Here is a 55,287-nt window from a genome sequence, read left to right as displayed (position 1 = left end):
TGCTGGCCGCCGAACTTCTCGACCAGCGGAATCCAGAGCTTGCCGTAGTGCTCGAATTCCTTGAGCTTGAAGGGATCGACGATGTAGCGCAGGTAGCAGGTGATCATGGGTGAGGAATGTCAGGGGACTATCGGCGCGGCCCGAGCGGCGCGCGGCTGCCCGGACTATAGTTTTGCGACGGCCTCCTTTCATTGCTTTCGCGCGAATTTCCTCCCATGCATCTCTCCACCTGGCTCCTCTTTTGCGGCGTGACCCTGGTCGTCGCCTTCACGCCCGGTCCGGCCGTGCTGCTCGCGGTCTCCAACGCCATCTCCGTCGGCCCGCGTCGCGCGATGATCAGTTCGCTGGGCAACGCCTGCGGGCTCTTCCTGGTCTCGGCCGCCGCGATGGGCGGGCTGGGCGTGGTGCTCAACACCTCGGCCACGGCCTTCATGGTGCTGAAGGTGGCGGGTGCGGGCTACCTCGTGTACCTGGGCATCCGGCAGTGGCGCAGCCGCACGAGCGTGTTCGCCGAGCTGCAGCCGTCGGCCGCGCCGGCACCTTCGCGTTCCGCGCGCCGGCTGTTCGGGCACGGCGTGACGGTGGCGCTGACCAACCCGAAGGGCATCCTGTTCTTCTCGGCGCTGTTCCCGCAGTTCCTCACGCACGACGCGCCGATCCTCACGCAGTTCGCCGTGCTCACCACGACCTTCGCGGCCGGCTCGGTGCTGGCGCATGGCTCGTACGTGCTGCTGGCGCGCCTGCTGAAGAAGCAGTTCGCGAACCCGAAGCGCGCGCAGCTGTTCAACCGCGTGTCGGGCGGCGCCTTCGTGCTGCTGGGGCTGAGCCTGCTGCGCTTGCGCAACAAGACGGCCTGAGAAGGCCGCAGACTTTCTTCAGTCGAGCCCGAAACGCTCGCGCAGCGCCGCGCAGAAATCGGCGGTGCCGCTGAGCGAGAGCGTGAGGGTGTCCAGGCGCGGGTTGTCTTCCCGCGTGCGCTGCACATCGCAGTCCCACACCGCACCGTCGTCGAGCGCGCCGCGCGCACCGGGGAAGGTGGCCTCGGCCCAGGCCAGCACCTGCGCGATCTCGGCTTCCACCTCGGGCGTGCGCTCGGGCGGGGTCGAGGCCATGGCGTCGAAGGTGCCGTGGTCTTCGGTGTCTTCGCTGTAGTCGAAATCCAGGTAGCGCAGGGTCGTGGTCATGGCGTGGCAAGCGAGCGCGCGACGGCCAGTCCGTTGAGGACGGCGCCTTCGAGCGTGGCGGGATAGGGGCCTTCGGTGTAGTCGCCGCAGGCCTGCAGCCCCGGCGCGATGGCGGCCGGTGGGCGGGCCAGGCCGGGCGTGCAGGCGAAGGTGGCGCGCTTCTCGACCACGGTCTGGATCGGCGTGAGCCCGGGTTGCCCCAGCTGCGCGCCGGCTTGCGCGAGCACCTGTTTCTCTAGCGTCTCGCGCGGCGTTTCGTTGGCGCTCACGACGAAGGCGAGCACGCCTTCTGGTCCACCGAGCTGGCCGCGGTCGAACACGAACTGGGCCGGTGCGCTGCCCGGCTGGCTGCGCAGCGCGAGCATCGGCTCGGCCAGCGGCGCGGCGCCGCGCACGTAGACCGTGGCAATCGCCTCGAAGCGCAGCGATTCGGTGACGTTGCACCAGCGCGAAGCGGCCGGCAGGCCGGTGGCGCGCACGAGGCGCGCGGCGTCCCAGGGCGCGCAGGCCAGCACGGCCTGGTCGAAGACCTCGTCATCGATGCGCCACTGGTCGCCTTCGGGCGCGATGGCGCGCACGCGGTGGCCGATGTGCGCGGTGGCGCCGTGCCGCGCGAGCCACGCCAGCGCGGCATCGGGCAGCAGGGCGCCGAGGTCCACGCGCGGCAGCAGCAGGTCGGCGCCGCCGCGCCCGCTGAACAGCGCGTCGTGCAGCACGCGCAGGAACACCTGGCCGCTCGATTGCGGCACGGGCGTGTTGAGCGCCGAGACGCACAGCGGCTCGATGAGTTCGTGCATCACGCGCGGCGTGAGGCCGGCGCACAGCGTGGCGACGCTGGTGCCGGGCGCGCAGCGAAAGCCCGCGAGACGCCAGCGCACGGCGGTGGCCAGCAGCGCGGCCTTGTCGCGCCAGGTCCAGCCGCGCGCGGTGAAGATGCCGGTGAGCAGGTCGAGCGGCGGCGGCCGGCCCGCGGGCAGCTGCAGCCCGCCGCCGTCGGCAAAGCGCAGCGACAGCGGCAGGCGTTGCAGGGCGGTGTCGGCGTCGACACCCACGTCGCGCATGAGCGCCAGCGTGGCGGTGTAGGCGCCGATCAGGATGTGCTGGCCGTTGTCCAGCGCCATGCCGTGCATGTGATCGACCCGCCGCGCGCGTCCACCTGCCATCGGCGCGGCTTCGAACAGGGTGACGGCGTGCCCGAGGCGCGTGGCCTCGACGGCGCAGGCCAGGCCGGCCCAGCCGGCGCCGATGACGGCGAGCCTCATGGGCACGAAGGGTGGGGCGTCATATCCGGCCCAGCGCCTGGACTTTCCAGGCCAGCCAGAACTTGCGCACGGGCGTCAGGCTGATGCGCTGGTTGAGAACCTGGAAGTCGTCGCGCTCGATCTCGCGCAGCAGCGTGCGGTAGATGCTGGCCATCATCAGGCCGGGTTTCTGGGTGCGGCGGTCGGCCAGCGGCAGCAGGGCCAGCGCCTCGTCGTAGGCAGCGTGGGCGCGCTGGGCCTGGAACTTCATGAGCGCGACAAAACGGTCGGAGTGCACGCGGTTCAGGATCTCGTGCGCCTTCACGTCGAACTGCTGCAGCTCGTTGACCGGCAGGTAGATGCGACCGCGCAGCGCGTCTTCGCCCACGTCGCGCAGGATGTTGGTCAGCTGCAGCGCCAGGCCGAGCTTGTGGGCGTAGGCGGTGGTCTGCGGATCGGTCTGGCCGAAGATGCGCGCCGCGACTTCGCCCACCACGCCGGCCACCAGGTGGCAGTAGCGCGCGAGGCCGGGAAAGTCGAGGTAGCGGGTCTGGTCCAGGTCCATCTGGCAGCCGTCGATCACTTCGTTGAGCTGGCGCGCCTCGATGCCGTAGGTGGCGGCATGCGGCATGAGCGCCTGCATGACCGGGTGGCGCGGCGTGCCGGCAAAGGCCTGGGCGACCTCGGTGCGCCACCAGGCGAGCTTGGTGGCGGCCACGCCGGGGTCGGAGACCTCGTCCACCACGTCGTCGACTTCGCGGCAGAAGGCATAAAAAGCCGTGATCGCGGCGCGCCGCGGCTTGGGCAGGAACAGGAAGGCGTAATAGAAACTGCTGCCCGAAGCGGCGGCCTTGTCTTGCACGTATTGCTCGGGATTCATCGGGGAGGCGCTGCTTTCATGGGCCGTGATTGTCTCCGCATCCGCCATGCCTTCCAGAGCAGCACGGGCGCGTCGGCCTTGCCGACGGTGGGGCGCTGCGTGAAGGTGTCGAAGCCCAGGTCCTCGATCTTGTCCAGGATGCGCAGGCCGCCCTGCACGACCAGGCGCAGCTCCCAGCCCACGCGGCCCGGCAGGCGGTGCACGAGTGGGGCGCCCTCGGTCATGAGCTCGCGCGCCCAGAAGGCCATCACTGCTATCAGATTGATAGCTTCCTGCGGCGGCGGCGCCGGCGACAGCGGTTCGAAGACTTTGAAATGCTCCGAGGTCAGGCCGCGCCGCGCGCAGTCGGTGCGCGGAAAGTAGAAGCGCCCGCGCGGCAGGTCGACGCTTGGGTCCTGCCAGAAGTTGATGAGCTGCAGCGCGCTGCAGATGGCGTCGCTCTGGGCCAGCGCCTGCGCATCGGTCACGCCGTACAGGTGCAGCAGCAGTCGGCCGACCGGGTTGGCGGAGCGGCGGCAGTAGTCGAGCAGCTCGGCGCGGTCGGCGTAGGTGCCGCGGTCGCGGGTCTTCTCGATGTCCTGCATGAAGGCGCTGAGCAGGTCGGCGAGCAGGTCTTCGGGCAGGCGGTACTGGGCGATGGCCCAGGCCAGCGGGCCGAACACGTGGGGCCAGCGCGAGTCGGGCAGCACGTCGCCGCGTGCGGCGGCGGCCAGTTCCTCGCGGTAGGCGCGCAGCTCGGCCAGGCGCGCATCGGGCGAGGCGTCGCCTTCGTCGGCGATGTCGTCGGCGGTGCGGGCAAAGTGGTAGATCGCGGCAATCGGCGGGCGCAGGTGCGGCGGGCACAGCCACGAGGCCACGGGGAAGTTTTCGTAATGGGCCGGCGCGGCGGCATGACGAGGATTGGCAGGAGGAGTGGCGGACACGCCACGATTGTCGGCGACGTCATGTCCGGGCACTATGCTCGTGGCGTCGCCACTTTCCATCTCTCTTTCGCCCATGACGATGAAAGCAACTGCCGCGGCTTCCGGGACTTCGCTTCCCGCTTCGGGCGACACGGCACATCCGGCCGGGCCGGGGCTGATGATCGCGGCGCTGGGCGTCGTCTTCGGCGACATCGGCACCTCGCCGCTGTACGCCTTCAAGGAAACGATGAACCCCGAGCACGGCGTGCCGTTCTCGCCCGACGCGGTGCTGGGTCTGCTCTCGCTGATCTTCTGGGGCCTGATGTTCGTGGTGACGCTCAAGTATGTGGTGTTCGTGCTGCGCGCCGACCACGACGGTGAGGGCGGCATCCTGGCGCTGCAGGCGCTGGCGCGCAACGCCGTTTCCGGCCCGAAGACCCGGCCCTGGGTGTGGCGCGAGATCGGGGTTCTGGGCCTGGTGGGCGCGGCCATGTTCTATGGCGACAGCCTCATCACGCCGGCGATCTCGGTGCTGTCGGCGGTCGAGGGCCTGGAGGTGCAGGCGCCGGTGCTGCAGCGGGTGGTGATCCCGATCACGTTGGCCATCCTCGTCGGGCTGTTCATGGTGCAGAAGAAGGGCACGGGCGTGGTCGGCAAGATCTTCGGGCCGGTGATGTTGCTGTGGTTCCTGGTGCTGGGCGTGGCAGGGCTGTGGCAGGTGCTGCAGCAGCCACAGGTGCTGGCGGCGCTCGATCCGCGCCGGGCGGTGAGCTTCCTGGTCGTGCACCGGGCGCAGTCGCTGGCCGTGCTGGGCGCGGTGTTCCTGGCGTTCACGGGCGGCGAGGCGCTGTACGCCGACATGGGGCATTTCGGCGCCAGGCCGATCCGTCTCGCGTGGCTCTTCATCGCGCTGCCGGGGCTGGTGCTCAACTACTTCGGGCAGGGCGCGCTGGTGCTGGCGAACCCGGCGGCCATCGACAACCCGTTCTTCCGGCTCTTTCCGTCGTGGGGCGTGCTGCCGATGGTGGTGCTCGCGGCCATGGCCACGGTGATCGCGTCGCAGGCGGTGATCTCGGGCGCCTTCTCGCTCACCGCGCAGGCGATGCGCATGGGCTACCTGCCGCGCATGCGCGTGGTGCAGACCTCGGGCACGGCCATCGGGCAGATCTACGTGCCCGCGGTCAACTGGTTGTTGATGGTCGGCGTGCTGCTGCTGGTGCTGGGCTTCCGCAGTTCGGGCGCGCTGTCGGCGGCGTATGGCATTGCGGTGTCGATCACGATGGTGACGACCACATTGCTGGCCGGCATCGTGGCCTGGGGCCTGTGGCGCTGGAACAAGGTGGCGGTGGCGGTCGGCGTGGCGGCCTTCGCGGCGGTCGACCTGACCTTCGTGGTGTCCAACAGCCTGAAGGTGGCCGAGGGCGGCTGGCTCACGCTGGCGGTGGCGGCCGGGGTGATGGTGCTGTTCACCACCTGGGCCAAGGGCCGGCGCCTGGGCCTGGAAGCGGCGGCGGCCGACAGCCTGCCGCTGCGCCCCTTCGTCGAGTCGCTGGCGCTGAACATGCCGCACCGGGTGAGCGGCACGGCCGTGTTCCTGAACCCCGACGCCACGGCGGTGCCGCACGCGCTGCTGCACAACCTCAAGCACAACCAGGTGCTGCACGAGCAGGTGATCGTGCTGCGCGTGCTCTCGTGCGACACGCCGCGCGTGGACGCGCGCCTGCGCATCGAGGCCGAGCAGCTGATGGACGGCATCTGGGTGGTCACCGCGCGGCACGGCTTCATGGAGCGGGCCGACGTGCCCGAGTTCATCCGCATCCTGGCCTACCAGAAGACCCTGGCCATCGACTCGATGAAGACCTCGTACTTCGTCTCCCGCGCCTCGGTGGGCGAGGAGAACCTGCCGGGCATGAACCCGGTGCGACGGGTGCTGTTCGGCTGGCTGCAGCGCAACGCGGGCCGGGCATCCGATTACTTCGAGCTTCCTGATAACCGGCTGGTTGAAATGGGGCAGAGAACCTAGCGCAGACATTGCTGTCGACATGGTCAACTGACCCGCGGGTCATTGACACTGTTTAACGTTTACCCTAGATTACTAACCGGTGGGTCATTAATGACCCGGTTCCTCTCTTCTTGGGTGTCTCATGACCGCCTCCGCCGCCTCACTCCGTGCCCGCAGCGCCGCCTGGCTGCTGCTTCCTGCCATCTTTCTGGCCGGCTGTTCGCCGAAACCGCCTGCCCAGGAGCCCGTGAGGGCGGTCAAGTTCGTGACCGTCGGCACCAGCGACTACGACGCCCAGCCCGAGTTCTCGGCCGAGGTGCGGGCCCGGGTCGAATCGCGCCTGGGCTTCCGGGTGGCGGGCAAGATCATCCGCCGCCAGGCCGAGCTCGGCCAGCACGTGCAGGCCGGCCAGGTGCTGGCGCAGCTCGATCCGCAGGACTACCGCCTGGCCGCCGAGGCCGCCCGTGCCCAGCAGGCCGCCGCGCTGACCAACCGCGATCTGGCAGCCGCCGACCTCAAGCGCTACACCGAGCTGCGCTCGCAGAACTTCATCAGCGGCGCCGAACTGGAACGCCGCGAAACCACCTGGAAGGCCGCGCAGGCCCAGCTCGAACAGGCGCAGGCGCAACTGGCCTCGCAAGGCAACCAGGCCAGCTACACGACGCTGGTGGCCGACGTGGCAGGCATCATCACGGCCATCGAGGCCGAGCCGGGCCAGGTGGTGCAGGCCGGCACGCCGGTCGTGCGCATCGCCCAGGACGGCGCGCGCGACGTGGTGTTCGCGGTGCCTGAAGACCGCGCCGCGCTGATCAAGCCCGGCTCGCCGGTCGCGGTGCGCGGCTGGTCCGGCGGCGAGGTGCTGCAGGGCCAGGTGCGCGAGGTGGCGGCCAGTGCCGATGCGGTCACGCGTACGTACTCGGTCAAGGTGTCGATCGACGCCGCGACCTCGCCGGCGCTCGGCGCCACGGTCTACGCCAGGCCGCAGGCGCTGGCGCGCACCGACGTGGCGGTGATCAAGCTGCCGACCAGCGCACTGCGCCAGGAAGGCACGGGCTCGGCGGTCTGGGTGCTCGACAAGGACAGCATGACCGTGCGCTCGCAGCCGGTGCAGGTGGTCACGGCCGACGGCAATGAGGCGGTGATCGGCTCGGGCCTGTCGACCGGGATGATGGTCGTGGCCGCGGGCGTGCACGTGCTGTCGCCAGGGCAGAAGGTCACCATCTACCAGTCGAAGGAGGCCATGGCGGCCGCCGCCAATGGCCAGCAACAGGCGCAGGCGAAGCAGCAGGCGGTCGAGGCCGTGGCCGCGACGAAGAAGGAGATCGCAACGGGTGCCGCCAAATGACGGAAGGCCCAGCGACCCCCGCGACAACCCCGGCGCCTGAGTCTGAGTACAAGTCGCCCGGCTTCAATCTTTCCAAATGGGCGCTGGACCACGCGCCGCTCACGCGCTACCTGATGGTGGTGCTGATGGTGCTGGGCGCGTTCGCGTACTTCCAGCTCGGCCAGGACGAAGACCCGCCGTTCACCTTCCGTGCCATGGTGGTGCGCACCTACTGGCCCGGCGCCACCGCGCAGCAGGTGGCCGAGCAGGTCACCGACAAGCTGGAGCGCACGCTGCAGGAAGCGCCGTACGCCGACAAGATCCGCAGCTATTCGAAGCCGGGTGAGTCGCAGATCATTTTCCAGATCAAGGATTCGTCGAAGGCCGCCGAGGTGGCCAACGTCTGGTACACGGTGCGCAAGAAGATCGGCGACATGCGCGGCACCTTGCCCGCGGGTGTGCAGGGGCCGTTCTTCAATGACGACTTCGGCGACGTCTACGGCGTGATCTACGCGCTGGAAAGCGAGGGCTTCAGCTACGCCGAGCTCAAGACGCTGGCCGACGACGTGCGACAGCAGCTGCTGCGCGTGAAGGACGTGGCCAAGGTCGACCAGTTCGGCGTGCAGGACGAGAAGGTCTTCATCGAGATCTCGCAGAAGCGCCTGGCCCAGCTGGGGCTCGACTTCAACGCCGTGCTGGCCCAGCTCGGCTCGCAGAACGCGGTCGAAAGCGCCGGCACGATCCAGTCGCCGCTGGACGTGGTGCAGGTGCGCGTGGGCGGCCAGTTCACCAGCGTCGAGCAGCTGCGCGAGATGCCGATCCGCGGCAGCTCGGGCAACCAGATCAAGCTCGGCGACATCGCCGAGATCCGCCGCGGGTACGTCGATCCGCCGGCCGTCAAGGTGCACCACCAGGGCAAGGAAGTGATCGCGCTGGGTGTGTCGATGGCCAAGGGCGGCGACATCATCGCGCTGGGCAAGGCCCTCAAGGCCACCACCGCCACCATCGACCAGCGCCTGCCGGCCGGCGTGAAGCTGGCGCAGGTGCAGGACCAGCCGGTGTCGGTGGCCAGCTCGGTCAACGAATTCGTCGGCGTGCTCATCGAGGCCGTGGCCATCGTGCTGGCCGTGAGCATCATCGCGCTCGGCCTGCACAAGGGCGGGCGTTTCGGCTGGTACATCGACATGCGCCCGGGGCTGGTGGTGGCCATCACCATCCCGCTGGTGCTGGCCGTGACCTTCCTGGCCATGAACTACTTCGGCATCGGGCTGCACAAGATATCGCTGGGGTCGCTGATCATCGCGCTGGGCCTCCTGGTGGACGACGCGATCATCGCCGTGGAGATGATGGTGCGGAAGATGGAGGAGGGCTACGACAAGGTCCGCGCCGCCACCTTCGCCTACGACGTCACAGCCAAGCCGATGCTCACGGGCACGCTCATCACGGCGGCGGGCTTTTTGCCGATCGGCATCGCCAAGTCGGTGACGGGCGAATACACCTTCGCGATCTTCGCGGTGACGGTGATCGCGCTGGTGCTGTCGTGGATCGTGTCGGTGTACTTCGTGCCGTACCTGGGCACGCTGCTGCTCAAGGTGAAGCCGCACGACCCCGATGCGCCGCCGCATGAGCTGTTCGACACGCCGTTCTACAACAGCTTCCGCCGCGCCGTGAACTGGTGTGTGCAGCACCGCTGGCTGACCATCGGCGCCACCGTGCTGATCTTTGCGCTGGGCATCGTCGGCATGGGCAAGGTGCAGCAGCAGTTCTTCCCCGATTCGAGCCGGCCCGAGATCATGGTGGACATCTGGTTCCCCGAGGGCACCTCGTTCGCCGCCAACGAAGAGGTGGCCAAGCGCGTCGAACAGCGCGTGATGAAGGAAGAGGGCGTGAAAACCGTCAGCACCTGGATCGGCTCCGGCGTGCCGCGCTTCTACCTGCCGCTGGACCAGGTCTTTCCGCAGACCAACGTGTCGCAGCTCATCGTGCTGGCCAAGGACCTGAAGGTGCGCGAAACGCTGCGCCTGCGCCTGCCCGCCTTGCTGGCCGAGGAATTCCCCGAGGTGCGCGGCCGCGTCAAGCTGCTGCCCAACGGCCCGCCGGTGCCGTACCCGGTGCAGTTCCGCGTGATCGGCACCGAGCCCGCCCAGCTGCGCGCCCGCGCCGACGAGGTGAAGGCCGTGCTGCGCGAGAGCCCCAACATGCGCGGCGTGAACGACAACTGGAACGAGTCGGTCAAGGTGATCCGCCTCGAAATCGACCAGGCCAAAGCGCGTGCGCTCGGCGTGACCAGCCAGGCCATCGCCCAGGCTTCGCGCACCATGTTCAGCGGCACCACGGTCGGCCAGTACCGCGAGAACGACCTGCTGATCGACATCGTGCTGCGTCAGTCCGCCGACGAGCGCGAGGCGATTTCGGACATCGGCAACGCCTACATCCCGACGACCACGGGCCGTTCGATCCCGCTCACGCAGATCGCCCGTCCGGTGTTCACCTGGGAGCCCGGCGTGATGTGGCGCGAGAACCGCGACTACGCGATCACCGTGCAGGGCGACGTGGTGGAAGGCCTGCAGGGCGCCACCGTGACCGAGCAGCTGCTGCCGAAACTGCGCGAGCTGGAAGCCGGCTGGCATGCGGCCGGGCAGGGCGGCTACCGCATCGAGGTGGCCGGCGCCGTGGAGGAAAGCTCCAAGGGCTCGGCCTCGATCGTGGCGGGCGTGCCGATCATGCTGTTCCTGGTGTTCACGCTGCTGATGCTGCAGCTGCACAGCTTCAGCCGCTCGCTGCTGGTGTTCATCACCGGCCCCATGGGCATCGCCGGCGTGGCCGCCGCGCTGCTGCTGCTGAACCGGCCTTTCGGCTTCGTGGCGCTGCTCGGCGTGATCGCGCTGATGGGCATGATCCAGCGCAACGCCGTGATCCTGATCGACCAGATCGAGCTCGACCGCGCCGCCGGCGTGCCGGCCTGGGACGCGATCGTCGAATCGGCCGTGCGGCGCCTGCGCCCCATCGTGCTGACCGCCGCGGCGGCGGTGTTGGCGATGATCCCGCTGTCGCGCAGCGTGTTCTGGGGCCCGATGGCCGTGGCCATCATGGGCGGGCTGATCGTGGCCACCGTGCTGACGCTGCTGGCGCTGCCGGCCATGTACGCCGCGGCCTTCCGCATCAAGCGGGAGCCGCAAACCGCTGCCGCCTGAAAAGGCGCTTTTCACGGGCCGTTGTCGCGCGGCTCGTATCCCTTGCGCGAGAGTGGGTGAAATCCCCCAAAGGGGGAAGCCGGAAGGCCCCCATTCTTGCGTTTAAAATGCGCGGTTGACCGATTTCAGGCGGACGGTCTTGGGCCAGCGGTTTTTCCGCAGCGCCGAGGCCGTCCGCCTTTGCATTCACCTGAAATTTGGCATCGCGCGGGTGGCGAAATTGGTAGACGCACCAGGTTTAGGTCCTGACGTTCGCAAGAACGTGCCGGTTCGAGTCCGGCCCCGCGCACCAGCCACACCCCTCACAAGGAAGACACCATGACCGTGAACGTTGAAACTCTCGAGAAGCTCGAACGCAAGATCACGCTGACCCTGCCGGTCGGCACCATCCAGAACGAAGTCGATTCGCGCCTCAAGAAGCTCGCGCGCACCGTCAAGATGGACGGCTTCCGTCCCGGCAAGGTGCCGATGAACGTCGTGGCCCAGCGCTACGGCTACTCGGTGCACTACGAAGTCATGAATGACAAGGTCGGCGAGGCCTTCTCGCAAGCCGCCAACGAAGCCAAGCTGCGCGTCGCCGGCCAGCCTCGCATCACCGAGAAGGAAGAGTCGCCCGAAGGCCAGCTCGCCTTCGACGCGGTCTTCGAAGTGTTCCCCGAAGTCAAGATCAACGACCTGTCGGGCGCTGAAGTCGAGAAGCTGTCGGCCGAAGTCGGCGACGAAGCCATCGACAAGACGCTGGACATCCTGCGCAAGCAGCGCCGCACCTTCGCCCAGCGCGCCCAAGACGCCGTGGCCGAAGACAACGACCGCGTGACGGTCGACTTCGAAGGCAAGATCGACGGCGAGCCCTTCCAGGGCGGCAAGGCCGAAGACTTCCAGTTCGTCGTCGGCGAAGGCCAGATGCTCAAGGAATTCGAAGACGCCGTGCGCGGCATGAAGTCCGGCGACAGCCGCACCTTCCCGCTGTCGTTCCCGGCCGATTACCACGGCAAGGACGTGGCCGGCAAGCAAGCCGACTTCATGGTCACCGTGAAGAAGATCGAAGCCTCGCACCTGCCCGAAGTCAACGAACAGCTGGCCAAGTCGCTCGGCATCGCCGAAGCCACCGTGGAAGGCCTGCGCGCCGACATCAAGCGCAACCTCGAGCGCGAAGTGAAGTTCCGCCTGCTGGCCCGCAACAAGAACGCCGTGATGGACGCCCTGGTGGCCAACGCCGAACTCGACCTGCCGAACGCCAGCGTGCAGTCGGAAGTCGCCCGCATGATCGAAGGCGCCCGCGCCGAGCTCAAGCAGCGCGGCATCAAGGACGCCGACAAGGCCCCGATCCCCGAAGAAGTGTTCCGCCCCCAAGCCGAGCGCCGCGTGCGCCTGGGCCTCGTGGTCGCCGAGTTGGTGCGTGCCAACAACCTGCAGGCCAAGCCCGAGCAGATCAAGGCCCACATCGACGAGCTGGCCGCCAGCTACGAGAAGCCGCAAGACGTCGTGCGCTGGTACTTCAGCGACAACAACCGCCTGGCGGAAGTCGAAGCCGTGGTCATCGAGAACAACGTGACCGACTTCGTGCTGGGCAAGGCCAAGGTCAACGAAAAGTCGGTGTCGTTCGACGAACTGATGGCGCAGCAGCAGTAAGCTGGTTTCCGTCGCTGCATGCAGCAACGCCGATGGGGCTTGTGCTTTGCGGCACGAGCCCCATTTCACTCAGGCGTACAGTTCAATCAGAGCGAACGAATCCATTTTCCGGAGAGCAAATTCATGAGCGCACAGGAAATTCAAGGCCTCGGCATGATCCCGATGGTCGTCGAGCAGTCGGGCCGCGGCGAGCGGTCGTATGACATCTACTCGCGTCTCCTCAAGGAACGCATCATCTTCCTGGTGGGCGAGGTCAACGACCAGACCGCCAACCTCGTGGTGGCCCAGCTGCTGTTCCTCGAGAGCGAGAACCCGGACAAGGACATTTCGTTCTACATCAACTCCCCGGGCGGCAGCGTGAGCGCCGGCATGGCGATCTACGACACGATGCAGTTCATCAAGCCGTCAGTGTCGACCATGTGCCTGGGCTTCGCGGCCAGCATGGGCGCCTTCCTGCTGGCAGCCGGCGAGAAGGGCAAGCGTTTCTCGCTGCCCAACTCCAAGATCATGATCCACCAGGTGCTGGGCGGCGCACGCGGCCAGGCCACCGACATCGAAATCCATGCCCGCGACATCCTGCGCACCAAGGACCAGATGAACCGCATCCTGGCCGAACGCACTGGCCAGCCGCTGGAAAAGGTCAAGTCGGACACCGAGCGCGACTACTTCCTGACCGCCGACGAGGCCAAGGATTACGGCCTGGTCGACCAGGTCGTCTCCCAGCGCGGTTAATGCCGCCCGGCGCCTCGGGCGCCCAAAAGGCAAAAACGGCGTTTCCCACACGGGAAACGCCGTTTTTGTTTAGTTATCATTGTCCATACCCTGTCACGAGGCAAAAGTCCATGGCCGAAAAAAAAGGCACCTCCAGCGAAAAAACGCTTTATTGCTCGTTTTGCGGCAAGAGCCAGCATGAGGTCAAGAAGCTGATCGCGGGCCCTTCGGTCTTCATCTGCGACGAATGCATCGACCTGTGCAACGAGATCATCCGTGACGAGCTGCCGGCCGGTGAGGAAGCGCGCGACGCGCGCAGCGACCTGCCCACGCCGCTGGAGATCAAGACCAACCTCGACAACTACGTGATCGGCCAGGAGCCGGCCAAGCGCATGCTGTCGGTGGCGGTTTACAACCACTACAAGCGCCTGCGCCACAAGGAAAAGAACACCAAGGGCGACGAGGTCGAGCTCAGCAAGAGCAACATCCTCTTGATCGGCCCCACGGGTTCGGGCAAGACGCTCCTGGCGCAAACGCTCGCGCGCATGCTCGACGTGCCCTTCGTGATGGCCGACGCCACCACGCTGACCGAAGCCGGCTACGTGGGCGAGGACGTCGAGAACATCATCCAGAAGCTGCTGCAAAGCTGCAACTACGAGGTCGAGCGCGCCCAGCGCGGCATCGTCTACATCGACGAAATCGACAAGATCTCGCGCAAGTCCGACAACCCGTCGATCACGCGCGACGTGTCGGGCGAGGGCGTGCAGCAGGCGTTGCTGAAGCTCATCGAAGGCACCATGGCCAGCGTGCCGCCCCAGGGCGGGCGCAAGCACCCGAACCAGGACTTCCTGCAGATCGACACGACCAACATCCTGTTCATCTGCGGCGGCGCCTTTGCCGGCCTGGAGAAGGTCATCGAAAACCGCACCGAGGCCTCGGGTATCGGCTTCGGCGCCGCAGTGAAGAGCAAGGCCCAGCGCAGCATCACCGAGGTGTTCCGCGAAGTCGAGCCCGAAGACCTGATCAAGTTCGGCCTGATCCCCGAACTCGTGGGCCGCATGCCCGTGGTCGCCTCGCTGGCCGAGCTGAGCGAAGACGCGCTGGTGCAGATCCTGACCGAGCCCAAGAATGCGGTGGTGAAGCAGTTCACCAAGCTGCTGCAGATGGAGGGCGTGGACCTCGAAATCCGTCCCGCGGCGCTCAAGGCGATCGCACGCAAGGCGCTGGCCCGCAAGACCGGTGCGCGCGGCCTGCGCTCGATCCTTGAACAGTCGCTGATCGACACCATGTTCGAATTGCCGAACGCGACCAATGTCGACAAGGTGGTGGTCGAGGAATCGACCATCGACGAAAACAAGCCCCCGCTGCTCGTGTACCGCGAAACGGCGAAAAAGGCCTAAAGGACAAGGACGCTCATGTCTGGTCATACCCCATTGCCCCCCGAAGCCCTCGACCTGCCGCTGCTGCCGCTGCGGGACGTCGTGGTGTTTCCCCACATGGTGATCCCGCTCTTCGTGGGTCGCCCGAAGAGCATCAAGGCGCTCGAGCTGGCGATGGAGGCCGAGCGCCGCATCATGCTGGTGGCCCAGAAGGCCGCCGCCAAGGACGAGCCCTCGGTCGAGGACATGTTCGAGGTCGGCTGCGTCTCGACCATCCTGCAGATGCTCAAGCTGCCCGACGGCACCGTGAAGGTGCTGGTCGAAGGCCAGCAGCGCGCCCGCGTGAACCGCATCGATGACGGCGAAACGCACTTCTCGGCCAACGTGACGCCCGTCGAGGCGCCCGAAGGCGGCGAGAAGGGCACCGAGGTCGAGGCGCTGCGCCGCGCGGTGATGCAGCAGTTCGACCAGTACGTCAAACTGAACAAGAAGATCCCGCCCGAGATCCTGACCTCGATCTCGAGCATCGACGACGCCGGCCGCCTGGCCGACACCATCGCCGCCCACCTGCCGCTCAAGCTCGACAACAAGCAGGCCGTGCTCGACCTGGACGACGTCAAGGCGCGCCTGGAAAACCTGTTCGGCCAGCTCGAGCGCGAAGTCGACATCCTGAACGTCGACAAGAAGATCCGCGGCCGCGTGAAGCGCCAGATGGAGAAGAACCAGCGCGACTTCTACCTCAACGAGCAGGTCAAGGCCATCCAGAAGGAGCTCGGCGAAGGCGAAGAGGGCGCGGACATCGAGGAGATCGAGAAGAAGATCAAGCTCGCCAAGATGTCCAAGGAAGGCCTGAAGAAGGCCGAGGGCGAGCTCAAGAAGCTCAAGCTCATGTCGCCCATGTCGGCCGAAGCCACGGTGGTGCGCAACTACATCGACGTGCTCATCAGCCTGCCGTGGAGCAAGAAGACCAAGATCAAGCACGACCTGGCCAATGCCGAGGCCGTGCTCAACGCCGACCACTACGGCCTCGAGAAGGTCAAGGACCGCATCCTTGAATACCTCGCGGTGCAGCAGCGCGTCGACAAGGTGAAGGCACCCATCCTGTGCCTCGTGGGCCCACCGGGTGTCGGCAAGACCTCGCTGGGGCAGTCGATCGCGAAGGCGACCGGCCGCAAGTACACCCGCATGGCGCTGGGCGGCATGCGTGACGAAGCCGAGATCCGCGGCCACCGCCGCACCTACATCGGCGCGCTGCCGGGCAAGGTGCTGCAGGGGCTGAGCAAGATCGGCACGCGCAACCCGCTGTTCCTGCTCGACGAGATCGACAAGCTGGGCACGGACTTCCGCGGTGACCCGTCGAGCGCGCTGCTCGAGGTGCTCGACCCCGAGCAGAACCACACCTTCGGCGACCACTACGTGGAAGTCGACTTCGACCTGAGCGACGTCATGTTCGTCGCCACCTCGAACTCGATGAACATCCCGCCGGCGCTGCTGGACCGCATGGAAGTCATCCGCCTCTCGGGCTACACCGAAGACGAGAAGACCAACATCGCGATCAAGTACCTGCTGCCCAAGCAGATGAAGAACAACGGCGTGAAGGACGACGAACTGGCCGTCACCGAAGCCGCCGTGCGCGACATCGTGCGCTACTACACGCGTGAAGCCGGCGTGCGTTCGCTCGAGCGCGAGCTGTCCAAGATCTGCCGCAAGGTGGTGAAGGGCCTGCTGCTCAAGCAACTGACGCCCAAGGTCACGGTCGACGGCGAGAACCTCAACGAGTTCCTCGGCGTGCGCAAGTACAGCTTCGGCTTGGCCGAGAAGCAGAACCAGGTCGGCCAGGTGGTCGGCCTTGCGTGGACCGAAGTCGGCGGCGACCTGCTGACGATCGAGGCCGTGACCATGCCCGGCAAGGGCGTGATCAGCCGCACGGGTTCGCTCGGCGACGTGATGAAGGAATCGGTCGAGGCCGCACGCACCGTGGTGCGCAGCCGCTCGCGCCGCCTGGGCATCAAGGACGAGGTGTTCGAGAAGCGTGACATCCACATCCACGTGCCCGACGGCGCCACGCCCAAGGACGGCCCGAGCGCGGGCGCGGCGATGACGACGGCCTTCGTGTCGGCGCTCACGGGCATCCCGGTGCGTGCCGACGTCGCGATGACCGGCGAGATCACGCTGCGCGGCGAAGTCACCGCCATCGGTGGCCTGAAGGAAAAACTGCTGGCCGCCTTGCGCGGCGGCATCAAGACCGTGCTGATCCCCGAAGAGAACGCCAAGGACCTGCAGGACATTCCCGAGAACGTGAAGAACGGCCTCGAGATCGTGCCGGTGAAGTGGATCGACAAGGTGCTCGAGATCGCGCTCGAGAAGATGCCCGAGCCGCTGTCCGACGAAGAGGTAGCCGCTTCGGCTGCTGCGGTGGCCGAACTGGCCAAGCAGCGCGCTGGAGCGCCGGCCGTCGAAGGCTCGGTGAAACATTGATCGATTGATTGCAGAACTTGTGAAGCCTCAAAACTGGTATATAATCTGAGGCTCGAAACGCGGGAATAGCTCAGTTGGTAGAGCGCAACCTTGCCAAGGTTGAGGTCGAGAGTTCGAGACTCTTTTCCCGCTCCAGTTTTGAAAAAGGGAAGCAAGCAGCTTCCCTTTTTTTCGCAGTTCGATTTCGTTATTCAGCGTGGCGCGATAGCAAAGCGGTTATGCAACGGATTGCAAATCCGTCTAGCCCGGTTCGACTCCGGGTCGCGCCTCCACCCTCTCGTCAAGACCGATCGGCTCCGATACACAAGCCCCGCCAACCGACGTTGCCGGGGCTTGTTTCATTTGGGTTATCGTCGATGTTCAACCCGAGGCCCGGATGGTGAAATTGGTAGACACATCGGACTTAAAATCCGCCGCTTCCTTGATCGGGGCATACGGGTTCGACCCCCGTTCCGGGTACCACCATATTTACAAGGGAGTATTTGATGCCTCGCTACAACGCTCCATTTGAGATCCATGTGCATGGCGATGTGCCGCTGCGCTCGGACGTGAGCTTCGAGCAGATCCAGGAGGCGCTGCGGCCGCTCTGGAAATACGCAGGCGCCAAATCGCTGGCCGACGGTGCCACCAGCACCTACGAAGAAGAACCCGGCATCCGCTTCGAGCAGAAGGACCACACGCTGCAGATCTGCTGGACCGTGCCGGGCGACGAAGACTTCCGCCAGGCGCTCGACGAGATGTGCATGGGCCTGAACGAACTCTCCGAGCGCGGTGCCGCGATCGAAGTCACCTTCTACGACACCGATTTCGACGAAGAAGAGGGCGACCCTGACGAAGAATCGCGCGACGACTTCCTGATGCTGTTCGTGGGCCCCAACCCGGCCGCGATCATGCAGGTGCAGCGCGACCTGTTGGTCGAAGACGTGGTCAACCTCATGGAGCGCCACTTCGACGGCGCCGAGCTGGGCGGCGTGGTCGCCGAGATCGATCGCCTCTTCAGCGACCGTTTCGACGCGCTCGTGAACTCGCTCGAAATCGGCAAGCGTCCGCGCGGTGCCGGTGGGGCCGGCGGCGGCAGCGGTGGTGGTCACGGCGGTGGCCGTCGTCCGCGCCATCTGCACTGACCTTCCCCCTTACCGCCCGGTCCCAAGGCCGCATGGCCCTGTTCCCAGCCTCCGCGTTGCGCCCCGGCGTGCGCAAGCGCGAGGTGTTCGGCTGGGCGATGTACGACTTCGCGAACTCGGGCTACACCACGGTCGTGATCACGGCGGTGTTCGCCGCCTACTTCGTCGGCGGTATCGCCAAGGGCGCGCCCTGGGCCACCTTCGCGTGGACCGCAGCCCTCAGCACCTCGTACGCCATCGTGATGCTCACGATGCCCGCCATCGGCGCCTGGGCCGACTTGCGTGCCGCCAAGAAGCGCGTGCTGGTCATGACGACGACGGGCTGCGTGCTCGCCACGGCGGCTCTGGCGCTCACGCCGGGTTTCGCGGGTGGCTCCATGGGCGTCGCGCTCGCGATGGCGCTGGTGATCGTCTCCAACGCGTTCTATTCCTACGGCGAGTCGCTGACCGGTGCCTTCCTGCCCGAGCTGGCAACGGCCGAGGGCATGGGCAAGGTGAGCGGCTGGGGCTGGGCCTTCGGCTATGTTGGCGGCATGCTGGCGCTGGGGCTGTGCCTGACGTACGTGCTGTGGTCGCAGGCCCATGGGCTGCCGGCGGCGCACTTCGTGCCGGTCACGATGCTGATCACGGCGGCAATCTACGGCGTGGCCGCCTGCGTTACCTTCGCGCTGCTGCCCGAACGCGCCGTGCCGCAGGCCAGTCGAGGCGAGGACAGTGCCTGGCGGCAGTTGCGCGCCACCTTCCAGCAGGCCCGTGCCTACCGCGACTTCATGTGGCTGCTGGTCTGCACCGTCTGCTACCAGGGCGGCGTGGCGGTCGCGATCACGCTGGCCGCGATCTATGCGGAGCAGGTGATCGGCTTCGTCGCGAGCGAGACGATGGTGCTGATCTTCGTGCTCAACGTTGCGGCGGCGGTCGGCGCCTTCGCCTTCGGCTACGTGCAGGACCGCATCGGCCACAAGGTGTCGCTGGCCGCCACGCTGCTTGCGTGGATCGCGGTGTGCGTGATTGCCGCATGGGTTACGACCAAGGGCGGCTTCTGGTGGGCCGCCGCCATCGCAGGGCTGGCGATGGGCTCGAGCCAGTCGGCCGGGCGCGCGATGACCGGCTACCTCGCACCGCCACAGCAGCTGGCCGAGTTCTTCGGCCTCTGGACCTTCGCCACGCGCCTGGCCAGCATCATCGGCCCGCTGAGCTTCGGTGCCATCACCTGGGCCACCGGCGGCAACCAGCGCATCGCGATCCTTTCGACGGCGGTGCTGTTCATCGGCGGGCTGTTGCTGCTGCTGCCGATCGACATGCAACGCGGCCGCAAGGCGGCGCTGCACGACAAGGCTGCTGTGCGATAGCGGCGCCCCGGCGCCTCAGGGCGTCTGCTGCAGCGACTTGGGCACCTTGAAGCGCTCGCCGTCATAGCGCAGCGTCACGGTGCTGAACTTCGCGGGCAGCGCCTTCTCGACGCAACCCTGGTCTTCCTGTTCCTGCGCGCGGCTTTGCACCAGCGTGCGTGACAGCTGCAGGTCGGCCAAGCCGTTGCTCGTGGTGCGCGCGACCGACAGCATGGTGCGCAGCTTCTCGAAGTGGCCGGTGCAGGTGGCGTCCCAGCCGCCGTTGTCGTGGTCGAGCTCGATCTCCTGCAGCACCTGCTGCAGCTTGTTGCCGCGCTGCACGTACAGGCGCACGGTCTCGCTGGCCTGCGGGCCCGAGGTCGTGCTGTTGCCGCGGTAACGCACGCGCAGGCCGAAGGCGCGCGTGTCGGGCGACAGCACGTAGCGCGAGGTGTCGACGCGGATTTCCTGGATCGAGGTGGTGGCGTCTTCGTCGAGCGCTTCGGGCAGGAAGATCCGCCCGATCACCGTGTCGCGGTCGGTGTTGCCGTTGTCGGGCCGCTGGATCAGCAGCAGCGCGAGGTCGAAGACCTTGGCGCCCTTGTCCGTGGTCTCGCGCGGCATCGGCAGCACGACGATGCTGCGGCCGGGGAACGCCGGCCAGACCTTGCAGGCGGCAAGCCGTTCATCGAGCGGCTGCTTGGGATAGAGCTTGGCATGCATGCGCTCGGCCAGCCCGCTTTCGCAGGCGGCATGGCCCAGGCCGGCGGCCGAGGCCAGGCCCAGCAGGACCAGTGCATGACGCAGGAAGAAGAGGGCGCGCATGGCGGGTGAGTGGATGTCAGGCGGCGTTCGCCGCAGGCACCGAAGCGCCTTGCGCGCGTGCGGGCAGCCAGCGCGCCGCGGCGGCTTCGAGCACCGCCAGGTCACCGCTGCTCTCGAGCACCAGAGCGCCTTCGCTGCCGTCGTCGGCCAGCCGGCCGAGCGACGCCAGCACGCGGCGCGTCTGCTGCGCGACCGGTGCGCCGGTGTCGATGAAACGCAGCGTCGGCGGTGCGTGGCGCTGCAGTTCGTCTTTCACGAGCGGGTAGTGCGTGCAGCCGAGCACCACGGTGTCGACCTGGCCCGCGCCGTCGCCGAAAGGTCCGGCCTGCGCCATGTAGCGCGCGCACAGCGCGGCGATGCCGGGGTTGTCGAAGCCTTCGATGGCTTTCACGAGGCCGTCGCACGGCACGGGTCGCACCGTGGCCGAGCCGCCAAAGGATTCGCGCAGGGCCGCGTACCGGGCGCTGGCCAGTGTGCCGCGCGTGGCCAGCACCGCGATGTGGCCCGTGCGGCTCGTCGCCACGGCGGGCTTGAGCGCCGGCTCCAGGCCCACGATGGGCAGCGCGGGGAATTCGGCGCGCAGCACGTGGATCGCCGCCGTGGTGGCCGTGTTGCAGGCCACCACCAGCGCCTTGATGTCGTGCGCGCGCAGCAGGTGTTCGACCACCTGGCGCGAGTGCGCGATGACGTAGGCGTCGCCGCGTTCGCCATACGGCGCGTTCGCGGTGTCGGCGAAGTAGACGAAGCGTTCCGTCGGCAGCTCGGCCTGCAGCGCGGCGAGCGTGCTCAGCCCCCCGACGCCGCTGTCGAACACGCCGACCGGGTTCAAGCGACTTCCAGCGGAATGGTCTTGAACTCGCCGCTGGCGATGCGTTTTTGCCACTCGGCCGGACCGGTGATGTGCGCGCTGGTGCCGCCGGCATCGACCGCCACCGTCACGGGCATGTCGACCACGTCGAACTCGTAGATGGCTTCCATGCCCAGGTCTTCGAAGCCCACCACCTTGGCGGTCTTGATGGCTTTGCTCACGAGGTAGGCGGCGCCGCCCACGGCCATGAGGTAGGCGCTCTTGTGCTTCTTGATCGCCTCGATGGCGACCGGGCCGCGCTCGGCCTTGCCGATCATGGCGATCAGGCCCGTTTCGGCCAGCATCATCTCGGTGAAGCCGTCCATGCGCGTGGCGGTGGTCGGGCCGGCGGGGCCCACGGCTTCGTTGCCGACCGGATCGACCGGGCCGACGTAGTAGATGACGCGGTTCTTGAAGTCGACCGGCAGCTTCTCGCCCTTGGCCAGCATGCCCTGGATGCGCTTGTGCGCGGCATCGCGGCCGGTGAGCATCTTGCCGTTCAACAGGATCGTGTCGCCCGGCTTCCAGCTCGCCACTTCGGCGGGCGTGAGCTTGTTCAGGTCGACGCGCTTGCTCTTCTTTTCGTCGGGGGCCCAGTTCACGTCGGGCCACAGGTCGAGCGACGGCGGATCGAGGTAGACCGGGCCGCTGCCGTCCATCACGAAGTGCGCGTGGCGCGTGGCGGCGCAGTTGGGGATCATCGCCACGGGCTTGCTGGCCGCGTGCGTGGGGTACATCTGGATCTTGACGTCGAGCACGGTGGCCAGGCCGCCCAGGCCCTGCGCGCCGATGCCCAGGGCATTGACCTTCTCGAACAGCTCGAGGCGCAGCGCCTCGACCTTGGTGAGCTCGGCGCCCGAGGCGGCCTTGGCCTGCAGCTCGTGCATGTCCAGGTCGTCCATCAGGCTTTCCTTGGCCATCAGCGCGGCCTTCTCGGCCGTGCCACCGATGCCGATGCCCAGCATGCCCGGCGGGCACCAGCCAGCGCCCATGGTCGGCACGGTCTTGAGCACCCAGTCGACCACGCTGTCGCCGGGGTTCAGCATGACCAGCTTGCTCTTGTTCTCGCTGCCGCCGCCCTTGGCGGCCACCGTCACTTCGACGGTGTTGCCCGGCACGATCTCGGTGAAGATCACCGCGGGCGTGTTGTCCTTGGTGTTCTTGCGATCGAACTGCGGGTCGCCCACGACCGAGGCGCGCAGCGTGTTGTCGGGGTGGTTGTAGCCGCGGCGCACGCCTTCGTTGATGGCGTCGTCCAGCGAACCGGTGAAGCCGCCCCAGCGCACGTCCATGCCCACCTTGAGGAACACGTTGACGATGCCGGTGTCCTGGCAGATCGGGCGGTGGCCCGTGGCGCTCATCTTGCTGTTGGTCAGGATCTGCGCGATGGCGTCCTTGGCGGCGGGGCTCTGCTCGCGCTCGTAGGCCTTGGCCAAGTGGGCAATGTAGTCCGCGGGGTGGTAGTAGCTGATGTACTGGAGCGCGGCGCTGATCGATTCGATCAGGTCGGCCTGCTGGATCGTGGTCGTCATGGTGGGGAGTCTTCTTGGAGGGGGAACGCCCTCGATTATCTCAGCCACCAATACCGCAGGCCGGCGCCGGGCGAAAGGGCGCCGGCGCGGGGGTGAGGCCGTGTTACCGGGCCGCGGCGCGCGCCTGCGCAATCCAGCCGTCGAAGGTCGCCTGGTGCACCCGAATCCACCCGTCGGTGTGACGCGTCACGTCCTGCATGCTGTTCGCGCCTTCGCTCATGCGCAGGTTCTGCGCGTTGATGTCGCTGATCGGCAGCTTCATCACCTCGAACAGGCGGCCGGCGGCGGGGTTCTTCTCGATGAAGGCCCGGTTGGCGACGATGCGCTGTTCGTTGGCCAGGAAGCCGTAGTTGCGGCCATTGGGCAGGCGGGTGTCGACCTGTGCGCCGGCCTGCGCGGGCGAGAAGGGCACCTGCAGCCAGACCACGTCCGCGCCCGGGCGCAGCACGGCGCTGACCCAGTAGGGCGTCCAGGTGTAGTACAGGATCGGCTTGTCCTGCTTGAAGCGCGCGATGGTGTCGGCCATGAGCGCCGCGTAGCTGCCCTGCTTGTGGGTCACGCTGTCGCGCAGCTGGTAGGCGTTCAGGTGGTTCTCGATGGCCAGCTCGCAGCCCCAGCCGGGGTTGCAGCCGGTGAGGTCGGCCTTGCCGTCGCCGTCGGCATCGAACAGCTTCGCGATGGCCGGGTCCTTCAGCTGCGCGAGGTTGGTGATGTTGTATTGCTCGGCGGTCTTGCGGTCGATCAGGTAGCCCTGCACCGCGCCGTCGGAGTACGTGCCCTGGCGCCACAGCTTGGCGTCGCCGCCGCTGTTCTTGTAGAAGTCGGCGTGCAGCAGGCTCCAGTGGTTGGCCATGAAGGTGGCGTCACCGTTGGCAATCGCCAGGTGCTCGGTGGCGGGCTCGAGGTCCTTCATCGGCTCGACCTTGTAGCCGAGCTTCTCGAGCGCGCGCATCACCAGCAGCGTCTGGAAGGCTTCCTCGGCGAGCGAGCTTTTCAGCGGCTGCACGGTGATGCCCTGGCCGGGCAGGTCGTTGGCGGCCTGCGCGGACGCACCGAAGGCGACGAAGCCCAGCGCCAGGAGGCTGCGGGCGAAGAAGAGGCGGGTGGTCTTCATGCGTGGGTGTCCTCCGTGACGGTCAGTGCGCTTGCGCGGAAAGGGCTGGCACGGCGTCGTCGGCGTGCGAGCCGCGCGAGGGCGTGCCCACGAGGCGCTGCAGCGTGCGCAGCGCGAAGCCGGCCGGGCCGGTGTGCCACCAGCGGTGGCCGGCGCTGCGGCGCGACTTGCCCATGGCCTGCGTCAGGCGGTCCAGCGTGATCGCCAGCAACACGATGCCCAGGCCGCCGACGGTGGCCAGGCCCATGTCGAGCCGGCCGATGCCGCGCAGCACCATCTGGCCCAGGCCGCCCACGGCGATCATCGAGGCGATCACCACCATCGACAGCGACAGCATCAGCGCCTGGTTGATGCCCGCCATGATCGAGGGCATGGCCAGCGGCAGCTTCACCTTCACGAGCATCTGCCAGGGCGAGGCGCCGTAGGCGCGCGCGGCCTCGATGAGGTCGGGGCGCACCTGGCGCAGGCCCAGGTTGGTCAGGCGCACCAGCGGGGCGAGCGCGAAGACGATGGTCACGATCACGCCCGGCACGTTGCCGATGCCGAACAGCATCACCACCGGCACGAGGTACACGAAGGCCGGCGTGGTCTGCATGGCGTCGAGCACCGGGCGCATCACGCGCTGGGCCCGGTCGCTGCTGGCCAGCAGCACGCCCAGCGGCAGGCCGATGACCATGCAGAACACCAGCGAGGTCAGCACCAGCGACAGCGTGACCATCGCTTCGGGCCAGATGCCCAGCACGGTCACCAGCATCAGCGACACGAGGGTGCCGATGGCCAGCGCGCGGCCGGCAAACTGCCAGGCGAGCAGGCCGATGAGCGCGATCATCGGCAGCGCGGGCAGGGCGGTGAGCAGGCCCTGCACCGAGTTGAGCGTGCTGTCGATGGGCAGGCGCACGGTCTGGAAGAAGGGGCGGAAGTGCTCCACCACCCAGCCGAGGCCCTGGTTGATCCAGGCCTCGACGGGCAGCGAGCCGTCCCACAGGCGGTGCAGTGCGAAGCCGTTGGTGGCGGTGTCGGCTTGCCCGGCGAGGGCGTGCGCGGTGTTCGCCGGGGCGTCGAGCCAGGCGCTGGCGGCCGAGGTGTCAGGCGCGGCGGAGATCGCTTCCCACGGGTCGAGGGCGGGGGCGGGCGCGGCGGGCGTGTCCAGGACGGGGGTGTCCAGCAGGGGCGCGTTCAGGTCGGAAGGCAATGTGGTGTCGTTCATCGTTCAAGGTCCTTCGTGAATTCAGTGCGGCTCGGCGGCGAGTGCGGGCGCGGCGTGCGGCGAGACGGGTTCGATCGGCGGCGTGTCGCGGTCGAGGAAGCGCAGCAGCGTCGTCTTGCTGATCGCGCCGCAGAAGCGGCCGTCGCCGGCCACGACCGGCAGTGCGCAGGGCGCCTGCGCGAGCTGGCCGATCAGGCCGGCCACGGGGGCTTCGGCGTCGATGCGCGGCAGGTCCTCGAGGAAGGCGTGCTGCAGTCCGAGCGGGCCCGAATGCCCGTCGAGCGCGCCGCGCAGCGTGTCGGCCGAGACCACGCCCAGGAAGCGCTTGGTCGGGCTGGTCACGTAGGCGAAGTCGCGGTCCTGGTCTTCGAGCAGCTTGAGCGCCGCGCGCGCGCCGCGCTCGGGGTGCTCGCACACCACGGTGAGCGACTTGCGCGCGATGTCGGCCGCCTTGAACACCGCCGCCGCGTCCACGCCGCGCACGAAGCTGCGCACGTAGTCGTCGGCCGGGCTGCGCAGGATCTCGTCGGGCGTGCCGACCTGGATCACGTGGCCGTCCTTCATGATCGCGATGCGGTCGCCGATGCGCATGGCTTCGTCCAGGTCGTGCGAGATGAAGACGATGGTGCGCCGCTGCACCTGCTGCAGCCGCAGCAGCTCCGACTGCATCTCGGTGCGGATGATCGGGTCGAGCGCCGAGAAGGCCTCGTCCATCAGCAGGATCGACGGATCAGACGCCAGCGCGCGCGCCAGGCCCACGCGCTGCTGCATGCCGCCCGAGAGCTCGTCGGGGTAGCTGTCGCCCCAGCCCGAAAGGCCCACCTGCGCGAGCGCGAGGTCGGCCTGCGCGAGGCGGTCTTTCTTGCGCGTGCCCGACAGCTCCAGGCCGAAGGCGGTGTTCTCGCGCACCGTCATGTGCGGCATCAGCGCGAACGACTGGAACACCATGCTGATGTCCTTGCGGCGCAGCGCGCGCAGCTTGCTGTCGGAGTGCTCGTTGATGTCGGCGCCGTCGATCACGATGCGCCCGGCGGTCGGCTCGATGAGTCGGTTCAACAGGCGCACCAGCGTCGACTTGCCCGAGCCCGACAGGCCCATGATCACGAAGATCTCGCCGGCCTGGATCTCGAAGGTGGCATCGAACACGCCGATCGACTGGCCGGTCTTCGCCAGGATTTCCTTCTTGGAAAAACCTTGGCGGACCAGTTCGAGGGCTTGTTCGGGCGAGTCGCCGAACACCTTGAAGACATGGTCGATGAGAATTCCTTTGGCCATATGCCGGGGCTCCTTGAGTGAAGGGTGGACACAGCACCGCCCCGGAGGGCGGCAACGGCCACGCCATCAGCCCGATGAGGGAGCTGCCCGACAGCGCGCATGAAGATTGCGCATGCGCATGCAATGGCCCGGCGAGCCCCGAGGGCTGCCGACAGGCACTGAAGACGACTTGGCGACGAAGCCAGTGCCCGCCGGATGCTTCATTCGCAGACAACGGGCCTGGTCGAGGGGCGCCGCCTGGATGAGCGTGACGTGGCAATGGGGCCGGAAAAAAGATCCGGCCGGTTTGCCGGGCTGGGCCCGGCGTGAAGGGCCTTGCACCGCGACGGGATTCGCAGATCCGCGAGTAGTGCAAGGGTGACCAACATGACTTGTTGGTCGTCGGAAGCCGCTAATTATAACTTTTTGGCATGACGCGAGTCAACCCGCGGGCGTATCGTGTCTGTGGGACCCGGGCGAAAGGCCTCGTCAGATGCGAGCCATTCTTATCGAGACCATACTCGGCATCGCGCCCGATAAGCGGCGCAACCATCCAAGACTGCGGAGCCATTTTTCTCATGACGACTTCTCCCAAGACCCGTGCCGAGCGCGACACCTTCGGCCCGATCGACGTGCCGGCCGACAAGCTGTGGGGCGCGCAGACGCAGCGCTCGCTGCAGAACTTCGACATCTCCGGCGAACAGCAGCCGCGCGAGATCATCAAGGCGCTGGCGCAGGTCAAGCGCGCGTCCGCCGTGGTCAACCACGCGCTGGGCCTGCAGGACGAGAAGAAGACCCAAGCCATCGTGGCCGCGGCCGACGAAGTCATTGCCGGCAAGCACCCGGGCGAGTTCCCGCTGGTGGTCTGGCAGACCGGCTCGGGCACGCAGAGCAACATGAACGTCAACGAGGTGCTGGCCAACCGCGCCAGCGAACTGCTCGGCGGCGAGCGCGGGGAAGGGCGCCTGGTGCACCCGAACGACGACGTGAACCGCAGCCAGTCGAGCAACGACGTGTTCCCCACCGCCATGCACGTGGCGGCCGTCGAAGCCATCACGCACAAGCTGCTGCCCGCCATCGCCAAGCTGCGTGGCACGCTGGCGAAGAAGGCCGAAGATTTTGCGGACATCGTGAAGATCGGCCGCACCCACCTGCAGGACGCCACGCCGCTCACGCTGGGCCAGGAGTTCTCGGGCTACGTGGCGCAGCTGGCGCACGGCGAGGCGCACGTGCGCGCCGCGCTGCCGCACCTGTGCGAACTGGCGCTGGGCGGCACGGCCGTCGGCACCGGGCTCAATGCACCCAAGGGCTATGCGGAGCAGGTCGCGGCCGAACTCGCGAAGCTCACGAACCTGCCGTTCGTGACCGCGCCGAACAAGTTCGAAGCCATGGCCAGTGTCGACGCGCTGGTGCATGCCCACGGTGCGCTCAAGACGCTCGCCGCCAGCATGAACAAGATCGCCAATGACGTGCGCTGGCTTGCGAGCGGCCCGCGCAGCGGCATCGGCGAGCTGAGCATTCCCGAGAACGAACCCGGCTCGTCGATCATGCCGGGCAAGGTCAACCCGACCCAGAGCGAAGCCGTCACGATGCTGGCCGCGCAGGTGTTCGGCAACGACGTGGCCATCAACATCGGCGGCGCCTCGGGCAACTTCGAGCTCAACGTGTTCCGTCCGATGGTGGCGCACAACTTCCTGCAGAGCGTGCGCCTGCTGGCCGACGGCATGGTGAGCTTCAACGACCACTGCGCCGTCGGCATCGAGCCGAACCGCGAACGCATCACCGAGCTGGTGCAGCGCTCGCTGATGCTGGTGACGGCGTTGAACACGCACATCGGCTACGACAAGTCGGCCTACATCGCGAAGAAGGCGCACAAGGAAGGCACGAGCCTGCGCGAAGCGGCGATCGCCTCGGGGCACCTGACGGCCGAGCAGTTCGATGCGTGGGTGGTGCCGGAGAACATGACCGGTCGCTGATCCGTTCGGCAGCCCCCATGAAAAAAGGACCCGCGAGGGTCCTTTTTCGTTGCCGGCCGATCGATCAGTAGCCGATCGTGTAGCGCTGGCGCGAGTGCGCGGGCTTCTCGAGCTCGTCGATGAACGCGATCGCGTAGTCCTCGAAGGTGATCCAGCTGCGGCCTTCGGCGCTCACGAGCAGGTCGTCCTTGCCGAGGCGGAACTTGCCGGTGCGCTCGCCTTCGACGAATTCGGCCGAGGGCGACAGGAAGGTCCAGTCGAGGTCCTTCTCGTTGCGCAGCGCGTCCAGGAACACGCCGCCGGCCGTGGCTTCGGCGCGGTAGGCATCGGGGAAGTTCGGCGTGTCGATCACCTTCAGGCCGGGCGCTGCGAACAGGCTGCCGGCGCCGCCGACCACCAGCAGGCGCTTCACGCCCGCGCGCTTGACGGGTTCGATGACGGCCGCGGGCGGCACGGTGGCGAAGTGCGCGGCGCTGAACACGGCGTCATGGCCGGCCACGGCCCTTTCGAGGGCGGCGGCGTCGAGCGCGTCGACATCGACGGTCTTGACGTTGGCACGGCCGGCCAGCTTCGTGCTGGCATGGCGGGCGATGGCCGTCACGGTGTGGCCGCGGCGCAGCGCTTCTTCGAGAAGGCGACCGCCGGCACGTCCGGTGGCGCCGAGGATGGCGATGTGGCTCATGAGGGACTCCAGTCAAAAGTTGGGAAGGGGATGAACCGCATCTTAGGTTTCTGGTTTTGAAAGAAATACCTCGAATTCCGCGCTTCTTTATTCCTAAAATCGTTCGAATGGACCGATTGAACGCAATGCGGGTGTTCGTGACCGTGGTGGACGCGGGCAGCCTCTCGGCCGCGGCCGACAAGCTCGACCTGTCGCGCCCGGTGGTCACGCGCTACGTGGCCGAACTGGAGCAATGGACCGGCGCACGCCTGCTGCACCGCACGACGCGGCGGCTCAGTCTCACGGCGGCGGGCGAGGAGCTGCTGCCGCGCTGCCGCCAGGTGCTCGAACTCGCGGGCGACATGCAGGCGGCGGTGCGCCATCCGGCCGAGGCGCCGAGCGGGCAGCTGCGCATCACGGCCAGCACCTCGTTCGCGCAGGCGCAGCTGGCCGGCGCGGTGGCCGACTACGTGCGGCGCTACCCGGGCGTGGCGGTCGACCTGGTGCTGCTCGATCGCGCGGTGAACCTGGTGGACGAGCGCATCGACCTCGCCATCCGCGTGTCGTCCGAGATCGATCCGAACCTCATCGCGCGTCGGCTCTCGGTGTGCCGCTCGGTGGTCTGTGCGACGCCTGATTACCTGAAGGCGCACGGCCAGCCGCAGCGCGTGGAAGAGCTGGCGCAGCGCAACTGCCTCACGCATTCGTATTTCGGCCGCAGCCTGTGGAATTTCACGCGCAAGGCCGACGGCCTGCCGGTCTCGGTGGCCGTGGCCGGCAACCTCTCGACCAACGACGCGGCCAGCCTGATGGCGTTGGCGCGGGCCGGGGCGGGCATCGCGATGCTGCCCACCTATCTGACGTCGGGGTTGTTGCAATCGGGCGAGCTGGTGTCGCTCTTTCCCGATCACGAGCCGCAGGTGCTGGGGGTGTATGCGGTGTACGCCTCGCGCAAGCACATGCCGTCTGCGCTGCGCACCCTGCTCGATTTTCTGGCCGAGCGCTTCACCGAAGTGCCGGCCTGGGACACGCCTTCCTAGTGGTGGGCGTTGGCGGCTGCGGCTTCGTTCATCAGCTTGTCGGTGTAGGCGATGGCCATGGCCGAGAACAGGAACGCGATGTGGATCACGGTCTGCGCGATCAGCACCTTGTCGGTGTAGTTGTCCGCGTTGATGAAGGTCTTGAGCAGGTGGATCGAGCTGATGCCGATGATGGCGGTGGCCAGCTTCACCTTGAGCACCGAGGCGTTCACGTGGCTCAGCCACTCGGGCTGGTCCTGGTGGCCTTCGAGGTCCATGCGGCTCACGAAGGTCTCGTAGCCGCCCACGATCACCATGATCAGCAGGTTGGAGATCATCACCACGTCGATCAGCGCCAGCACCACCAGCATGATCACCGTCTCGTTGAGCGAGCCGACCGGTGCGGTGGTCTTGTAGCCGATGCTCGCGATCAGGGCCTGCAGCGCGTCCTTGTTGCCGAAGGCGGCTTCGACCAGGTGCAGCAGTTCGACCAGGAAGTGCACCACGTACACGCCCTGCGCCACGATCAGCCCCAGGTACAGCGGCAGCTGCAGCCAGCGGCTCGCGAAGATGAGCCGGGGCAGGGGCTTCAGCGGGGAACTGCGTGCTGGTACGGGCGCGTTCCGGGCGTCGAAAGGATCGGGGGCGGACATGAAGTAAGAAGACAGGTGTAAAAAGTCGGGCGATTCTAGAGGTCTCCCAGTGACGCACTCGTGATAACCCTGCGAACTAACATCGACCCCGTCAGTGGCCCGTAAGTGCGTGCCCCGACATTACGGCCGCATTCAATCAGGAGACAAGAGCATGAGCAGCGCATCGAAGAACATTGAATCCGTCCTGGTCGAGAACCGCGTGTTCCCGCCCGACGCCCGCGCCACCGAAGGCGCCCGCATTGCCGGCATGGCCGCCTACGAGGCGCTGTGCAAGGAAGCCGAACAGGACTTCGAAGGCTTCTGGACCCGCCTGGCCAAGGACAACCTCCAGTGGACCAAGCCCTTCACCCGCACCCTGGACGAATCGAAGGCGCCGTTCTACGAATGGTTCGGCGACGGTGAACTCAACGCCAGTGCCAACTGCCTGGACAAGCACATCGGCACCCCCGTCGAGAACAAGACCGCCATCGTCTTCGAAGCCGACGACGGCGCCGTCACCCGCGTCACCTACAAGGAACTGCTGGCCCGCGTGAGCCAGTTCGCCAACGCGCTCAAGGCGCAAGGCATCAACAAGGGCGACCGCGTCATCATCTACATGCCGATGACCATCGAGGGCGTGGTCGCCATGCAGGCCTGCGCGCGCATCGGCGCCACCCACAGCGTGGTGTTCGGCGGCTTCTCGGCCAAGGCGCTGCAGGAACGCATCATCGACGCGGGCGCCGTGGCCGTCATCACCGCCAACTACCAGCTGCGCGGCGGCAAGGAACTGCCGCTCAAGGCCATCGTGGACGACGGCATCGCGTTGGGCGGCTGCGACACGCTCAAGACCGTGCTCGTGTACGAGCGCACGCCCACTGCGTGGAACCGCGTCGAGGGCCGCGACAAGACCTTCACCGAAGCGCTGGCCGGGCAGAGCACCGAGTGCGCGCCCGTGCCGGTCAATGCCGAGCACCCGCTGTTCATCCTCTACACCTCGGGCTCCACCGGCAAGCCCAAGGGCGTGCAGCACGCCACCGGCGGCTACCTGCTGTGGGCCAAGCTCACGATGGACTGGACCTTCGACATCCGCCCCGAAGACCTGTTCTGGTGCACCGCCGACATCGGCTGGATCACCGGCCACACCTACGTCGCCTACGGCCCGCTCGCGGCCGGTGCCACGCAGGTCGTGTTCGAAGGCATCCCGACCTTCCCGCATGCGGGCCGCTTCTGGGAAATGATCCAGAAGCACAAGGTCTCGATCTTCTACACCGCACCCACCGCCATCCGCTCCCTCATCAAGGCGGCCGAAGGCGACGAAAAAGTGCACCCGAAGAACTGGGACCTGACCAGCCTACGCATCCTCGGTTCGGTCGGCGAGCCGATCAATCCCGAAGCGTGGATGTGGTACCACCGGAACATCGGCGGCGAGCGCTGCCCGATCGTCGACACCTTCTGGCAGACCGAGACCGGCGGCCACGTCATCACGCCGCTGCCGGGCGCCACGCCGCTGGTGCCGGGCTCGTGCACCTTGCCGCTGCCGGGCATCATGGCCGCCATCGTCGACGAGACGGGCAAGGACCTGCCCAACGGCGCGGGCGGCATGCTGGTCATCAAGCGCCCGTGGCCCTCGATGATCCGCACCATCTGGAACGACCCCGAGCGCTTCAAGAAGAGCTACTTCCCCGAAGAGATGGGCGGCACGATCTACCTGGCCGGCGACGGCGCGGTGCGCAGCGCCGACCGCGGCTACTTCCGCATCACGGGCCGCATCGACGACGTGCTCAACGTGTCGGGCCACCGCCTGGGCACGATGGAAATCGAATCGGCGCTGGTGTCCAAGACCGACCTCGTGGCCGAAGCCGCGGTGGTGGGGCGTCCCGACGACGTGACCGGCGAGGCCGTGTGCGCCTTCGTCGTGCTCAAGCGTGCGCGCCCGACCGGCGAGGAAGCCAAGCAGATCGCCAACGAGCTGCGTGCCTGGGTCGCCAAGGAAATCGGCCCCATCGCCAAGCCCAAGGACATCCGCTTCGGCGACAACCTGCCCAAGACGCGCAGCGGCAAGATCATGCGGCGTCTGCTGCGCAGCATCGCCAAGGGCGAGGCGATCACGCAGGACACCTCGACGCTCGAAAATCCGGCGATCCTCGATCAGCTGTCCGAGACGAACTGAACCCCCGGGATTGGCCGAATCCGGCCATTCCGGAACAGTTGTCACGAACCTGCTGTATCGAGGTGTAGGACATGGCCGTTTGTGCGGCCATGTGCACCAAAGCGGCCTCCTGGCTGAGGTAAAACCGATGTCGTCACCGCGTGCCCTGACAGGCGCGCGGTCTTTGTCATCGTGATCGGTTGTTTGCAAGGAGGCGCCACATGGGCGTGAGATCCGCTTTTCTTTTTGTCATCGTGCTGCTCATCGCGGGGCTTGCCGCGCTGAACTGGGGCACGTTGTCGGCACCCACCGACGTGTGGCTGGGCTTCATGAGCGTGTCGGCGCCGCTGGGGCTGATCATGCTGGGGCTCACGGCCGTGCTCGCGGCCTTCTTCCTCGTGTACGTGCTGTACCTGCACAGCTCGGTGCTGCTGGAGACCAAGCGCCACACGAAGGAAATGCAGACCCAGCGCGACCTCGCCGACAAGGCCGAGGCCTCGCGCTTCACCGAGCTGCGCAACTTCCTGGAAGCACAGGAGAAGCAGCACATGTCGCACAACGCCGACCGCCACACGGCGCTGTTGGCGCGCATGGATCAGCTGGAAAGCGCGGTCAAGCTGCGTTCGGACCAGACCGACAACACGGTGGCGGCGCACATCGGGCAGCTTGAGGACCGCATCGAGCGCCGTCCGGTGCCCAGCGACATCAACCCGAGCATCTGACCGGGCGCGCCGCCGCGCGCTTCGTTTTGCTGCCGGTTACTTCGTCGACAACACCCAGGCTGCGAGCTTCTTCGCATCGGCTTCGCTGACCTGGTTGTTGGCCGGCATCGGCACCGGGCCCCACACGCCCGAGCCGCCCTTGATGATCTTGGTGGCCAGCGAGTTGGCTGCGCCCTTGTCGTCCTTGTACTTGGCCGCGATGTCCTTGAACGACGGCCCGAGCACCTTGCGTTCGACCGCGTGGCAGCTCATGCAGTTCTTCGACGTGGCAAGGGCCAGGTCGGCAAAGGCGGGCGCCGCGAGGCCGAGGCCCAGGGCTGCCATCAACATCGTTCTTTTCATGGGGACTGTTTTCGTAAGGGCTGAGTTACATTCGATCCAACGCGATTGTAGGTAGCGCGGTGCACACGCACCGGCGGCGATACCGACCAACTCGGAGGGTATTCGCGATGTGGTTTCTGCTCTTGGGCCTGCTCGGTGTAGCCCTCAAATATTTCGAAGTGGGCATGGTCGCCGGCTGGAGCTGGTGGATCGTGCTGAGCCCGTTCGCGCTGGCGCTGGCCTGGTGGGCCTGGGCCGATTCGTCGGGCTATACCAAGCGCAAGGTCATCGAGCGCGAAGAGCGACGCAAGCAGGCGCGCATCGACCGCCAGAAGACCAACATGGGCCTGCGCACCAGCAACGGGCAACAGCGCCCGCGCCGCTGAACTCACGGCTCCGTCACCCGCGCCGCATGCCGACAGGACGCGCGCCATGGACGACGAAGCCGCCACCCACGCCTTGCTCGTCTTCGGGCTGTCGCTGCTGGTCGGGCCGGCCGTCGGTGCGCTGGTCGGGCGTTTCAAGACTTTCTTCTGGGGCGCAGGCATCGGCGCCTTGCTGATCGGCTGCGCCGGCCTGTACGGCGCGGTCACGGTGGGCTGGCAGCGCTACCAGTCGATCGCGGGCACGGCCAGCACACAGGGCAGCCTGGTCGAGTTCGTGGAAGAGCGCAGCAAGGACAGCAAGGGCTACGTCACCACCACGCGCGCACCGCTCGTCGAATACACCGCCGCCGACGGGCAGAAACGCCGCGTCAAAGGGCTCGGTGGCAGCCTGTCGGACAAGGAGTGGGGCGATGCGGTCGAGGTGCGCTACAGCTCCGCCGATCCGGCCCAGGCACTGGTGGCCGACTTTCAAAACATGTGGGGCATCGTCTGGGGGCTCGGTCTCTTCGGCGGCTTTCCGACGATGTTCGGCCTGTTCTTCACCGGCATGGCGCTCAAGGAGGGCCGCAGGGGGCGGCCGGCGCCGGTGCGCGAGCCGACGCCCACGCAGAAGAAATGGCGCACGCGCGGCACGGTGCTGGCCAACGTGGTGTTCCTGGCCGGCTTCGCGCTGGTGTTTCTCTATCCCGACGACAGTGCGATGAAGCAGTTCGGTGCGGGTTTTCTCACCATCGGCGCGGGGGCGCTGCTGCACTTCGTCGTGCAGAGCTTTCCCCCGGCGATGGATTTCGAAGCCCGGGCCATCTTCGCGATCGTCGGCCTGGGCTTTGCGGCCTTCGGCTACGGCGCGTGGATGATGGGCTGATGCCGCTTCAGAACTTGTCGAGCACCGCGCCCGAGCTCGCGCTCGAGGCGTTGAACGCGAACTTGGCCTGCACGCCGCGCGTGTAGCGCGGGGCCGGCGGCGTCCAGCCTTCGCGGCGCTTGGCGAGTTCGGCTTCGGGCACGTTGAGTTCGAGCTTCAGTTCGTGCGCATCGATGGTGATCGAGTCGCCTTCGTTCACGAACGCGATGGTGCCGCCCGCCGCCGCTTCGGGCGCGACGTGGCCGACCACCATGCCCCAGGTGCCGCCCGAGAAGCGGCCGTCGGTGATGAGGCCGACGCTTTCGCCCAGGCCCGCGCCGATCAGCGCGCCCGTGGGGGCCAGCATTTCCGGCATGCCCGGGCCGCCCTTGGGGCCGAGGTAGCGCAGCACCATCACGTCGCCGGCGACGATCTTGCCGGCCAGGATGGCCTGCAGCGCCGACTGCTCGTCGTCGAACACGCGCGCCGGGCCGGTGATGACCGGGTTCTTCAGGCCGGTGATCTTGGCGACCGCGCCTTCGGGCGACAGGTTGCCCTTCAGGATGGCCAGGTGGCCTTCTTCGTACATCGGGTTGTCGATCGGGCGGATCACGTCCTGGTCGGCGCGCGGCACGTCGGGCACGTCCTTGAGCACTTCGGCGATGGTCTGGCCGCTGATGGTGATGCAGTCGCCGTGCAGCAGGCCGGCCTTGAGCAGCACCTTCATCACTTGCGGAATGCCGCCGGCCTGGTGCAGGTCGACCGCGAGGTACTTGCCCGAGGGCTTCAGGTCGCAGATCACGGGCACCTTCTTGCGCATGCGCTCGAAGTCGTCGATGGACCACTCGACGCCGGCTGCGTGCGCAATGGCCAGGAAGTGCAGCACCGCGTTGGTCGAGCCGCCGGTGGCCATGATGACCGCCACGGCGTTCTCGATGGCCTTCTTGGTCACGATGTCGCGCGGCTTCAGGTCTTTCTTGATGGCCTCGATCAGCACCTTGGCCGATTCCTTGGCCGAGTTGGCCTTCTCGTCGTGCGGGTTCGCCATGGTCGACGAGTAGGGCAGCGAGATGCCCAGCGCCTCGAACGCGCTCGACATGGTGTTGGCCGTGTACATGCCGCCGCACGAGCCCGTGCCGGGAATGGCGCGTTTCTCGATTTCGTGCAGGTCTTCGTCGCTCATGTTGCCGGCGGCGTTCTGGCCCACGGCCTCGAACACGCTGACGATGTTCAGGTCCTGGCCCTTGTAGCGGCCCGGCAGGATGGTGCCGCCGTAGACGTAGATGGCCGGCACGTTGGCGCGCAGCATGCCCATGAGGCCGCCGGGCATGTTCTTGTCGCAGCCGCCGACCACCAGCACGCCGTCCATCCACTGGCCGCCGACGCAGGTCTCGATGCAGTCGGAAATCACCTCGCGGCTCACCAGCGAGTACTTCATGCCTTCGGTGCCCATGGCCATGCCGTCGGAGATGGTGGGGGTGCCGAACACCTGCGCATTGCCGCCGGCTTCCTCGATGCCCGCGATGGCCGCGTCGGCCAGCTTCTGCAGGCCCGAGTTGCAGGGCGTGATGGTGCTGTGGCCGTTGGCGACGCCGACCATCGGCTTCTTGAAGTCGCCTTCCTCGTAGCCCATGGCGTAGAACATCGAGCGGTTGGGGGCGCGGCTCTTGCCTTCGGTGATGTTCGCGCTGCGGCGATTGATCTGGATGGTCTTGGTGTCCATGGTGTCTCTTCTGTCGTGGGGAGATCGTGAGGGGAGCGCCAAGTATCGGACTTCTGATTGATTGGTTCCAATCCAATTTGAAGTGTGGATTGATATGCTTGGCATATGAATGAAGCCCTCATCGACCTGCGCGCCTGGCGCCAGTTCGTGGCCGTGGCCGAAGAACTGCACTTCGGCCGTGCCGCCCAGCGCCTGCACATGACGCAGCCGCCGGTCACGCAGGCCATTGCCCAGCTCGAGAAAACGCTGGGCGTGGTGCTGTTCGACCGCACGCGCCGCCGCGTGGCGCTCACGCCGGCCGGCGAGGCGCTGCTGCCCGACGTGCGCGAGCTGCTGGCACGCGCCCAGGCGCTGCCGGCGCGGGCGCGTGCGGCGGCGGCGGGGCAGGTGGGGCGCGTGCGCATCGCCTTCGTCTCGACGGTTGGCTTCGAACAGCTGCCGGCCTGGGTGCGCGAGTTCCGCGTGCTGTGTCCGGAGGTGGCGCTGGAGCTGGTCGAGGCCACCGGCGACGTGCAGCTCGAAGCCTTCGCGCGCGGCGAGATCGACGCCGGCCTGATGCTGCATTCGCCGGGCGCCGCGCCGCCGGGGCTGGCCTGCCTGCCGGTCGAGGTGGAGCCGCTGGTGCTCGCGCTGCCGGCCCAGCACCGACTGGCCGAGGCGCGGCCCGTGCCGCTGGCCGAGGTGCTGGACGAGCCGCTGGTGATCTTTCCGCGCCGCATCGTGCCCTCGCTGCACGACGCGATCTTCGACCTGTACCACGCGGCCGGGCGCACGCCGCAGGTGGCGCAGGAGGCGATCCAGATGCAGACCATCGTCAACCTCGTGTCGGGCGGCATCGGGGCGGCCTGGGTGCCGCACAGCGTGATGCAGTTCCGGCGCGCGGGCGTGGTCTACCGGCAGGTCCACGAGTTCAAGGGCGTGGGGCGCCGCCGCGTGACCTTGCCGGTGTGCGAGACCAGCCTCGTGTGGCCCGCGCAGGCTTCGCACCCGGCGCTGGCGCGCTTCGTGGCCTTCGTGCGCGAGCGGGCGGGGCGCGTGCCGGCGTAAGGCTCAGGCGCTGCGCGCCGCCCGGCCAGCGGGCGAGGGCGCATCGAGCGAGGCCGCCAGCAGGGCGTCGAGCCAGCCCGCGAAGGCCTGCACCCGCCGCGACAGATTGCGACGGTGCGGGTACACCAGGTGCACCGGCAGCGGCTCGGCGCGCGCGTCGGGCAGCACTTCCACCAGCTCGCCGGCCGCCAGGTGCTCGCGCACGTCGTAGGCCGGGATCTGGATCAGGCCCAGCCCCGCCAGCGCGCAGGCGATGTAGGTCTCGGCGTTGTTCGCCGCCACCTGGCTGCGCAGGCGCAGCACCTGGGTCTCGCCGTCGCGCACTTGCCACTCCCAGGGCGCGGCGCGGCCACTGGTCGGCGAGGCGTAGTTGACCGCCATGTGCTGCGGCAGGTCGGCCGTCGTGCGCGGCGTGCCGTGGCGCGCGAGGTAGGCGGGGCTGGCGCAGTTGATGAGCGTGAAATGCCCCAGCGGCCGGGCCACGAGGCTGCTGCTGGCGAGCGGGCCGACGCGCAGGGCGCAGTCCACACCTTCGAGCACGAGGTCGACCGCACGGTCGCTGGAGCCCAGCTCGAGTTCGACCGCCGGGTGGTGCGCAAAGAAGTCTGGCAGCGCCGGCGCGATCAGCAGGCGCGCGATGCGGCTGGGCACGTCGACCTTGAGCCGGCCGCTCACGCTGCTGTGCGCGGGCTGGAACTGCTGCTCCATGTCTTCCATGTCGGCCACCAGCGCGCGGGCCCGCTCGAGCAGCACCTCACCGTCGGGCGTGAGGCCCACGCGGCGCGTGGTGCGGTGCAGCAGGCGCGAGCCCAGGCGGGCCTCGAGCTGCTGGATGGCGGTCGAGATGGTGGCGCGCGGCAGCGCCAGCCGGTCGGCGGCGCGCGTGAAGCTGCCGGTTTCGGCCACGCGCAGGAAGACCTGGAGGAGTTCGATGCGGTCCATGGCGGCGGGGCTGATTGTTCGTGGTTTTCAGAACAGTCTAGCCTTGAATGAGTGATTTATCTGCAACTTGGCGATCAATAGACTGGCGGCTCGTCACACATCCCGTCCCGGGTCTTTCACTCACTCAGAGGAATCCATCCATGTCCGCACGCACGCTCACGAACAAGGTCGCCGTCATCGCCGGCGGTGGCAAGAACCTCGGTGCCCTCATCGCCCACCAGCTGGTCGATGGCGGCGCCCGCGGCATCGCCATCCACTACAACAGCGACGGCTCGCGCGCCGAGGCCGAGCAGACGGCCGCCGCGCTGAAGGCCAAGGGCGCCGACACGCTGCTGGTGCAGGGCGACCTCGCGGTGGTCGAGAACAATGTGAAGCTGTTCGACCAGGCCGTGAAGCACTTCGGCCAGGTCGACCTGGCGATCAACACGGCGGGCGTGGTGATCAAGAAGCCGATCCTGGACATCACCGAGGCCGACTACGACAAGAGCTTCGACGCCAATGCCAAGGCGGCCTTCTTCTTCATTCAGCAGGCCGGCCGCACGCTGGCCGACGGCGGCAGCATCGTGACCCTGGTGAGCTCGCTGCTGGCGGCCTACACGCCGTTCTATGCCATCTACCCGGCGGCCAAGGCGGCGGTGGAGCACTACACGCGCGCGGCCTCCAAGGAGTTCGGCGACCGCGGCATCTCGGTGAACGCCATCGGCCCGGGCCCGATGGACACGCCGTTCTTCTACGGCCAGGAAAGCCCCGAGGCCGTGGCGTACCACAGCAGCGCCGCCGCGCTCAGCAAGTACTCGAAGAAGGGCCTCACCGACATCGAGGACATCGCGCCCATCGTGCGCTTCCTGGTCACCGAAGGCTGGTGGATCACGGGCCAGACGATCTTCGCCAACGGTGGCTACACCACGCGCTGACCCGCCGATATCCGGCAAGATGCGACCAGGAGGACAACGCAGATGCACACAGTCATGGTGATGGGGGGCGGCTTCGCGCTGCTGGTGGTGTTTCTTCTGGGTGGCCGCTTCATGGGCGACGGCTCGTCGATGGCGCTGGCCGCGGCGGCCAAGTGGTTCATTCCGGCGTGGTTCGTCGGCGCGGGCATCAACATGGCCGTGGGCGTGCTCAAGGCCGGGTACTCGGTGGCCGAGGAGCTGCCGATCTTCCTGTTCATCTTCGCGGTGCCGGCCCTGGTGGCGGGGTTGCTGTGGTGGAAGTTCGGGCGCTGACATTGCCCTGAATGCCCCCGTGGCGGCGGCGTCATTGCGCCACGGCACAATCGTCGGATGCTCATGTATCCGCAGATCAATCCCATCGCCTTGCAGCTGGGGCCGGTGGCCATCCACTGGTACGGCCTGACCTACCTGGCGGCCTTCGCGCTGTTTTATTTCCTGGGCACGCGCCGCCTGCACCACGAGCCGTTCCGCTCGCTGGCCACGGCCGGCGTGTGGCAACGCAAGGACATCGAGGACATCCTGTTCCTGGGCGTCATGGGCGTGATCGTCGGCGGCCGGCTCGGCTACTGCCTGTTCTACAAGCCCGAGTACTACCTCACGCACCCGCTCGAGATCCTGTACGTGTGGCAGGGCGGCATGAGCTTCCATGGCGGCCTGCTCGGCGTGGTCGGCGCGATGGTGTGGTTCTCGCGCTCGCGTGCGCGGCCGTTCTGGCAGGTGATGGACTTCGTCGCGCCCTGCGTGCCGACCGGCCTGGCCGCGGGCCGCGTGGGCAACTTCATCAACGGCGAGCTGTGGGGCCGCTTCAGCAGCCCCGATCTGCCCTGGGGTATGGTGTTCCCGCAAAGCGGCTCGATGCTGCCGCGCCACCCGTCGCAGGTCTACCAGTTCCTGCTCGAAGGGCTGCTGCTGTTCGTCGTGATGTGGCTCTATGCGCGCAAGGAGCGCAAGCAGGGGCAGGTGGCCGCCGTGTTCCTCATCGGTTATGGCGTGCTGCGCTTCGTGGCCGAGTACTTCCGCGAGCCCGACGATTTCCTGGGCCTGCGCGCCCTCAGCCTGAGCCAGGGCCAGTGGCTCAGCGTGCCGATGGTGATCGCCGGCATCGCGCTGTGGTTCTGGTTCGGCCGTGCCGGCAAGACGGGCAGCACCGCGCGCGCCTGATCTTTCGGACCCCCGCACAACGCGGCGCAGCACCTTCGGGTGCGCGCCGCTTTTTTTCGTCCGTCTCAGGGTAATTCCGGGCCGCAAGGGCAGGGCGCGGCCCTTGCATTGCGTTAACCATGCACTCACAATTATGCGTAATTACAGGAAATTACGCGAAACACCTACCAACTTTCCGAGTCCTTCACGCATGCGCCTGGTCCCCAATTCCCTCCACGACGAAGTCGCCGCCACGCTGCGCGAGCAGATCTTCGACGGCACGCTGTCGCCCGGCAGCTTCGTGGACGAGGTGGCCCTGTGCGAGCGGCTGTCGATCTCGCGCACGCCGCTGCGCGAGGCGCTGAAGGTGCTCACGGCCGAAGGCCTGCTGCGCCACGAGCCGCGCCGCGGTTGCTTCGTGAACGAGGTGACCGAGCGCGACCTGGACGAGATCTTTCCGGTGATCGCGCTGCTCGAAGGGCGCTGCGCCTACGAGGCCGCGCGCAACGCCAGTGACGCCGAGCTGAACGAGCTCGACGCGCTGCACGAGCGCCTGGTGCGCCACGCCAAGGCGCGGCGCATCAACGACTACTACGCCACCAACCACATCATTCACGAGGCGATCATCAAGCTCGCCGACAACAAGTGGCTGGCCCAGGTGATCGGCGACCTGCGCAAGATACTGAAGCTCGCGCGGCTGCAGCAGCTGCACGCGCCGGGGCGGCTCGACCAGAGCCTGTCGGAGCACCTGGCCGTGTTCGCCGCGCTCAAGGCGCGCGACAGCGAAGGCGCCGACGCCGCCATGCGCACCCACATGACGCGCCAGCGAGAGGCGCTGCGCGAAGTGATGCAACAGCAGAAATCCCGGGTGATGCCGTGACAGGCATCGCCCATACAGCCAACGGCACAGGAGCAGATCGATGAGTGCGACCGAGTGGTTCCAGGCGCGCCTGCGCATGGGCGAATCGTCCAAGGTTCCCGTGGCGAGCAACGGCGCCACGAAAGGCCCGGCCCGCCACACGCCCAAGCCCAGCGCCCGCACCACCGCCGAGCGGCTGCAGGCCACGCTGCGCAAGGCCGACGAGGCGCTGTCGCCGCGCACGCTGCGCCGCGTGCTCGCCGAGCTGCAGGCCGTGATCGATCCGCGCGTGAGCGAGGTCGAGGGCGGCCGCCGCGCCCATGCCATTGCGCAGGCCTACGCCGGCGCTTCGCCCGAAGAACGCCGCGACTACTGGGCGCTCATGAGCGAGCATTTCGCCGCCGACGCGGGCAAGCTCAAGAGCGCGCGCGACCAGCACCAGAGCGCCGTCGGCACGCCCGACGAAGGGCAGGCCGAACTGCGCCTGCGCCGCGCGCTGGTGTCGCCGCGCATGCGGCTGCTGCAGCGCTTCGCGGTCGAGCCCGGCGGCATGCGCTTTCTGGTCGACCTGCGCGCCGACCTGTTGCCGTGCCTGAAGTCCGACAAGCGCCTGCTCGCGCTCGAGGCCGAGCTGGAGCACCTGTTTTCCACCTGGTTCGACGTGGCTTTTCTCGAGCTGCGCCGCATCGACTGGAACTCGCCGGCGTCGCTGATCGAGAAGCTCATCCGCTACGAGGCGGTGCACGACATCAAGAGCTGGTCCGACGTGAAGAACCGCCTGGACGACAGCGACCGCCGCTGCTACGGCTTCTTCCATCCGCGCCTGCCGAACGAGCCGCTCATCTTCGTCGAGGTGGCGCTGGTCGACCGCATCAGCGAAGGCATCATGCCGCTGCTCGACGAGGCCGCCGTGCCGGTGCAGCCGGCCAAGGCGACCACTGCGATCTTCTATTCGATCAGCAACACGCAGACCGGCCTGCGCGGCGTGAGCTTCGGCGACTCGCTCATCAAGCGCGTGGTCGAGACCTTGCAGGACGAACTGCCGCGCCTGAAGACCTTTGCCACGCTGTCGCCCATTCCGGGGCTGCGCGCGTGGCTCGCCAAGAACGCCGGCGAACTGCTGCCGCGCCTGGACGAGAAGCGCGAAGCCGAACTCGGCCGCCTCGTCGGCTCGGTGCCGCCCACGGCCGAGCGCCTGCTGGCTGCGGTTGATGCGGCCGCAGAACTCGACGCGAAATCGCCGCTGCGCCAGTGGCTGCTGCAGGCCACCGCCGAGTACCTGGGCCGCACGCTGGTCGACGGCACGCCGGCCGACCCGGTGGCGCGCTTTCACCTGGGCAACGGCGCGCGCGTCGAGCGGCTCAACTGGGCGGGCGACCCGTCGGCCAAGGGGCTCAAGCAGTCGTACGGCCTCATGGTCAACTACCTGTACGACCTCAAGCGCCTGGACCGGCATCGCGCCTGGCTGGCCGAAGGCAAGATCGCGGTTTCGGGAGACATCGAAGGCCTGTTCCTCAAAAAAGGCTGAGTCCGTTCGCTTTGCCGCGGCAGCGCTGCGGCCCGCACCTTGACCGCCGGAGGGCGGCAACATCCACAACGACGACGACAGGAGACGAGACAGATGACGCAACAGAGTTTTCAACGACGCGATGTGCTGCGCGTCGCCGCCGCTGCCGGGGCCGTGGCCCTGTGCGGTGGCGCACGTGCCCAGGGCTGGCCGACCAAGCCCGTGACCATGGTGGTGCCGTTCCCGGCCGGGGGAGGCACCGACGCCTTCGCGCGCCCGCTGTCGGCCCAGTTCTCCCGCGCGGCAGGCCAGACGCTGGTCATCGACAACCGCGGCGGCGCGGGCGGCACCGTGGGCGCGAGCATCGCGGCCAAGCTGCCGGCCGACGGCTACTCGCTCTTCATGGGCGCCGTGCACCACGCGATCGCGCCGTCGATCTACCCCAAGCTCGACTACGACCTCGAGAAAGACTTCGTGCCCCTGATGCTGCTGGCCAACGTGCCGCAGGTGGTGGTGGTCAACCCGAAGCGGGTGCAGGCCGCGACCATCCAGGAGCTCATTGCCACCGCCAAGCGCAACCCCGGCAAGCTCAACTACGGCTCGGCCGGCTCGGGCACCTCGCACCACCTGGCGGGCGAGCTGTTCAAGCTGCAGACCGGCACCTTCATCACGCACATTCCGTACCGCGGCGCGGGCCCGGCGCTGTCCGACCTGATCGCGGGCAACGTCGACCTGATGTTCGACGGCCTGGGTTCCTCCGCGCAGCACATCAAGGGCGGCCGCATCAAGGCGCTCATGGTGGCCGGCGCCAAGCGCAACCCCGCGTTCCCCGACGTGCCCTGCGCCGCCGAAGTCGGGCTGCCCGACTACACCGTCACCACCTGGTACGGCCTGTGGGCGCCCAAGGGCACGCCGGCCGAAGCGCAGACGCAGATCATCGACACGATGAAGAAGGCGCTGGGCACCGACGAGCTGAAGGCCATCTGGGCCCAGAACGGCTCCGAGATCCCGAACGTCACGAACGCCGCCTACGGCCGCTTCGTCAACGCCGAGATCAAGCGATGGGCCACGGTCGTGAAGGCCTCGGGCGCCAAGCTCGAATGACCGAGCGGCAGGTCTCGCTGCGCCGCGAAGGCGCCGTGGCGCTCGTCACGCTGTCGAACCCGGGGCGTCTCAATGCGATGACGCGCGCCATGTGGCGCGCGCTGCGCGCGGTGTTCGACGACCTGCACGGCGACACCGTGCTGCGCTGCGTCGTCGTGCGCGGGGAGGGCGCTGCCTTCTGCGCGGGCGGCGACATCTCCGAGTACCCCTCGTTCCGCTTCGAGGAGGCGAGCCTGCGCGAGTTTCACGAGAACGAAGTCTGGGCCGCGCTGCAGGCGATGCTCGACTGCCCGCTGCCGCTGGTGGCGCAGATCGAAGGCGCCTGCATGGGCGCCGGCGTCGAGATCGCCAGCTGCTGCGACATCCGCCTAGCCGGTGCGTCGGCGAAGTTCGGCGCGCCGATCGCGAAGCTGGGTTTCCCGATGGCGCCGCGCGAAGCCGCGCTGGTGCATGGCGCCATCGGTGACGTGCTGGCGCGCGACATGCTGCTGGCCGCCGGCGTGCATGGCGCGCAGCGGCTGTACGACGCGGGCTTTCTCCTGCATGTGCTGCCCGACGCCGAAGTGCCCGCTGCCGCGCAGGCGCATGCGGCGCGCATTGCCGCGCTGTCGCCGCAAGCCGCGCGCCTGCACAAGGCCACCTTCACCGCATTGAAGCGCGGCGGTGCGGCGACGCAGCAGCTGCTGGCCACCGCGTACGACTATGCCGACAGCGCCGAGCACCGCGAAGGCATCGATGCCTTCCTGGCCAAGCGCCCTCCGAATTTCCGACCTTCCTGAGCCTGCCGTTTGATGATGACGAAGATGATGAAGACGAAGTCCTCCCCCAACGCCAACCTGTTCGCCGCCTTGCGCGCCGCCTTTCCCGCCGACCTCGACGCCATCGCGGTCGAGACCGAGAGCGGCCTGCATTACTCGTGGCGCGACCTCGACCGCGCCAGCGCGATGATCGCCAACCTGCTCGACGGCCTGAAGCTCGAGAAGGGCGCGCGCGTCGCCGTGCAGGTCGAGAAATCGGTCGAAGCCATGCTGCTGTACCTCGCAACCCTGCGCGCGGGCTACGTGTTTTTGCCGCTCAACACGGCCTACCAGAGCGCCGAGATCGAGTACTTCATCGGCAACGCCGAACCCGCCGTGGTCGTGTGCACCGGCCGCAACGCGGCCTGGGTGCGGCCCATCGCCGAGGCGGCCGGCACGCGACACGTGTTCACGCTGGACGACGACCGCACCGGCACGCTGCTCGACGCGGCGGCGCGCTGCAGCGACCGCCACGCCGTGGCGATCAAGAAGCCCGACGACCTCGCCGCCATCCTGTACACCAGCGGCACCACCGGCCGCAGCAAGGGCGCGATGCTCACGCACCGCAACCTGCTGTCGAACGCCGAAGTTCTCAAGGACTACTGGGGCTGGACGAAGGGCGACGTGCTGATCCACGCGCTGCCGATCTTCCACGTGCACGGCCTGTTCGTGGCGCTGCACGGCGCGCTGCTCAACGGCAGCAAGATCCTGTGGTTCTCGAAGTTCGACCCCAAGCGCATCGTCGCCAAGCTGCCCGAGGCCACCGTGTTCATGGGCGTGCCCACGCTCTACGTGCGCCTGCTGGCCGAGCCGGGCCTCACGCGCGAGGCGGTGCGCACCATGCGCCTGTTCGTCGCGGGCTCGGCGCCGCTGCTCATCGAGACGTTTGACGAATGGCGCGAGCGCACCGGCCACACCATCCTCGAACGCTACGGCATGAGCGAGACCGCCATGCTCACGTCCAACCCGTACGACGCCGCCAAGGGCGAGCGCCGCGGCGGCACCGTCGGCTTCGCGCTGCCGGGCGTGCAGCTGCGCGTGCGCGACGACGAGGGCAAGGACCTGCCGGTCGACGAGATCGGCGGCATCCAGGTGAAGGGCCCCAACGTGTTCGCCGGCTACTGGCGCATGCCCGAGAAGACGAAGGAAGAGTTCACCGCCGACGGCTTCTTCAAGACCGGCGACGTGGGCAAGATCGATGCGCGCGGCTACATCACCATCGTCGGACGCAGCAAAGATTTGATCATCAGCGGTGGCTACAACGTCTACCCGGCCGAGATCGAGGGCTACATCAACGAGATGGCCGGCGTGGCCGAAAGCGCCGTCATCGGCGTGCCGCACCCCGACTTCGGCGAGGTGGGCGTGGCCATCGTGATCCCCAAGGGCGGCGCCACGATCGACGCCGACGCCATCGTGGCCGAGCTCAAGGCCAAGCTGGCGAACTTCAAGATCCCGAAGCGCTGCTTCGTCGTGCCGGAACTGCCGCGCAACACGATGGGCAAGGTGCAGAAGGCGCTGCTGCGCGCCGAGCACAAGGGGCTGTTCGCCGCCTGAGTCCCGCCGCGCGCCCGGGCTTCAGGCGGCGGGCGCGAGCCCGTTCATCAGCCCGCTGCGCGCGTGGCAGTTGATGTACTCGTAGCTTTGCTCGTCGGCCTTCAGCACCGACACCTCGTGGTACAGGCGCAGGCGCAGCTCGAAGTTCAGCGCCTGCACGTAGCGCATGAAGCTGCCGAAGATCGCGACGTGCGTCGGGTGCGACTCGGCCCAGCGCTCCATGTCGGCCAGCGAGCGCCAGTAGCTCAGACCGAAGGATTTCTGCAGCGGTGCACCGTGTGCGTCGAGGTGGTGCATGAAGCGGTTGCTGTAGCAGCCGATGGGCAGGCCCTGGTCGCGCAGGAAGTCCATGCCTTCGCGCAGCACCGGGGCCATGTCTTCCAGGTAGCGCTGGCGTTCCTGGCCGGTGGTCTCGGTCCATTCCTGGCCCGAACGGATCATCGCGAGGTGCGTGTGGCCCGCGATGCGCACGCGCCGGCCTGACGCAGGCGTGCCGGCGATCACCGCGCGCGTGCCCGAAGGCGCGAGCGCGTCGGCCTGCGCGAGCGGGAGTCGATCGCGCATCGACCCCCCAGTAGCCGTGCTCCTGCAGTTCGCCGCTCACACCGCCCATCACCACGCCGATGCCCTCTAGGCGGTCGGGCGTGCTGAACAGGGTCTCGAAGTGTGCAGCACGCGGGGAAGCGATTTCGCGGAAGTAGCCGAGGCCTTCATGCAAGCGCTCGTCGGCGCTCCACCAGGCCTCGATGGCGGGCGTGGCACACCAGCGCGCGAACGCCGCCGCATCGTGCCAGCAGGCGATGGCGATCATGTTGTCGTACCCGTCGGCGTCGACGCAGTGGGCCAGGTCGTGGTGGCCGGGGCCGTCGGGCAGGGCGAAGTCGCGGGTGATTTTCAGAAGCGCGGCGCAGGCCCGGCCCTGCATCGCCGGGCCGCGCGATTGCACGCCGAAGTAGCCCATCACGACCTGGGTCGTCGCCGCGGGCGCGCGCGCCGACCAGCCGGGGTAGGGTGGCGTGTGATCGTCTGCCACGCGGCGCTCGCGGGTGCGCGGGCAGCGCAGGTGCTCGGGGATGGCCGATTCCATGGTGCGGCTCCGTGGTTGGCTCAGGCCACGACCGGCTCGGGCACGCTGCCCTCGGGCTCCGGCGTGAGCTGCACCACCACGGGCGTGCGCCGCGTCTTGTTCAGCAGCAGCTGTGTGACGTCGGGCCGTGAATAGTGACCGCTCGGATCGGCCGCCGCCTTGGCGAGCGCGATCATGCCGAGGTCGATGTCGGCGATCACCAGGCCTTCGGCGTCTTCGGCCAGCGGCGTGCCCAGTGGCGAACCGTCCGGGCCGTAGATGCGCGCATGCCCGCCGCCGACGCCCAGCATCTGCCGCTTGCCGTCGTCGGTGCACATCAGCTCGCTCATCGCCTTCGACACCGTGGCGCAGGGCGCGATGACGAAGCAGCCGCCCTCGACTGCATACACCTGGCTCGCGGCGTTGTTGACCTCATGGCCCAGCGCGTAGGCCGCGCCGCGGTAGAGCGAAAAGCTCGGCCATGCACCGCAGTGGATCTGCTCGTTCTGCGCATACATCGCGTACTTGCTCAGCGGCTGCAGGTGCTCCCAGCAGCACAGCGAGCCGATGTTGCCCAGCGGCGTCTGGACCACGTGCAGGTCGGCGCCGTCGCCTTCGCCGAACACGGTGCGTTCCACGTGCGTGGGCTTGAGCTTGCGACGCGTCTGCACGGTGCGGCCCTGGTCGTCGATCAGCGCCTGCGCGATGTACAGGCTGCCCGCCGCTTTCTCGCTGTAACCGAGCGAGAGCCAGATCTTGTGCTGGCGCGCCGCCGCCTGCAGGCGTTCGAACTCGGGCGAGCCGATGACCAGCGAGTTGTCGTGGTAGCGCTGCACGAACTGCATGCCCCAGGCCGGCGAATCGAGCCAGACCCACCACGGGTAGCCCGGCACCCAGGTCTCGGGAAAGGCGATGAGCTGCACGCCCTGTTTCGCGGCCTGCGCCATGAGGTCGATGGTCTTGTCGATGGTGGCGTCGAGGTCGAGGAAAACAGGCGCGGCCTGCACGGCGGCGACGCGGAGCTGGGGGTGGACGGTGGTCGGCATGGGGTGTTCTCCAGGGGGCAATGAACGTAACGAAATCCCCACTGTGCGCACCGGGTTTGCGCGGTGGCATGCGGGTTGCATGAAGCGTAAATTCGCGCCGCCGGAATGCCTTGACCCGGATTGGCGGCGTTCTTGTTCCAGCGTTGCATGTGCCTTGCGAAGGCCTTCCGAGGACCCCGATGACCCCCTTGCTCAGCACCGATGCCGTCCCGCGCGACCAGCGGCTCGCGTACTGGACCGACATGATCTGCAACGTCTACGTGCAGCTCGAATGCGACGCGGTGCGCACCGGCGACTTCGAGGGCAGCATCCGCCAGCACGCACTGCCCGGCCTCGGCATGTCGGTCGTGACCTCGCGGGCGCAGAAGGTGATGCGCACGCCCGGCCACATCGCGGCGTCGAGCGACGACTGTTTTCTCGTGAGCATCCAGGCGCGCGGGCAGGGCGTGGTGCGCCAGGACGGGCGCGACGCCGTGCTCGGCGCCGGCGACTTCGCGCTGTACGACAGCACGCGGCCCTACCAGCTGCTGTTCGACCGGCCCTTCGAGCAGATCGTGCTCAAGCTGCCCGGCGAGCGGCTGCGCAGCGAACTGCGCGACACCGAGGCGCTCACGGCCACCACGGTGTCAGGGCGCGAGGGCGCGGGGCACCTGCTGCTGGGCATGATCCGCACGCTGCGCGAGGACTTCGACGCGCTGCAGCCGGCCTCGGCGCTGGCGGTGGCCCATGGCGTGCAGAACATCCTCGTGGCCGGCCTGCAGACGCTGCCTGCGGCGCACGCACCGGCGCTCAGCAAGCTCACGGCGTACCACCTGGGGCGCGTGAAGCAGCGCATTGACGAGCAGCTGGCCGATCCGACGCTGTCGGTGAGCACGCTGGCGGCGCAGCTGGGCATGTCGGTGAGCCACATCCACCGCGTGTTCAAGAGCGAGCCGCTGACGCCCTCGCAGTACATCTGGGAGCGCCGGCTCGACGCATGCAGCCGCGACCTGCTGGAGCCGCGCCTGGCAGGGCGGCCCGTGGGGGAGATCGCGTATGGGAGGGGGTTCAACGACGCGGCGCATTTCAGCCGCGCGTTTCGCGAGCGCTTCGGATGTTCGCCGCGCGAATGGCGGCAGCAGCGCTCGCCGCAATGACCGCGGCCACGGCGCATCGGCCGTCGCCGGGGTGATCGGGTCTTCTTACTGGACCAGCAGCACCGAGATGTCGGTCTCGGCCACGACCTTGGTCGCGACCGAGCCCATCAGCGCGCGGCCCAGGATGCCGTGGCCGTGCGTGCCGAGCACGATCAGCTCGGCCTTCGATTCGGTGGCCGACTTGAGGATTTCCTCGGCCGCGTGGCCGTGGCGCGCATCGGCAGTGAAGTTGGCCACGCCTTTCTCGGCGAACCAGGCCTTCACCGGGTCGAGCACCTTGGCGTTTTCCTCGGCGTAGTACTCGGTGACGATTTCCTTGCTCAGGTGGCGCGCCACGTGGCCGGAGATGCCGGTGCAGACATTGACCACCACCAGCTCATGGCCGTCCACGAACATGGCGCGGTTGGCGAGCAGGTAATTGAGGGCCTTTTGCGTGTAGGCGCTGCCGTCGACTGCAATGAGGATTTTCATGGCTTTCCTTCTACGACTGTGAACAAGTGCCGCATAGGATGGCACAGGAAAGCCACGGGGTGTTTGATATGCCTCAGCCGCGCAGGCCCTTCCAGAGCATGTAGGCGGCCAGCAGGTACAGGATGCTCGCGAACACGCGCTTGAGCTTCTTCACCGGCAGGCTGTGCGCGGCCTTGGCGCCCAACGGCGCGGTGAACACGCTGCAGGCCGCGATCACCACGAGCGCGGGCAGCCAGATGTAGCCGAAGGCGCCGGCCGGCAGGCCCTGCACCGACTGGCCGCTGAGCACGTAGCCCAGCACGTTGGCCACCGCGATCGGAAAGCCCAGCGCCGCGCTGGTCGCCACCGCGTTGTGGATCGCCACGTTGCACCAGGTCATGAACGGCACGCTGATGAAGCCGCCGCCCGCGCCCACCAGGCCCGAGATGAAGCCGATGATGCCGCCCGCCGCGAGCTGGCCGCCGGTGCCGGGCATCTGGCGCGTGGGCTTGGGTTTCTTGTCGAGGAACATCTGCGTGGCCGAGAAGCCCACGAACAGCGCGAAGAAGATGGCCAGCGCCGTGCCCTTGAGCAGCGCGAACACGCCCAGGCTGCCCGCCAGGCTGCCGATCACGATGCCGGGCGCCAGGCGCTGCACGATGTCCCAGCGCACCGCACCGCGCTTGTGGTGCGCGCGCACGCTGGACACCGACGTGAAGATGATCGTCGCCATCGAGGTCGCGATCGCCATCTTCACCGCCAGGTCGGCCGGCACGCCGCGCTGGCCCATGATGATCGTGATGAACGGCACCATCAGCATGCCGCCGCCGATGCCCAGCAGGCCGGCGAGGAAACCGGTGCCCAGGCCGAGCGCGGCGAGTTCGGCGATCAGGAGCGGGTCGAGCAGGGCAGCGAGGTTCACGGGAGGATGGGGAAAGAACGAGCGGCTGAAAAAGCAACGGCCCCATGCAGTGAAGCAGGGGGCCGTGGCGGGAAAAGGTGTCTGCAGATGGTGTGCCGGACCCGCATCCTGAACCAGGGTTCAGGTGGGCGAGGGCAGCAGGACTTCGGGTTCATCTGACGCGAGATGATCACGCCCGTCAAGCGATGTACCAAGCCCGGCTCCGGAGAGCATTGGAACAAGGAAATATTAAGCCCGACACGTCTGCAGACAAAACGGATTTTACGCCCCGGATGTGCCGGGCCGCGTGCCCTCAGAGCAAATGTCCATCGCCCGCCAGGGCCTGATCGAGTCTCTGAATGAGCTGGGCGGCCTTCGGGTCGGTGTCGGCGGAGCTTTCTTCCGTGCTGCTGGCAGCGACAGGGGCCGGTGCCGCGGCAGCAGCGGCCTGCTGGGCCGCGAGATCGAAAGCCAGGTTCAGCGAGGCGAGCACGGCGATGCGGTCGCGTGCCTTCACCTTGCCTGCGTCGCGGATCTTGCACATGGCCGCGTCCACGCGGTCGACGGCCTCGCGCAGTTGCGCTTCGCCGCCGTCGGGACAGCCGAGCAAGTAGCTCTGGCCCATGATCTGTACTTCAATCTGCTTCATGCGTGATGGGAATCTTCGGAAGGGGGTTCGGCCGGCAGCCGTTCGAGCAGGGCATCGAGGCGGGTGCGGGCCGCGGCGAGCCGCGACTTCAGGCCGTCGCGTTCACGCGTGAGCGCATCGACCTGTTCCTGCAGCAGCGCGTTGGTGCGCTGCACCTCTTCGTGACGCACGAGCAGGCGTTCCACACGCTCGGCGATCTGGTCGATGGGGCTGGAGGCGGGCATGGTTGGCGATTGTAGTTTCCCGGGAATTCGGAACATCCGGCGCACCGCGCGGGGCGCGCACCGGACGTGGCCGAGATTCTGGGGCCTGCGCCGCCTGCGATCAAACCCGGTGTGGTGCGTCCGCCCCGTGGGCCTAAAATCTCGCCCGTTGGTGCTCGCGGCGTGGTTCGCACGGCGCAGTTCAACGGGAAGCAGGAGTGGACGCCCCCCGGGGCCGAAGCCGCCTGCGCTGCCCCCGCAACGGTCAAGCAGACGACGCCGCAACGCGTCACCCCTTTCCATCCAGCCACTGGGCGCCCTGAAACAGGTGCCTGGGAAGGCGGCAAAGGGTCGATCTGCCAGCCCGGATACCGGCCAACAAGGCGGCTGCCGCATCGGCAGCCATGACGCCCATGGCGCCGGCGGGGAAGCCGGCCAGGGCATAGAAGTTCGTTCGGTTCACCCCATGATTTCCTGTGTTTCCCTCTCCAGCGGCCGCGCCAGCGTGCGCCGCAACCGTCCCGCGTGCCTGCCGCTGACGCTCGCCCTGGCCTCGGCCTTCGGCGGCCTGGCCCTGGTGCCGCTGGCTGCGCAGGCGCAAGCCGCCGCAACAGCATCTGCCACGCTCGACGAGACCGTCGTCACCGCCAACCGCACGCCGCAGGCGCTGTCGGACCTGGTGGGCGATGTCTCCATCGTCGACCGCAAGACCATCGAGCGCAGCGGCGCCACCGGCGTGGCCGACGTGCTGGCGCGCCTGCCCGGCATGGAGATCTCGCGCAGCGGCGGCGTGGGCAACGCCACCAGCGTGTTCATCCGTGGCGCCGAATCGCGCTTCACCGCGGTCTACCTCGATGGCGTGCGCATCGATTCGCAATCGACCGGCGGCGCCGGCTGGGAAGGCATTCCGCTCGCGCAGATCGACCGCATCGAAGTGCTGCGCGGCCCGGCCGCCGCCGTGTACGGCTCGGACGCCGTGGGCGGCGTGATCCAGCTCTTCACCAAGCGCGGCGAGGAGGGCGTGTCGCCCTACGCCGGCATCGGCTTCGGCAGCCACGGCCTGCGCAAGATCGAAGGCGGCGTGAGCGGCAAGTCGGGCCTGCTCGACTACTCGTTCGGTGTCGCGCACGAGGAAAGCAAGGGCTTCAACATCCAGCCGATCGCCAAGCGCACGCCCTCGAAAGACGGCTTCACCAACCCCGACCGCGACGGCTACCGCAGCACCTCGGGCAACCTGAAGCTGGGTTTCCAGATCACGCCCGACCAGCGCATCGACGCCACCTTGCTCACCAGCAACACCGAGGCGGCCTACGACCCGTCGGTGAGCTTTCGCACCAAGCCGCCGATCACCTTCCGCAACGACGTGTCGACCAACGAGCTGCGCACCGCCGGCCTGACCTGGTCGGCCAAGTGGAACGACATCTACAGCACCCGCCTGCAGGTGACCGATTCGCAGACCGTCTACAAGACCCAGCCCTCGTTCTACCGCACCGAAACCCGCCTGCGCGGCTACCTGTTCCAGAACGAATTCCGCTTCGGCGCGCACCTGGTGACCGCCACACTCGAGCGCCGCGAAGACGCGCTCGAAAATGCGCCCACCACCTCGGCCAAGCTGTTCTCGCGCGACCGCTCGCAGAACGCCGCCGCACTCGGCTACGGCTACGTGAAGGGCCCGCATTCGCTGCAGCTGCACGTGCGCCATGACGACGACAGCGAGTTCGGCGGCAAGACCACCGGCAGCGCCGCCTACGGCTACGCGATCACGCCGAGCCTGCGCGCCACCGTGTCGGCCGGCACCGCGTTCCGTGCGCCCACGCTGTACCAGCGCTTCAGCGAATACGGCCTGGCGAGCCTGCAGCCCGAATCGAGCCGCAACGTCGAGCTGGGCCTGCAGTACACGGCCGGCGCCACGCAGGCCGGCATCGTGCTGTACCGCAACCGCGTGCAGAACCTGATCGTGTTCGACGGCAGCGCCAAGGGCTGCCAGTCGTCGTTCGGCTGCTACGCCAGCACGGCGCGCGCACGCTACCAGGGCGTGACGCTCACGGGCGGCCACCGCATCGGCGACGTCACGCTGCGCGCCTCGCTCGACTACCAGGACCCGCGCGACCTGGCCAACGACCACCTGCTGGCACGCCGCGCACGGGCCCACGGCACGCTGGGCGCAGACTGGCGCATCGCCGGCTGGACGCTGGGCGCCGAGCTCCAGAGTTCGGGCAAGCGCTACGACGACGCAGCCAACACCGTCAAGCTCGGCGGCTACACGCTGCTGAACCTGTCGGCCAGCAAGCAGATCACGCGCGACCTGAACCTGGTGGCGCGCGTGGACAATGTGGGCGACAAGGACTACCAGTTCGCACGGCTCTACGCCACCGGGGGCCGCACCGCGTACGTCGGACTCAAGTGGACTCCGCAGTAAGCACCCGCCGCTCTTCGCCCGGCGCAGCCGTCACCTGCGCCGCGGTGCTCGTGGCCGCGCCGGCCTCGGGGCAGGGCAAGACCACGGTCGCGGCGGCGCTGGCGCGGCTGCACGTGCGCCAGGGCCGCCGCGTGCGGGCCTTCAAGTGCGGGCCCGACTTCCTCGATCCGCACTGGCTCGCGCTGGCCACCGGCGCGCCGGTGCACTCGCTCGACCTGTGGATGACCGGCGAGGCCGACTGCCGCGCGCGCCTGCATGCCGCCGCGTGCGAGGCCGACCTGGTGATCGTCGAAGGCGTGATGGGCCTGTTCGACGGCACGCCCAGCGCGGCCGAGCTGGCCGAGCGCCTGGGCCTGCCCGTGCTGGCCGTGATCGACGCCCAAGCCATGACCGGCACCTTCGGCGCGCTGGCCTACGGCCTGCAGAACTTCCGTCCGGGCCTGCCCTGGGCCGGCGTGCTGGCCAACCGCGTGGCCGGCGAGCGCCACGCCGACATGCTGAAGGACGCATTGCGCGAACCCGGCGACTGGCTCGGCGCCTTGCCGCGCAGCGCCGATTTCGCGCTGCCCGAACGTCACCTGGGGCTGGTCGGTGCCGCCGAACTCGGCGATGCGATGGTGCGGCTCGATGCCGCGGCCGACGTGCTCGCCGCCACGCCGCTGGGTCAGCGCGCGCCCGGGCAGCTGCCGCAGGTGCGCTTCGAGCCCGTACCGGCCGCGCCCGTCGCGCCGCTGCTGGCCGGACGCACCATCGCCATCGCGCGCGACACGGCGTTCTCGTTCATCTACCCGGCCAACCTCGAGGTGCTCGAAGCCCTCGGTGCGCGGCTCGCGTTCTTCTCGCCGCTGGCCGACGACCCGCTGCCGCCTTGCGATGCCGCCTGGCTGCCCGGCGGCTACCCCGAGCTGCACGCGGCCGTGCTG

At 67.9% G+C, this 55,287-nt stretch carries 49 protein-coding genes, 4 tRNA genes, 1 pseudogene and 1 riboswitch (2 of these 55 only partly in view); of the genes and pseudogenes, 32 read left to right on the top strand and 22 right to left on the bottom strand.

Features of this window, described 5'->3' with window-relative positions; translation table 11 throughout:
* Window positions 1–107, bottom strand: the beginning of a protein-coding gene (locus AC1RLW_RS06090; protein ID WP_062475864.1) for an NIPSNAP family protein. It extends 199 nt beyond the left edge of the window; the window shows 107 of its 306 coding nt (coding positions 1–107); it begins with the start codon at window positions 105–107; its stop codon lies beyond the left edge, outside the window.
* A gap of 108 nt (window positions 108–215) precedes the next feature.
* On the opposite strand from AC1RLW_RS06090, the gene AC1RLW_RS06085 reads away from it, so the two are divergent.
* Window positions 216–857 (top strand): LysE family translocator, encoded by a 642-nt coding sequence (locus AC1RLW_RS06085; RefSeq protein ID WP_062475861.1) that lies wholly within the window; start codon window positions 216–218, stop codon window positions 855–857.
* Window positions 858–875: 18 nt separating this feature from the next.
* Here AC1RLW_RS06085 and AC1RLW_RS06080 read toward each other — a convergent pair whose 3' ends face one another.
* From AC1RLW_RS06080 to hpnC, 4 genes are read right to left on the bottom strand one after another with little or no spacing between them, the layout of a single operon-like run.
* Window positions 876–1,184: a hypothetical protein gene (locus AC1RLW_RS06080; protein WP_095745072.1), complete on the bottom strand. Its 309-nt coding sequence runs from the start codon at window positions 1,182–1,184 to the stop codon at window positions 876–878.
* Window positions 1,181–2,446, bottom strand: a complete 1,266-nt coding sequence (gene hpnE / locus AC1RLW_RS06075; protein ID WP_493192477.1) for a hydroxysqualene dehydroxylase HpnE — start codon at window positions 2,444–2,446, stop codon at window positions 1,181–1,183. Before hpnE ends, AC1RLW_RS06080 begins: the two co-directional genes overlap by 4 nt.
* 19 nt (window positions 2,447–2,465) lie before the next feature.
* Window positions 2,466–3,305, bottom strand: a complete 840-nt coding sequence (gene hpnD, locus AC1RLW_RS06070) for a presqualene diphosphate synthase HpnD (protein ID WP_062475853.1) — start codon at window positions 3,303–3,305, stop codon at window positions 2,466–2,468.
* Entirely contained in the window at window positions 3,302–4,228 is a 927-nt protein-coding gene (gene hpnC, locus AC1RLW_RS06065) for a squalene synthase HpnC (protein ID WP_493192476.1), read from the bottom strand. The genes hpnD and hpnC overlap by 4 nt, the downstream gene beginning before the upstream one ends.
* 157 nt (window positions 4,229–4,385) lie before the next feature.
* Between hpnC and AC1RLW_RS06060 the strand changes: the two genes are divergently transcribed.
* From AC1RLW_RS06060 to AC1RLW_RS06000, 13 genes are all read left to right on the top strand, one after another.
* Window positions 4,386–6,230 carry a potassium transporter Kup gene (locus AC1RLW_RS06060; protein ID WP_493193064.1) on the top strand — a complete coding sequence of 615 codons (1,845 nt, stop codon included), beginning with the start codon at window positions 4,386–4,388 and terminating at the stop codon, window positions 6,228–6,230.
* 121 nt (window positions 6,231–6,351) lie between these two features.
* Window positions 6,352–7,554, top strand: a complete 1,203-nt coding sequence (locus AC1RLW_RS06055; RefSeq protein ID WP_493192475.1) for an efflux RND transporter periplasmic adaptor subunit — start codon at window positions 6,352–6,354, stop codon at window positions 7,552–7,554.
* Window positions 7,551–10,727, top strand: coding sequence for an efflux RND transporter permease subunit (locus tag AC1RLW_RS06050; protein WP_492685527.1), 3,177 nt, complete (start codon window positions 7,551–7,553; stop codon window positions 10,725–10,727). The genes AC1RLW_RS06055 and AC1RLW_RS06050 overlap by 4 nt, the downstream gene beginning before the upstream one ends.
* Before the next feature lie 205 nt (window positions 10,728–10,932).
* Window positions 10,933–11,019 (top strand) — tRNA-Leu (locus AC1RLW_RS06045).
* Window positions 11,020–11,045: 26 nt separating this feature from the next.
* The gene (gene tig / locus AC1RLW_RS06040) at window positions 11,046–12,359 is read left to right on the top strand and encodes a trigger factor (RefSeq protein WP_095745076.1); all 1,314 of its coding nucleotides are present in this window, start codon (window positions 11,046–11,048) and stop codon (window positions 12,357–12,359) included.
* 123 nt (window positions 12,360–12,482) lie between these two features.
* Window positions 12,483–13,091 (top strand): ATP-dependent Clp endopeptidase proteolytic subunit ClpP, encoded by a 609-nt coding sequence (gene clpP / locus AC1RLW_RS06035; protein ID WP_062475843.1) that lies wholly within the window; start codon window positions 12,483–12,485, stop codon window positions 13,089–13,091.
* Between the two features lie 110 nt (window positions 13,092–13,201).
* A complete protein-coding gene (clpX, locus tag AC1RLW_RS06030) occupies window positions 13,202–14,470 on the top strand; it encodes an ATP-dependent Clp protease ATP-binding subunit ClpX (RefSeq protein ID WP_062475840.1) in 1,269 nt (422 codons plus the stop codon).
* A gap of 15 nt (window positions 14,471–14,485) precedes the next feature.
* Window positions 14,486–16,927 (top strand): endopeptidase La, encoded by a 2,442-nt coding sequence (gene lon / locus AC1RLW_RS06025; RefSeq protein ID WP_139703709.1) that lies wholly within the window; start codon window positions 14,486–14,488, stop codon window positions 16,925–16,927.
* 59 nt (window positions 16,928–16,986) lie between these two features.
* Window positions 16,987–17,062, top strand: a tRNA-Gly gene (locus tag AC1RLW_RS06020).
* Window positions 17,063–17,125: 63 nt separating this feature from the next.
* Window positions 17,126–17,199: transfer RNA gene (locus tag AC1RLW_RS06015), tRNA-Cys, on the top strand.
* Window positions 17,200–17,297: 98 nt separating this feature from the next.
* Window positions 17,298–17,389: transfer RNA gene (locus AC1RLW_RS06010), tRNA-Leu, on the top strand.
* A gap of 23 nt (window positions 17,390–17,412) precedes the next feature.
* Entirely contained in the window at window positions 17,413–18,051 is a 639-nt protein-coding gene (locus AC1RLW_RS06005; RefSeq protein WP_095745079.1) for a DUF6806 family protein, read from the top strand.
* A gap of 32 nt (window positions 18,052–18,083) precedes the next feature.
* Entirely contained in the window at window positions 18,084–19,400 is a 1,317-nt protein-coding gene (locus AC1RLW_RS06000; RefSeq protein ID WP_493192474.1) for an MFS transporter, read from the top strand.
* Between the two features lie 15 nt (window positions 19,401–19,415).
* Here AC1RLW_RS06000 and AC1RLW_RS05995 read toward each other — a convergent pair whose 3' ends face one another.
* The 6 genes from AC1RLW_RS05995 to proV all read right to left on the bottom strand — a co-directional run bounded on the left by AC1RLW_RS05995 (window position 19,416) and on the right by proV (window position 26,179).
* Window positions 19,416–20,204, bottom strand: coding sequence for a PA3715 family protein (locus tag AC1RLW_RS05995; protein ID WP_159277148.1), 789 nt, complete (start codon window positions 20,202–20,204; stop codon window positions 19,416–19,418).
* Window positions 20,205–20,220: 16 nt separating this feature from the next.
* Complete coding sequence (murI, locus tag AC1RLW_RS05990; protein ID WP_493192473.1) at window positions 20,221–21,033, bottom strand: glutamate racemase; 813 nt, start codon at window positions 21,031–21,033, stop codon at window positions 20,221–20,223.
* Window positions 21,030–22,583 carry a fumarate hydratase gene (locus AC1RLW_RS05985; RefSeq protein ID WP_493192472.1) on the bottom strand — a complete coding sequence of 518 codons (1,554 nt, stop codon included), beginning with the start codon at window positions 22,581–22,583 and terminating at the stop codon, window positions 21,030–21,032. Before AC1RLW_RS05985 ends, murI begins: the two co-directional genes overlap by 4 nt.
* A 103-nt stretch (window positions 22,584–22,686) precedes the next feature.
* Window positions 22,687–23,697 (bottom strand): glycine betaine/L-proline ABC transporter substrate-binding protein ProX, encoded by a 1,011-nt coding sequence (gene proX, locus AC1RLW_RS05980; protein WP_493192471.1) that lies wholly within the window; start codon window positions 23,695–23,697, stop codon window positions 22,687–22,689.
* A gap of 22 nt (window positions 23,698–23,719) precedes the next feature.
* The gene (gene proW / locus AC1RLW_RS05975) at window positions 23,720–24,904 is read right to left on the bottom strand and encodes a glycine betaine/L-proline ABC transporter permease ProW (RefSeq protein ID WP_493192470.1); all 1,185 of its coding nucleotides are present in this window, start codon (window positions 24,902–24,904) and stop codon (window positions 23,720–23,722) included.
* Between the two features lie 21 nt (window positions 24,905–24,925).
* A complete protein-coding gene (gene proV / locus AC1RLW_RS05970; RefSeq protein WP_070060474.1) occupies window positions 24,926–26,179 on the bottom strand; it encodes a glycine betaine/L-proline ABC transporter ATP-binding protein ProV in 1,254 nt (417 codons plus the stop codon).
* Window positions 26,180–26,736: 557 nt separating this feature from the next.
* Between proV and fumC the strand changes: the two genes are divergently transcribed.
* Window positions 26,737–28,134 (top strand): class II fumarate hydratase, encoded by a 1,398-nt coding sequence (fumC, locus tag AC1RLW_RS05965; RefSeq protein WP_369647228.1) that lies wholly within the window; start codon window positions 26,737–26,739, stop codon window positions 28,132–28,134.
* A 64-nt stretch (window positions 28,135–28,198) separates the two neighbouring features.
* Here the strand turns inward: fumC and AC1RLW_RS05960 are convergent, their stop codons facing one another.
* The gene (locus tag AC1RLW_RS05960) at window positions 28,199–28,816 is read right to left on the bottom strand and encodes an NAD(P)-dependent oxidoreductase (RefSeq protein ID WP_493192469.1); all 618 of its coding nucleotides are present in this window, start codon (window positions 28,814–28,816) and stop codon (window positions 28,199–28,201) included.
* 107 nt (window positions 28,817–28,923) lie between these two features.
* Between AC1RLW_RS05960 and AC1RLW_RS05955 the strand changes: the two genes are divergently transcribed.
* Window positions 28,924–29,835 carry a LysR family transcriptional regulator gene (locus AC1RLW_RS05955; RefSeq protein WP_095947779.1) on the top strand — a complete coding sequence of 304 codons (912 nt, stop codon included), beginning with the start codon at window positions 28,924–28,926 and terminating at the stop codon, window positions 29,833–29,835.
* On the opposite strand, the gene AC1RLW_RS05950 is transcribed toward AC1RLW_RS05955, so the two are convergent.
* Window positions 29,832–30,467, bottom strand: coding sequence for a YqhA family protein (locus AC1RLW_RS05950; RefSeq protein WP_095947778.1), 636 nt, complete (start codon window positions 30,465–30,467; stop codon window positions 29,832–29,834). The two genes, AC1RLW_RS05955 and AC1RLW_RS05950, sit on opposite strands and share 4 nt — an antisense overlap.
* A gap of 151 nt (window positions 30,468–30,618) precedes the next feature.
* Between AC1RLW_RS05950 and acs the strand changes: the two genes are divergently transcribed.
* Both acs and AC1RLW_RS05940 read left to right on the top strand, forming a co-directional pair.
* Window positions 30,619–32,616, top strand: a complete 1,998-nt coding sequence (acs, locus tag AC1RLW_RS05945) for an acetate--CoA ligase (RefSeq protein WP_095745088.1) — start codon at window positions 30,619–30,621, stop codon at window positions 32,614–32,616.
* Window positions 32,617–32,816: 200 nt separating this feature from the next.
* Complete coding sequence (locus AC1RLW_RS05940) at window positions 32,817–33,317, top strand: hypothetical protein (protein WP_062482638.1); 501 nt, start codon at window positions 32,817–32,819, stop codon at window positions 33,315–33,317.
* 36 nt (window positions 33,318–33,353) lie between these two features.
* Here AC1RLW_RS05940 and AC1RLW_RS05935 read toward each other — a convergent pair whose 3' ends face one another.
* Complete coding sequence (locus AC1RLW_RS05935) at window positions 33,354–33,659, bottom strand: c-type cytochrome (protein ID WP_095745089.1); 306 nt, start codon at window positions 33,657–33,659, stop codon at window positions 33,354–33,356.
* 107 nt (window positions 33,660–33,766) lie between these two features.
* On the opposite strand from AC1RLW_RS05935, the gene AC1RLW_RS05930 reads away from it, so the two are divergent.
* The gene (locus AC1RLW_RS05930; protein WP_062482640.1) at window positions 33,767–34,024 is read left to right on the top strand and encodes a TIGR04438 family Trp-rich protein; all 258 of its coding nucleotides are present in this window, start codon (window positions 33,767–33,769) and stop codon (window positions 34,022–34,024) included.
* A 46-nt stretch (window positions 34,025–34,070) separates the two neighbouring features.
* A complete protein-coding gene (locus AC1RLW_RS05925) occupies window positions 34,071–34,889 on the top strand; it encodes a DUF3592 domain-containing protein (protein ID WP_493192468.1) in 819 nt (272 codons plus the stop codon).
* Window positions 34,890–34,896: 7 nt separating this feature from the next.
* Here the strand turns inward: AC1RLW_RS05925 and ilvD are convergent, their stop codons facing one another.
* Window positions 34,897–36,591, bottom strand: a complete 1,695-nt coding sequence (gene ilvD / locus AC1RLW_RS05920) for a dihydroxy-acid dehydratase (RefSeq protein WP_062482642.1) — start codon at window positions 36,589–36,591, stop codon at window positions 34,897–34,899.
* Window positions 36,592–36,696: 105 nt separating this feature from the next.
* Between ilvD and AC1RLW_RS05915 the strand changes: the two genes are divergently transcribed.
* Window positions 36,697–37,638 (top strand): LysR family transcriptional regulator, encoded by a 942-nt coding sequence (locus AC1RLW_RS05915; RefSeq protein ID WP_159277139.1) that lies wholly within the window; start codon window positions 36,697–36,699, stop codon window positions 37,636–37,638.
* 3 nt (window positions 37,639–37,641) lie between these two features.
* Here the strand turns inward: AC1RLW_RS05915 and AC1RLW_RS05910 are convergent, their stop codons facing one another.
* Window positions 37,642–38,580, bottom strand: a complete 939-nt coding sequence (locus AC1RLW_RS05910; RefSeq protein WP_493192467.1) for a LysR family transcriptional regulator — start codon at window positions 38,578–38,580, stop codon at window positions 37,642–37,644.
* Window positions 38,581–38,720: 140 nt separating this feature from the next.
* Between AC1RLW_RS05910 and AC1RLW_RS05905 the strand changes: the two genes are divergently transcribed.
* The 8 genes from AC1RLW_RS05905 to AC1RLW_RS05870 all read left to right on the top strand — a co-directional run bounded on the left by AC1RLW_RS05905 (window position 38,721) and on the right by AC1RLW_RS05870 (window position 46,494).
* Entirely contained in the window at window positions 38,721–39,494 is a 774-nt protein-coding gene (locus AC1RLW_RS05905) for an SDR family oxidoreductase (RefSeq protein WP_070060483.1), read from the top strand.
* A 42-nt stretch (window positions 39,495–39,536) separates the two neighbouring features.
* Window positions 39,537–39,806 (top strand): hypothetical protein, encoded by a 270-nt coding sequence (locus tag AC1RLW_RS05900; protein WP_492742207.1) that lies wholly within the window; start codon window positions 39,537–39,539, stop codon window positions 39,804–39,806.
* Between the two features lie 57 nt (window positions 39,807–39,863).
* Window positions 39,864–40,694 (top strand): prolipoprotein diacylglyceryl transferase, encoded by an 831-nt coding sequence (gene lgt, locus AC1RLW_RS05895; RefSeq protein ID WP_493192466.1) that lies wholly within the window; start codon window positions 39,864–39,866, stop codon window positions 40,692–40,694.
* 190 nt (window positions 40,695–40,884) lie between these two features.
* Window positions 40,885–41,553: a GntR family transcriptional regulator gene (locus AC1RLW_RS05890; protein WP_062480546.1), complete on the top strand. Its 669-nt coding sequence runs from the start codon at window positions 40,885–40,887 to the stop codon at window positions 41,551–41,553.
* Between the two features lie 40 nt (window positions 41,554–41,593).
* Window positions 41,594–43,060 carry a malonyl-CoA decarboxylase gene (locus tag AC1RLW_RS05885; RefSeq protein ID WP_493192465.1) on the top strand — a complete coding sequence of 489 codons (1,467 nt, stop codon included), beginning with the start codon at window positions 41,594–41,596 and terminating at the stop codon, window positions 43,058–43,060.
* 93 nt (window positions 43,061–43,153) lie between these two features.
* Window positions 43,154–44,143, top strand: coding sequence for a Bug family tripartite tricarboxylate transporter substrate binding protein (locus AC1RLW_RS05880; RefSeq protein ID WP_062480542.1), 990 nt, complete (start codon window positions 43,154–43,156; stop codon window positions 44,141–44,143).
* Window positions 44,140–44,922, top strand: a complete 783-nt coding sequence (locus AC1RLW_RS05875) for an enoyl-CoA hydratase/isomerase family protein (RefSeq protein WP_493192464.1) — start codon at window positions 44,140–44,142, stop codon at window positions 44,920–44,922. The genes AC1RLW_RS05880 and AC1RLW_RS05875 overlap by 4 nt, the downstream gene beginning before the upstream one ends.
* Window positions 44,923–44,949: 27 nt before the next feature.
* Window positions 44,950–46,494 (top strand): malonate--CoA ligase, encoded by a 1,545-nt coding sequence (locus AC1RLW_RS05870; protein ID WP_493193063.1) that lies wholly within the window; start codon window positions 44,950–44,952, stop codon window positions 46,492–46,494.
* A 21-nt stretch (window positions 46,495–46,515) separates the two neighbouring features.
* Here the strand turns inward: AC1RLW_RS05870 and AC1RLW_RS05865 are convergent.
* Together AC1RLW_RS05865 and AC1RLW_RS05860 are read right to left on the bottom strand one after the other, a co-directional pair.
* Window positions 46,516–47,581: pseudogene (locus AC1RLW_RS05865) on the bottom strand (phenylacetaldoxime dehydratase family protein).
* A 20-nt stretch (window positions 47,582–47,601) separates the two neighbouring features.
* Entirely contained in the window at window positions 47,602–48,606 is a 1,005-nt protein-coding gene (locus tag AC1RLW_RS05860) for a carbon-nitrogen hydrolase family protein (protein WP_492742217.1), read from the bottom strand.
* Between the two features lie 179 nt (window positions 48,607–48,785).
* Between AC1RLW_RS05860 and AC1RLW_RS05855 the strand changes: the two genes are divergently transcribed.
* Window positions 48,786–49,742: an AraC-like ligand-binding domain-containing protein gene (locus AC1RLW_RS05855; protein WP_493192463.1), complete on the top strand. Its 957-nt coding sequence runs from the start codon at window positions 48,786–48,788 to the stop codon at window positions 49,740–49,742.
* Between the two features lie 45 nt (window positions 49,743–49,787).
* On the opposite strand, the gene AC1RLW_RS05850 is transcribed toward AC1RLW_RS05855, so the two are convergent.
* The 4 genes from AC1RLW_RS05850 to AC1RLW_RS05835 form a co-directional block, all read right to left on the bottom strand.
* Window positions 49,788–50,213, bottom strand: coding sequence for a universal stress protein (locus AC1RLW_RS05850; protein ID WP_062480532.1), 426 nt, complete (start codon window positions 50,211–50,213; stop codon window positions 49,788–49,790).
* 73 nt (window positions 50,214–50,286) lie between these two features.
* Entirely contained in the window at window positions 50,287–51,114 is an 828-nt protein-coding gene (locus AC1RLW_RS05845; RefSeq protein ID WP_070060491.1) for a sulfite exporter TauE/SafE family protein, read from the bottom strand.
* 292 nt (window positions 51,115–51,406) lie between these two features.
* Entirely contained in the window at window positions 51,407–51,742 is a 336-nt protein-coding gene (locus tag AC1RLW_RS05840) for a cell division protein ZapA (protein WP_369632657.1), read from the bottom strand.
* Complete coding sequence (locus tag AC1RLW_RS05835; protein WP_056581479.1) at window positions 51,739–51,966, bottom strand: hypothetical protein; 228 nt, start codon at window positions 51,964–51,966, stop codon at window positions 51,739–51,741. Before AC1RLW_RS05835 ends, AC1RLW_RS05840 begins: the two co-directional genes overlap by 4 nt.
* A 133-nt stretch (window positions 51,967–52,099) precedes the next feature.
* Window positions 52,100–52,339: riboswitch (cobalamin riboswitch) on the top strand.
* A gap of 72 nt (window positions 52,340–52,411) precedes the next feature.
* Between AC1RLW_RS05835 and AC1RLW_RS05830 the strand changes: the two genes are divergently transcribed.
* Together AC1RLW_RS05830 and AC1RLW_RS05825 are read left to right on the top strand one after the other, a co-directional pair.
* Window positions 52,412–54,364 (top strand): TonB-dependent receptor domain-containing protein, encoded by a 1,953-nt coding sequence (locus AC1RLW_RS05830; RefSeq protein WP_493192462.1) that lies wholly within the window; start codon window positions 52,412–52,414, stop codon window positions 54,362–54,364.
* Window positions 54,349–55,287, top strand: partial view of a cobyrinic acid a,c-diamide synthase CobB gene (locus AC1RLW_RS05825; protein ID WP_493192461.1) — the 5' portion only. The gene runs 459 nt beyond the window's last position; 939 of the gene's 1,398 nt are visible here — the first part of the coding sequence; the start codon lies at window positions 54,349–54,351; its stop codon lies beyond the right edge, outside the window. The genes AC1RLW_RS05830 and AC1RLW_RS05825 overlap by 16 nt, the downstream gene beginning before the upstream one ends.

It is taken from the genome of Variovorax sp. GW822-FHT04A09 (genome assembly GCF_058801005.1).
The sequence above is the reverse complement of the archived record's forward strand: the minus strand, read 5'-3'. Positions and strand labels throughout refer to the sequence as shown.

Bases quoted from the DNA above. Each gene is read 5' to 3' on its own strand.
- AC1RLW_RS06085 (WP_062475861.1), top strand. From the start codon at position 216: ATGCATCTCTCCACCTGGCTCCTCTTTTGCGGCGTGACCCTGGTCGTC.
- AC1RLW_RS06080 (WP_095745072.1), bottom strand. From the start codon at position 1,184: ATGACCACGACCCTGCGCTACCTGGATTTCGACTACAGCGAAGACACC.
- hpnE (WP_493192477.1), bottom strand. From the start codon at position 2,446: ATGAGGCTCGCCGTCATCGGCGCCGGCTGGGCCGGCCTGGCCTGCGCC.
- hpnD (WP_062475853.1), bottom strand. From the start codon at position 3,305: ATGAATCCCGAGCAATACGTGCAAGACAAGGCCGCCGCTTCGGGCAGC.
- AC1RLW_RS06060 (WP_493193064.1), top strand. From the start codon at position 4,386: ATGATCGCGGCGCTGGGCGTCGTCTTCGGCGACATCGGCACCTCGCCG.
- AC1RLW_RS06055 (WP_493192475.1), top strand. From the start codon at position 6,352: ATGACCGCCTCCGCCGCCTCACTCCGTGCCCGCAGCGCCGCCTGGCTG.
- AC1RLW_RS06050 (WP_492685527.1), top strand. From the start codon at position 7,551: ATGACGGAAGGCCCAGCGACCCCCGCGACAACCCCGGCGCCTGAGTCT.
- tig (WP_095745076.1), top strand. From the start codon at position 11,046: ATGACCGTGAACGTTGAAACTCTCGAGAAGCTCGAACGCAAGATCACG.
- clpP (WP_062475843.1), top strand. From the start codon at position 12,483: ATGAGCGCACAGGAAATTCAAGGCCTCGGCATGATCCCGATGGTCGTC.
- clpX (WP_062475840.1), top strand. From the start codon at position 13,202: ATGGCCGAAAAAAAAGGCACCTCCAGCGAAAAAACGCTTTATTGCTCG.
- lon (WP_139703709.1), top strand. From the start codon at position 14,486: ATGTCTGGTCATACCCCATTGCCCCCCGAAGCCCTCGACCTGCCGCTG.
- AC1RLW_RS06005 (WP_095745079.1), top strand. From the start codon at position 17,413: ATGCCTCGCTACAACGCTCCATTTGAGATCCATGTGCATGGCGATGTG.
- AC1RLW_RS06000 (WP_493192474.1), top strand. From the start codon at position 18,084: ATGGCCCTGTTCCCAGCCTCCGCGTTGCGCCCCGGCGTGCGCAAGCGC.
- AC1RLW_RS05995 (WP_159277148.1), bottom strand. From the start codon at position 20,204: ATGCGCGCCCTCTTCTTCCTGCGTCATGCACTGGTCCTGCTGGGCCTG.
- AC1RLW_RS05985 (WP_493192472.1), bottom strand. From the start codon at position 22,583: ATGACGACCACGATCCAGCAGGCCGACCTGATCGAATCGATCAGCGCC.
- proX (WP_493192471.1), bottom strand. From the start codon at position 23,697: ATGAAGACCACCCGCCTCTTCTTCGCCCGCAGCCTCCTGGCGCTGGGC.
- proW (WP_493192470.1), bottom strand. From the start codon at position 24,904: ATGAACGACACCACATTGCCTTCCGACCTGAACGCGCCCCTGCTGGAC.
- proV (WP_070060474.1), bottom strand. From the start codon at position 26,179: ATGGCCAAAGGAATTCTCATCGACCATGTCTTCAAGGTGTTCGGCGAC.
- fumC (WP_369647228.1), top strand. From the start codon at position 26,737: ATGACGACTTCTCCCAAGACCCGTGCCGAGCGCGACACCTTCGGCCCG.
- AC1RLW_RS05960 (WP_493192469.1), bottom strand. From the start codon at position 28,816: ATGAGCCACATCGCCATCCTCGGCGCCACCGGACGTGCCGGCGGTCGC.
- AC1RLW_RS05955 (WP_095947779.1), top strand. From the start codon at position 28,924: ATGGACCGATTGAACGCAATGCGGGTGTTCGTGACCGTGGTGGACGCG.
- AC1RLW_RS05950 (WP_095947778.1), bottom strand. From the start codon at position 30,467: ATGTCCGCCCCCGATCCTTTCGACGCCCGGAACGCGCCCGTACCAGCA.
- acs (WP_095745088.1), top strand. From the start codon at position 30,619: ATGAGCAGCGCATCGAAGAACATTGAATCCGTCCTGGTCGAGAACCGC.
- AC1RLW_RS05940 (WP_062482638.1), top strand. From the start codon at position 32,817: ATGGGCGTGAGATCCGCTTTTCTTTTTGTCATCGTGCTGCTCATCGCG.
- AC1RLW_RS05935 (WP_095745089.1), bottom strand. From the start codon at position 33,659: ATGAAAAGAACGATGTTGATGGCAGCCCTGGGCCTCGGCCTCGCGGCG.
- AC1RLW_RS05930 (WP_062482640.1), top strand. From the start codon at position 33,767: ATGTGGTTTCTGCTCTTGGGCCTGCTCGGTGTAGCCCTCAAATATTTC.
- AC1RLW_RS05925 (WP_493192468.1), top strand. From the start codon at position 34,071: ATGGACGACGAAGCCGCCACCCACGCCTTGCTCGTCTTCGGGCTGTCG.
- ilvD (WP_062482642.1), bottom strand. From the start codon at position 36,591: ATGGACACCAAGACCATCCAGATCAATCGCCGCAGCGCGAACATCACC.
- AC1RLW_RS05915 (WP_159277139.1), top strand. From the start codon at position 36,697: ATGAATGAAGCCCTCATCGACCTGCGCGCCTGGCGCCAGTTCGTGGCC.
- AC1RLW_RS05910 (WP_493192467.1), bottom strand. From the start codon at position 38,580: ATGGACCGCATCGAACTCCTCCAGGTCTTCCTGCGCGTGGCCGAAACC.
- AC1RLW_RS05905 (WP_070060483.1), top strand. From the start codon at position 38,721: ATGTCCGCACGCACGCTCACGAACAAGGTCGCCGTCATCGCCGGCGGT.
- AC1RLW_RS05900 (WP_492742207.1), top strand. From the start codon at position 39,537: ATGCACACAGTCATGGTGATGGGGGGCGGCTTCGCGCTGCTGGTGGTG.
- lgt (WP_493192466.1), top strand. From the start codon at position 39,864: ATGCTCATGTATCCGCAGATCAATCCCATCGCCTTGCAGCTGGGGCCG.
- AC1RLW_RS05890 (WP_062480546.1), top strand. From the start codon at position 40,885: ATGCGCCTGGTCCCCAATTCCCTCCACGACGAAGTCGCCGCCACGCTG.
- AC1RLW_RS05885 (WP_493192465.1), top strand. From the start codon at position 41,594: ATGAGTGCGACCGAGTGGTTCCAGGCGCGCCTGCGCATGGGCGAATCG.
- AC1RLW_RS05880 (WP_062480542.1), top strand. From the start codon at position 43,154: ATGACGCAACAGAGTTTTCAACGACGCGATGTGCTGCGCGTCGCCGCC.
- AC1RLW_RS05875 (WP_493192464.1), top strand. From the start codon at position 44,140: ATGACCGAGCGGCAGGTCTCGCTGCGCCGCGAAGGCGCCGTGGCGCTC.
- AC1RLW_RS05870 (WP_493193063.1), top strand. From the start codon at position 44,950: ATGAAGACGAAGTCCTCCCCCAACGCCAACCTGTTCGCCGCCTTGCGC.
- AC1RLW_RS05860 (WP_492742217.1), bottom strand. From the start codon at position 48,606: ATGCCGACCACCGTCCACCCCCAGCTCCGCGTCGCCGCCGTGCAGGCC.
- AC1RLW_RS05855 (WP_493192463.1), top strand. From the start codon at position 48,786: ATGACCCCCTTGCTCAGCACCGATGCCGTCCCGCGCGACCAGCGGCTC.
- AC1RLW_RS05850 (WP_062480532.1), bottom strand. From the start codon at position 50,213: ATGAAAATCCTCATTGCAGTCGACGGCAGCGCCTACACGCAAAAGGCC.
- AC1RLW_RS05840 (WP_369632657.1), bottom strand. From the start codon at position 51,742: ATGAAGCAGATTGAAGTACAGATCATGGGCCAGAGCTACTTGCTCGGC.
- AC1RLW_RS05835 (WP_056581479.1), bottom strand. From the start codon at position 51,966: ATGCCCGCCTCCAGCCCCATCGACCAGATCGCCGAGCGTGTGGAACGC.
- AC1RLW_RS05830 (WP_493192462.1), top strand. From the start codon at position 52,412: ATGATTTCCTGTGTTTCCCTCTCCAGCGGCCGCGCCAGCGTGCGCCGC.